The sequence below is a fragment of the Ornithinibacillus bavariensis genome (assembly GCF_050433565.1).
In the GTDB taxonomy this organism is placed as follows: Bacteria; Bacillota; Bacilli; order Bacillales; family Amphibacillaceae; genus Ornithinibacillus; species Ornithinibacillus bavariensis.
Map to the genome: position 1 here is coordinate 57672 of NZ_JBNPWZ010000011.1, position 40734 is coordinate 98405.

The following is a 40734-nucleotide window of genomic DNA, read 5'->3' on the forward strand; positions in this document are numbered from 1 at the left end:
ATGCTATCTTAGATTCAATTGGTATTGATGGAATAAGGCGCGGGGAATCCCTTGATATGAAAGAATTTAGTGTGCTGGCCAATGCCTTCTATAATCAACAAAATGAAGCGTAGCGGATGGAATACGAAACCATTCGCTTTTTATATTGCTTTAAAGCACGTATTAGGCATGTTTCTCATACGCTATAGGGTAGAATGCTTTCTAGCCTTTGAAAGCTGTGAGGTGGATATATGGAACGCAGAGTAGCAGGTGAATTAGTAACCAGAAAATCCTATAATCATGATTTATTATTTCGCATATCATCGATTACCCAAGAAAAAGCTATCTTACATGGTGAAGATATTCGTTTGGAAGCAGATGCACCATTAGATGACTTAGTGAAGGTGGAGGAAAGGGAATTACAGAATAGAAGGAAGGAGGGAAAGGAAAAGGAGGAATTTTCCTATCGTCTCTTCCGTCAGGATTATCAGCTAATGAAGGAGAAACGAGATTTCCAATCAACGGATGGCTATCAATATGCCGATTACTTCCAATTGCCTGCAAAGGTATTGCATTTAGATGGTGACCCAATATACTTAAGAAAATGTATCGCATTATACCAACGCTTAGGGTTACAGGTACACGGGGTTCATGTAAATGAAAAAGAAATGCCATTTCAAATCGTTACACTACTAGAAAAAATTCAGCCCGATATTATTGTCATAACTGGCCATGATTCATTTTCTAAAAGTAAAGGATCAAAGGATGACTTACGAGCCTACAGGCATTCAAAATATTTTGCTGAAACAGTGCGGGAGGCAAGGAAACGAATACCTCACTTAGATCAGCTTGTTATTTTTGCAGGCGCATGTCAATCTCACTTTGAATCCTTAATCCGAGCTGGGGCAAACTTCGCAAGCTCACCACTTCGAATTAATATCCACGCTTTAGATCCTGTATATATAGCAGCTAAAGTCGCCTATACACCATTTATGGAGAAGGTAAGTGTATGGGATGCACTCCGTAATACATTAACTGGTGAAAAGGGCATGGGGGGAGTTGAAACCCGAGGACTAATGCGTACTGGACTTCCGTATTTAACAGAGGAAGGTGAACCCGATTCCAGTGAGCCCCCTACCAAAGAATAGACAGTGGAATAGAGCTCGACACGCCATCGTGGCTAGTCGGGTTCTATTATCATATAACTAACTAATTGCATGCTCCTCTGAATATTTCTACAAGTATACCTTCCTCATTTTGTCCCCGTTCTTGTGGACCGCTAAAAATATACAAAAAGTGAAGTAATCGCTTGCCCCCCTTCTAAAGGAGTCTAGAAAAGCCACTTTTTCCTTATTTCCACATAAAGGTTATCGGAACTATTGTGGCAAATGGGGATGCAATGGTATCCACCCTGTAATAATCGCACCGCCCTCAGGGTGATTTTTTAAGACGATGTCCCCGCCGTGATGCCTAATAATCCGTTGTGCAATCGTTAATCCTAACCCACTTCCTCCAGTATGGCGGTTTCTCGATACTTCTCCCCGATATAAGGGTTCAAATGCTCGCTTCAGCTCCTCGGTGGAGAAGCCTTCCCCTGTATCACGTAAAGTAAATATGTGTTTGCCATCAGCTTGATAACTATGAACAAAAATATTACCACCAAAAGGTGTATGCCTTACCGCATTGTCCATTAAATTATTTATTGCTCTCCCTAGCAAGTGAGAATCACCGAAAATATCTCCATCATCCTCCGACTTGTTCAAGACAATAGCAATATTCTTTTCTTGAGCATTTGGAGTAAGATTTTCAATGGAAAGTTGTATTAACTGTGTGAGGAAAACAGTCGATTTATTCAGCTTCACCTCTAGGTAGTCTGTTTTTGTATAGGTGAACAGGTCTTCTACGAGTCGATCGAGCTGCTGCGACTTTTCTTTACATACAGCGATATACTTTGCTCTCTTTTCCGGTGAATCCGCAATGCCCTGATCAAGTCCAGCTAAATAACCACGTAAAGCGAATAATGGCGTTCGTAAGTCATGGGCAACAGCAGCAATAACGAAACGACGTTCTTCCTCTAACGCTGCTTGTTTCTGAAACGCCTCTTTTAACCCTTTTACCATAACGCTAAATCCCTCATTGACATCAGCGACTTCCTTAATGAATGATTTAGGTAAGTTCACATCCAGATCTCCCTCTGCTATTTGCCTTGCACAATAGCTCAGCCTTTCCAGTGGCTTCAGAATATAGAATCGTACGACACATGCAATGATGATAATGGAGAAAATCAGTCCACCGATAGCGGCAATCATTGGAATTATTCTAGAGTTTGTATACGATATTGTCACCCTACCTAACAGTTCCCCATCCTGTATGACGGAGAAATGTTCTGTTTTCATAAATGGTTTGTTAGGTTTGGATGTGGATTGAAAAATAACCTGATTTGACTGAGATTGAATGGATACATCCATGTTCATTTGTTGTAAATGGTGTTTAAATTGGCGTTGCCAATTAGGGTTCGTCCAGTTATGTGTATTTTCATCTACGAGATGAATCGTGTCTTCCAGCTGCTCCTTCTGTAGATCATCCATATCGATATGGAGCTGCTTTGTTGTAATAAAGTGAGCAGGTAAAAAAAACAACCATGGTACGAGCAACGTAAGAAATATACAATATATAGTAAGTGTTCGGATTCGTGTCGTTCTCATCTTACTCTCCTTTAAAGCGATAACCTATACCCCATTCGTTTACGATGATTACTGGATGATTAGGATCTGCTTCTATTTTCTCTCGAAGGCGACTAATATGTACCCGAACAGTATGCTTATCGCCTACTCCCTCCCAAAATTTATCAAGTAGTTGTTCATATGAGAAAACAAATTTCGGATGTTTCGCAAATAATTGTAATAAGTCATATTCTTTCGGTGTCAGGGAGATACTTTTACCTTCGATGAAAACTTCCCTCATGGAGATATCGATGGTAAGACGACCATAATTTAATATCCTTCTATTAAAGTCTTGTGAACTTGATCTGCGTAATACTGCCTTTACTCTTGCTACGATTTCAGCAGGTGAAGCTGTTTTGACGATATAATCATCTCCTCCAAGAGCAAAACCTCGAATTTTATCCACATCGTCACTTCGGGCACTCAAAAAAAGGATAGGGACATCGCTCTCCTCGCGAATTTGTCGGCATATATCAAACCCATTTTGTTCTGGCATCATAATGTCTAGAACAATACACTGTATCATTTCTCGCTTTAGAACATCCAATGCCTGAGTAGCTCTGGATGCCGTTTTTACATCAAATCCATCATTCTCAAGGAAATCCTTTAATAGCTCGACAATACTCTTGTCATCATCTACAACAAGAACTGTTTGGTTTCCCGTCATTCGTAACCCACCTTTTTTTCCACAAGCCTACTAGAATCAACTTTAGTTTATCACTTTTCTAATTAGGAACAAGGTTGGACGTACGTTTTGTGATGGATTGTGATTGTTTTGTGATATTTATGTAACTTCATTTGAGATACTTCATGCTTATTCTTTACCTTGGAACTAGGAATTCTCTTTTTAAGAAATCTACTAAAAAATCGATAACCATACGGAGGTCTTGAGCATGCATGTTCAAATTATATTGTTCGATGGATTTGATTTATTAGATGCAATAGCACCTTATGAAGTTTTTACTGCAGCAGCTATGTACGCAAAGGAAGAAGTTACCGTTAAACTTGTCTCAGCTGAAGGGGAACGAATGGTGACAAGTGGAGTAAAGCAGTTGAAGCTAAGAGCAAGTGAAAAATTAGTTATACAATCAGGTGGCATCATTCTTGTCCCAGGTGCATCTGGTTCAGTAGATGCAAATGATCCAGACGCTATACCAGTTAAACTACAACGAGCAACAGAAACGGAATTAAGCGATCTACTAACAGAGGCATTTCACAATCCTGACATCTTGCTTTCCACTGTTTGTGGAGGCTCTCTTATCCTAGCAATGATCGGATTACTAGAGGGACGTTATGCAGTTTCACATCATATGGGAATGGATCTTTTGAGCACAACTGGTGCTAACGCTATTCATGCACGGGTGGTAGATGATGGTGATCTCATTACTGGAGGTGGTGTCACTTCAGGACTAGATCTTGCCCTTTATTTAGTGGAACGAGAGCTGGGTCCTCGTATTGCACATGCTGTGGAGCAATTGTTTGAGTATGAGCGAAGAGGAACCATTTGGAGGGCAGAAGGAAATGCACCGAATGAGAGCCAAAAAGAGGATTCCCTCGAAGCACCTATTTTAGAATCATCAAACCAAATAAACGAATTAATCGATTTTCAAGGGGTATGGGATACCACCATTGCTACTCCCATTGGAAAATTATCCGTATTACTCTATTTATCAGCGGAAAATGGGCGGATAGTTGGAACAGCAAGGCAAGGCAAGGAACTAGTAACGTTCGATAACCCCGTATTAGAAGGAAATACCTTAAAGTGGACCATGAAAGTGACAAAGCCCATGCATCTCACGTTAAAGTTTACCGTCACTGTAGATGGAAATGAAATGCATGGAGTTGCAAAAGCTGGAATGCTTCCATCATCCAAATTAAGTGGACATCGTATTTCATAAAGGAGTGTGGTAGGGATGTATTCGATTTTACTATTTGTCCACGTACTAAGTTCTTTATTTTTAGGAACCTTTCTTGCTTTACCCTTCGTGATGAATACGTTGTTCTCTAGAACAGGGGATGAGTTAAAGGCTTTGATAAGAACGGTTTTGAATTTTACTCAAGGTGGGCATTATGCATTGATTTTTTTAACCATCTCAGGAGGGTCGATGATAATGGTTTATCGATCTTATCCTTCTAAATTATGGGTAGTACTAGCAATTGTACTACTCTTGATGATCAGTGGCATGGTGGGAATGATTCAAAAAAACATGAAAAGGATTATTGGATCAGAGAATCCAGAGGAGCTAGTAGCTAATCATAGGTTAACGTTAAAAAGATTTGCATGGTTAATTAGCTTATTCATTATTGCTGCTATTTTTATCATGACAAATCGTAGTTTATTTTATTAATAAGTCAATGGAGGAATAAATGGAATGAAAAAATTTACGCTCATCATGGTCCTCATTATTCCGATTATGTGGGTATTCCATACTTTTTCAAAGAATTTCATGGTTGATCCTACATTTGAAAAATTTATATTGAAGAAGGATGACATTTTATCAAATGAATCTTTATGGGTAATTATGATTCGTATTCATATTTTGCTAGCTATTCTATCCCTTCTTACCGGGCCATTAGGAATATTGAAGAAAATACGAGTTAACGCAATGAACTTTCATCGTTGGAATGGACGATTATACGTCTTGTTTATTATGTTGAATTTTATTCCAGGATTCTATGTCTCCTTCTTTGCAACAGGAGGGTGGCTTAGCACAATAGGGTTTCATATCTTAAATACATTATGGCTTGGAACGACAATGATGGGTTATTGGAATATTAAACGGAAAAGAGTAATTGTACATAGTAAGTGGATGACTCGAAGCTTCTTTCTCTCCTTTGCCAATATGACAATTTATATTATTGTGCTCATTACCCATACAATTATGAATGTACCCTATGGAATTTCCTACACGATTGCGGTGTGGTCATGCTGGCTTCTTAATCTATTAATTGCAGAAATTTTGATTAGAAAAAAGATATTCTTATGAGAAATCCCTGTGAATTGCAAAAGGACAAAAGACGCTTCCTCTAGCTTTTAGAGTGTGAAGAGTCTTTATTAACCCAGCGACTTTAGTTCTTCTTTTAAATAATCGATCACTGTAACACGTTTCTGACTATCTGGATTATCATACAAAAGCTGTTCAATAAATTCCCATATGTCCTCAAGTCTTCTTCTTTTTTGATAAAACTCCAAGGCATCCTGATCAAGCGAATAATGTGGATGTCTTTTTTGGTAATCACTTAAAAATGCTTCAAAATATGGTTTGTCGACAAGGAACATCATATCAGCTTCAACAGGAGCCAATTTTAATCCTTCCCAATCGATTAACATTAATTGCGCTGATTGCATTAAATTCCAGTAATGCAAATCAGTATGACATAAGCCCAGCCTTCCATTTTTAGTTTTTAATAGCTCTGATAGTATTTCAACCCTGTCAATCGTTTTCTTTAACACATCGCGATACATGATGATCAGTTTTCTAACGTCAATGGAAACATTTGCATTTCCATTGTCCACTATGCTTCGTAAAGGCTCTAAAAAAGGAACATGATAGTCTTCTTTTATTGCATTCGTATCAAAGGGTATATCTTCTCCATAAACATGTAGTTCTGATATCAAATATGTCAGCTCCTGAATTTGACTACCCGTTAATTCCTTGTCGCCAATGGTTTCTCCCTCAATATAATCGTATAGTAAATAAATATTATCCTCGTCTTCACATTGATATATCCCTGTCTTCGTTAGGTAAGGTGTAGGAATTTTTCCCTGCAAATTACTATTTTTATTTAGCCAAATCAATATAGGAACATATTGTTCGATTCGTTTTGTTAATTTTGGAGTAGAGGCTCTACTTTTTTCGTATGCTTTGAGAAAATATTTCTTTGTTCCATCGGACACCTCATAAGCTAAAGCAGCCCATCCACCTTGCTGCTTGCGATAATTAACCATGTCTATATCATAGTGGTTCGTTAGTATCGTTTTAAGGTTATCCATATCGTTCACTTCCTTCGTTAAATACTCAATAGAACGTCATTTTAATTATCCTCCTTTCATTATAGATTTCGTACTATGTAAGATAAAGTGATTTCATAATGAATATCTTTAACCAATCAGCATGACATTTCGTTGAATTAGAAAAAAGGGTTAAGAATATAGGTGATGGTAATGAACCTTATTAAGATTGTCGGATTGGCAGAAGACACGAAAAAGAAAAAGTTTAAAAATAAAATACATATTTTGTTAACAATTTGTCATAATAACATCAATAGGGTAATTTTAGTTGTTGACATCGAAAAACAAATATTGATATAATATAAATTTTATTTGACTTTTATACAAGCTTATGGTATAGTTAAAATACAGTGAGGTGGAGTGAATTGGCTAAAACTTTAATTGAAATAAAACAAGGTCTTGAAGGTCAGATTGGAAAAAGGCTGACGTTAAAAGCTAACGGAGGCAGAAGGAAGACGATAGAAAGATCGGGAGTATTAGCTGAAACGTATCCTTCTGTATTTATTGTAGAACTCGACCAAGAAGAAAATGCTTTTGAACGTGTGTCATATAGTTATGCAGACGTTCTTACAGAAACAGTAGAACTTAACTTCAATGATGAAAATACAAAATCAGTAGTAATGGACCAGTAGCCTAAAGGTGAACTGGTCCTTATTTTTTGTCTTTTCTTTCCTTACTCTCCAAATAGTTACTTGGTTATAGACTGAACAAATAGTAAAAACTAAGCATGTCGTAACAAGTTATAACAGAAAGGGGTTGTTCTTTCATGGGTAGACGTGGAATAATGTCAGACCAATTGAAAGAAGAAATTGCTAAAGAGTTAGGCTTTTACGACACCGTGCAAAAAGAAGGCTGGGGCGGAATAAAGGCAAGGGATGCCGGGAACATGGTTAAGCGTGCAATTGAAATAGCCGAGCAAAATATGCAGAGGAGACCATAATCGGTCTGCTCTGTATTTTTGTGAGGAGGGATGATCTCGAAATATGTGCACAATGGACAGTGAACCCAAGATTCGGGAGTGTGCTCTCAAAATAAACCTAAATAACCACACCCAAAAAATACAATACTCTCAGTCGCTTCCACCTTTTTTTAATATATGTTACAATTTCCATACATGAAAAAAGTAGGTGACGGAGATGACTCATTTTGAAAAAGCACCTGCTAAAATCAACCTTTCTCTTGATGTGTTAGGAAAGCGGAATGATGGTTATCATGATGTCGAAATGATCATGACAACCGTTGATTTAGCAGACCGAATTGAGTTGAATACCATACAGGAAGATCGTATTGAGGTTTCCTTATGGAGCCGGTATGTACCAAATGATGAGCGGAATTTGGCTTATAAGGCAGCAAAGGCCTTTAAGACAAAATATAATATAACAAAAGGTGTACATATAAAAATCGAAAAGGTCATTCCTGTATCAGCTGGTTTGGGGGGCGGAAGTACGGATGCTGCCGCAGTCTTAAGAGGACTAAATAAATTATGGGAAATGAATATTCCTACAGCAGAGCTAGCGGCGCTTGGGGCAACATTAGGCTCGGACATTCCATTTTGTGTTTACGGATCAACCGGAATAGCAAAGGGGTATGGTGAAATTATTGAACCATTACCCTCACCACCACCTTTTTGGGTAGTTTTAGCAAAACCTGATATTGGGGTATCTACTCGCACGATTTTTCAACGAGTGAAAATGGACGAGATAATTCATCCTAATACAGAGGGTGTTATTGAGGCGTTATATAATAAAAATTTTGCAATGCTTTGTGAAATGATTGGTAATTCATTAGAGCCAATAACAATTTCCATTCATCCAGAGGTTCAACGCATCAAAGAAAAAATGATGCTTGCTGGGGCAAGGGGAGTATTAATGAGTGGTAGTGGTCCAACGGTTTACGGATTGGTTGAACAGGAGTCAAAAGCACAGAGAATTTATAATAGCATGAAAGGGTTTTGTGAAGAGGTATATTTGGTTCGTTTGATTGGCTAGCCCTTGCTAAAGTCATATAATGGTGTTAAGTTAAGATAAGAAAATTCGGTTTTCGAGGTGAAGGCATGAAGAGAAGCGGGCGGTTAGTTGCTTTGACCAACTTTTTTCTAGAAAATCCAAGAGTACATAAAAATTTACCTTCGTTTTCGGAAAAATATAATGCGGCTAAAGCATCTATCAGTGAAGACTTGGATATTATTGACCAACTATTTCAAGATGAGGGTCTAGGTTATTTAAAACGAACGGCTGGATCTGCAGGTGGTGTGATGTATATCCCTGAGTCTTCGCGAAATAATGGTATAGCGTTTGTTAAAAAGCTATGTGAGCGATTAATGGATCCTAATCGTATCCTTCCAGGTGGATATTTGTATATGAGTGATATATTAGGAGAACCCAGTACGGTACGGGAAATAGGACGTATTTTTGCATCTAAGTTTTCCGACTTGGAAATTGATGTCGTTGTAACAGTTGCTACGAAGGGAATTCCGCTAGCCTATGCGGTTGCTTCCTTTTTAAACGTTCCGGTTGTCATTGTAAGAAGGGACCCTAAGGTTACAGAAGGATCATCGGTCAGTATCAATTATGTTTCGGGATCCTCAAGAAAAATTCAAACCATGGTTTTACCGAAGCGTAGTTTAGCAGAGGGCTCTAACGTTTGTATTATTGACGACTTCATGAAAGCAGGAGGAACAATCAATGGAATGGTAAGCCTGCTAAAGGAATTTGATGCAAATGTAAGAGCTATTGGGGTGCTGGCTGAAGCGGATGATGAAGAAGAGGAACGAATTGTTAATCATTATACATCTTTAGTGAAGATATCTAATGTTGATATTAAGCAAAATTTCATCTCGGTACAATTAGGAAATTTCATTGAATAGATTATACGCAATAAGATCTTTTTTTACAGAAAGGGTCTTATTTTTTTGTTTTTGTGAAAATAATTAAACTTTTTTCAATTCTAGGCAGGATTTTTACATTTTTTGTAGAATTACTTACATTAACTTATAGACGAAAAGGTGGTGAAACAGCATGGAAGTAACTGACGTAAGATTACGCCGTGTTAATACGGAAGGTAGAATGCGTGCAATCGCATCTATTACGTTAGATCAGGAATTCGTAGTTCATGATATCCGAGTTATCGACGGAAATAATGGATTATTCGTGGCAATGCCTTCTAAACGAACTCCTGATGGTGAATTCAGAGATATCGCACATCCGATAAACTCTAATACACGTTCTAAAATTCAAGATGCAGTATTAGAAGAATATCGCCGTGCGGGTGAAGAAGTGGAATATGAGGAGGCTGGCGCTTCCTAAAAATGAAACCCTTTTCAACACAACTTAGAGGTCTAATCTCCTTAAGATTAGCCTTCTTTTTTTGTTTCCCCGTTTTTTCCACAAATTGACTTATTTACATATATTAAATAAGCATTTCTCCTATTGCTTTCGGTTGAAATCATCAGTTTTTTGAGATATAGTCAAAATGGAAATGGAAAGCATATAATGCAATTACTCACTAATTAAGGTATTGGAGGATTTCCTCGTGACAAAGAGATATGCTATCATCCTTGCCGCTGGACAAGGAACAAGAATGAAATCAAAGCTCTATAAAGTACTGCATCCTGTTTTAGGAAAACCAATGGTTCAGCATGTATTGGAACATGTTAAAGCTGTAGGACTAGAGGAGATTGTAACTGTAGTAGGCTATGGCTCTGATAAAGTAAAAGAGCAGCTTGGTGAGACGTCCGAGTATGTGCTTCAAGAAGAACAGCTTGGAACTGGACATGCAGTGATGCAGGCTGAGGAATTATTACAAGATAAAAAAGGTACTACCATCGTAGTATGTGGGGATACACCACTCATTTCTGAAGAAACCTTTCAAAAGCTTGTAGAATTTCACGAAAAAGAAGGATCCAAGGCTACCATATTAACTGCTAAGGCTGAAAAACCGTATGGTTACGGAAGAGTTATTCGAAATGCTAATCAAGAGGTAGAGCGGATTGTCGAACAAAAAGATGCGAGTCCGGAAGAGCTCTTAGTAGATGAGATTAATACAGGCACTTATTGCTTTGATAATGAAGTATTATTTGAGGCATTAAGAAGTGTCACAAATGAAAATGCTCAAGGTGAATATTATTTAACAGATGTTATTGAAATACTGAAAAAGAAATCGGAAAAGGTTATGGCATTTTTATGCCCAGATTTCGATGAGACATTAGGTGTCAATGATCGATTAGCACTAGCGCAAGCAGAAAAGCTTATGAAGCGTCGTATCAATGAAATGCATATGCGTAATGGTGTTACCATTATCGATCCAGATAATACCTATATTGAGACTGATGTTGTAATTGAATCAGATGTTGTCATTTACCCTGGAACGATGATTTCTGGTCCCTCTATTATTCGTGAAAATGCAATAATTGGTCCTAACAGTGAAATCGTTAATTGTGAGGTTGGTAAGGATACCGTTATTAAACAAAGTGTGGCCACAGATAGTAAAATCGGTGAGCGCGTGAAAATTGGACCTTTCGCTCATATTCGCCCAGATGCAGTGATAGCTGATGAGGTGAAGATCGGTAACTTTGTAGAAATTAAAAAATCCGAACTTGGTGTTGGTAGTAAGGTTTCTCACCTAAGCTATATCGGAGATGCGCATGTTGGAAGCAATGTGAACATCGGATGTGGTACAATAACAGTGAACTATGATGGTAAAAACAAACACTTAACTACCATTGAAGATGATGCATTTATTGGCTGTAATTCAAATTTAATTGCTCCTGTAACAATTGGAAAAGGATCATATGTTGCTGCAGGTTCTACAATTACCAAGGATGTACCAGCAGATGCATTGTCTGTAGCACGTGCAAGACAGGCGAATAAGGAAGGCTATGCTACAAGAATAAAGAACAGACTTAAGGATAAAAATTAACGGAGGGTAAGTTCATGTCTCAATACCAGAATTCAAACATGAAGGTTTTTTCACTAAATTCGAACCTAAAATTAGCCGAGGAAATTGCCGACCATATAGGGATTTCACTTGGGAAGTGTACGGTAACGACATTTAGTGATGGGGAAGTACAGATTAACATTGAAGAAAGTGTACGTGGCTGTGATGTATATGTTGTACAATCAACAAGTTCACCCGTAAACCAGCATCTTATGGAGTTATTAATTATGCTAGATGCCCTAAAACGTGCATCAGCTAAAACCATTAATGTTGTCATGCCATATTATGGGTATGCGAGACAGGACCGAAAAGCACGTGCTAGGGAACCAATTACAGCGAAATTAGTAGCTGATTTAATTGAAACCGCTGGTGCTGACCGAGTAATAACATTAGATTTACATGCTCCGCAAATTCAAGGATTTTTCGATCGTCCTATTGATCACTTACAGGGAGTTCCTCTATTATCAGATTACTTTGAGGCAAAAAATTTCGATGATATTATCATTGTTTCTCCAGATCACGGTGGTGTAACACGAGCAAGAAAAATGGCTGATCGATTGAAGGCGCCTATTGGTATTATTGATAAGAGAAGACCACGTCCAAATGTGGCAGAGGTTATGAATATTATTGGGAATGTAGAAGGAAAAACAGCCATCCTAATTGATGATATTATTGATACTGCTGGAACGATTACCTTAGCAGCTAATGCGTTAGTTGAAAACGGTGCGAAAGAGGTATACGCTTGTTGTACACACCCTGTTCTATCAGGACCAGCAATTGAACGTATTGAAAACTCCAATATTAAGGAATTGGTCATTACAAATTCTATCCCATTGCCTAAGGATAAGATGATTGATAAAATCACACAGCTATCTGTTGCAGCACTAATTGGTGAAGCAATCATTCGAGTACATGAACAACAATCCGTTAGTATTTTATTTGATTAATGTTTAATGAAGTTCGATTAGGGTAAACATACTATAGATGCAAAGGTTGAATTAGATAAAAATTTCATACGAGAAAGTTTGTGACAGTGGATGACTCTAGTTTTACTAATTTGAAAGGGATGATTATGATGTCAGTAACCTTAAAAGCAATGAAACGAGAAGATCATGCAAAGTCGGCAACTAAAAAGCTCAGAAAAAGTGGACAAGTCCCAAGTGTCGTCTACGGAAAAGAAAAGGAATCTAAATCAATAGCAGTTGATGGTATGGAACTTATGAAAACTGTACGAGATGAAGGTAAAAATGCCATTATCTCATTGAACATTGAGGGAGAAGCTCCTGTCAATGTTATGCTACACGAATATCAGACTGATAAACTTAAGGGTCAGGTAATACATGCGGATTTCTTTGTTTTGAACATGGAACAAGAAATGGATACTGCTGTCCCGGTGCGACTAATTGGGGAGCCTGAGAATGGTGTTGTTCAACAGCCACTATTTGAGGTACAGGTTCGTGCTAAACCAACAGATATTCCAAGCGAAATTACCATTGATATCTCAACACATAGCATTGGAGATATTGTCTCTGTAGCAGAAATTCCAAAGTCAGCAGCATATCAAGTATTAGAGGATGAAGATACGGTTATTGCAAGTATCCTTGCACCTAATACAAATGCTGATATGGAAGGTACAGAGGAAACGAGTGCAGAGCCTGAATTTACTGGTGAAGCACAGACAGATGCAAATGCAGACTAACAGATGACATAATAATGTAAAGCATAAATAAGAGAACCCTCCATATATATCTCTTTATATGGAGGGATTATTGTATTTTCAAAGAATGTGAATGAAATCCAAGGTTGCTAGCCCTATGTTTCACGGATTAGCAAATTATTGGTTATATAATAGGGTGCTTTTGATACACATCATATTTTGAAAAAGGAAGATTTAGGATGAAATGTATTGTTGGATTAGGAAATCCAGGAGTAAAATACGAGTCTACTAGACATAATATAGGCTTTATGGTGATTGATGAACTAGTAACGCGGAATAATTCTCAGCTAAATAAAGATAAATTTAAAGGTAAGTATGCTATCGAAACTATTAACGGTGAGAAGATTTTATTGTTAAAACCACAAACCTATATGAATCTCTCCGGCGAATCACTTCGACCACTTATGGATTACTTTAATATCGATTTAGAAGATGTTCTTATAATCTATGACGATTTAGATTTACCTCCAGGAAAAATACGATTACGTCAAAAGGGTGGTCATGGGGGACATAATGGAATTCGTTCCATTATTGATCACCTTGGCACAAAGGACTTTAAGCGAATTCGTATCGGAATAGGTCGTCCAACTAATTCCCAACCAGTTGTTGATTATGTTCTTGGTACTTTTCCGGGCGATCAGCAATCAATGGTACAGGAAAGTGTTGAAAAGGCAGCTGATGCCTGTGTCAGATGGTTAGAGACGCCATTTGAGGAAGTAATGAATGAATTTAACAGTAAGGAATAGAATTTCAGTAATCATCGTATAAATTGTTCTTTTTCGGATAAACCTAATAACTAATCGTTTATGTTTATCCGAGGAGGTTTTTGAAATGTCAATTGTCTATACGTGTAGACATTGCGGGCATGTAATCGGTGAAATTAATGAGACAATGGTTGATACCAATGTTCTTGGTTGGAATAAGCTAACAAATGAGGAAAAAAAAGAAATGATTCACTATAATTCAAATGGGGATGTTCACATTCAAGCGATTTGCGAAAATTGCGAGGAGTCATTAGGACATCATCCGGAATATCATGAATTAGATTATTTTATACAGTAATGAGATAGAAGTAAAAAGCTTTGGTTGCTTAAACCAAGGCATTTTTGCGCTTATTATAATAGTTTTAAAGAGCATGCTAATCAGTTTAGTAGACATCTTTAGTTAGAGGAGTAGCAGCATATGAAAAGGTTTGTGTTAGCCTTCGATACATCAAACAATATGTTTTGTTGCTTAGGGAAGGTAACAATGGGGGTATTAAAGTGAAAGATTTGAATGAATATTTACAATCCATGAAAGATATACAATCCATTATTACAGGTGTTGATGGTGGATTAAAGGAGCAAATGGTGGCAGGCCTTTCAGGCTCCGCTAGAAGTATGCTTGTTTCTGCAATAGAGGCAAGCACAAAGCGGCCAATTTTGTTAGTCACCTATCAGTTAGTACAGGCACAGCAATTATATGACGATTTAAGCGTTTTTTTAGAGGAAGATCACGTTCATTTATATCCGGTAAATGAGTTAATAGCTTCTGAAATAGCAATATCAAGTCCAGAGCTAAGAAGCCAGCGAATAGAAGCATTAACAAAATGGTCTATGAGCAATTCAGGAATATTAATTGCGCCGGTTGCAGCATTGAAAAGAATCTTACCCCCAAAGCGTTATTGGAGTAAATACCAATTAACCTTCACGGAAGGTGAAGAAATAGACATTAACAGCTATTTAGGCTCTTTAATTGATATGGGTTATGAACATGCATCTATGGTTACTGCTCCTGGAGAGTTCAGTCGACGAGGTGGTATTATTGATATTTATCCAGTAACAGAGGCATACCCAATCCGAATTGAGCTATTCGATGATGAAGTAGACTCTATTCGTTATTTTGATGCCGATACACAGCGTTCTTTAGAACGGCTACAAGAGGTAAGTGTTGGTCCTGCGACAGAACTATTATTAACCAATGAGGATATTGGTAGAGGAGCAGATCGTTTAGAAGAGGCATTTTCTAAAACGTTAAAGAAATTAAAGACAAACGAAGCAAAGGAAACCTTAGTAGAATCCATTGAGGCTGATATAAGTCGATTAAGAAATTTAGAACATTACCCAGAAATGCAAAAATATGTAGGCTTTTTCTATGAAAACCCTGCTAGTTTATTAGATTATTTACCTTCTGGGGGCTTAATCATTTTTGATGAAATGAGTAGGATTCATGAGACTGCTACCAATTTAGACCATGAGGAGGCTGAATGGTACAGTAGTCTATTGGAAGCAAATAAGATGGTTATTGGTAGTGAGTTCTCTTATGACTGGCATTCCGTATGGGGTAAGATTACTACCCCACGAATCTATATGTCGGTATTTTTGCGACATATTCCAAATACGAGCCCACAAAATATCATTAATCTTTCTTCACGAGCGATGCAGGAATTTCATGGTCAAATGCATTTGTTCAAAAATGAACTTAAACGATGGGAAAAGGGCGACTACTCCGTTGTCATTGCTGCTCCAAATGAAAAAAGGGCGGAGAAGATTCACTCGATATTAGCAGACTACGACATTGATGCAGCGGTATCGAATACCTTAAAGCTTCCAGTCGATATTCCTACGATTGTCGTAGCAAACATGAGTAGCGGAATTGAATTACCGATGCATAAGCTTGCGATTATTACCGAAAATGAATTATTTAAGAAGAAATCCAAGCGACCACGAAAAAAACAAAATATCTCCAATGCTGAACGAATACAGAACTACCAGGAATTAAAGGTTGGCGATTATGTCGTTCATGTTAATCATGGTATTGGTAGGTATTTAGGTATTGAAACTTTAGAAGTGAATGATAAGCATAAGGATTATATGCTGATAAAATATTCTGGTGATGATAAGCTTTTCGTTCCGATCGATCAGTTAGACTTAGTTAAAAAATATGTTGGCTCTGAAGGAAAGGAACCAAAGCTATATAAACTAGGTGGCAGTGATTGGAAAAAGGTAAAACGAAAGGTGCAAAGCTCTGTCGAGGATATCGCGGATGATCTAATTAAGCTGTATGCAGAAAGAGAATCGAGGAAGGGCTTTGCTTTTTCTCGGGATGGTGAAATGCAACGGGAGTTTGATGCAGCATTTGCGTATCAAGAAACAGAGGATCAGCTCCGGTGTATTGAGGAAATTAAGCAGGATATGGAAAAGGAAAGGCCAATGGACCGCTTATTATGTGGTGATGTAGGATATGGAAAGACAGAAGTAGCTATTCGTGCGGCATTTAAAGCAGTAGCTGATGGAAAGCAGGTAGCTATATTGGTACCAACCACTATTCTTGCTCAACAGCATTATGAAACAGTACGAGAAAGATTTCAGGATTATCCTGTAAGTATTGGGTTATTAAGTAGATTTAGAACTCCAAAACAGCAGAAGGAAACCATTGATGGCTTAAAGCGTGGTTTAGTGGATATTGTCATTGGAACACACCGAATTTTATCCAAGGATGTAGAATATCATGACCTTGGACTTTTAATCGTCGATGAAGAACAACGATTTGGTGTAAAACATAAAGAAAAAATTAAACAGATGAAAACAAATATCGATGTATTAACATTAACCGCTACTCCTATTCCACGTACGCTTCATATGTCTATGCTAGGTGTTCGTGATCTCTCTGTGATTGAAACACCACCGGAGAATCGTTTCCCAATTCAAACCTATGTTCTGGAATATAATCCAGTATTAGTTCGAGAAGCGATTGAACGAGAAATGGCACGAGGTGGACAGGTGTTTTTCTTATATAATCGTGTGGAAAGTATTGATAAGATGGCAAGGGATATTGGCATGCTTGTGCCAGAGGCTCGTGTAACATTTGCGCATGGGCAAATGAATGAATCAGAGCTCGAGAATGTCATGTTCGGTTTTTTGGAAGGAGAATTTGATGTTCTTGTTAGTACAACTATCATTGAAACGGGTGTAGATATTCCAAATGTAAACACGCTAATTATCTATGATGCAGATCGTATGGGCCTTAGTCAGCTTTATCAGCTTCGTGGTCGTGTTGGTCGTTCTAACCGTGTTGCCTATGCATACTTTACGTATAAAAAAGATAAGGTGCTTTCTGAGGTAGCAGAAAAAAGGCTACAAGCAATTAAGGAATTTACCGAGCTTGGATCAGGGTTCAAAATTGCTATGCGTGATCTCTCTATTCGTGGCGCAGGAAACCTACTTGGTGCACAGCAGCATGGGTTTATCGATTCCGTTGGTTTCGATATGTATAACGAGATGCTTAGGGAAGCGATTGAGGCAAGAAAGCAAGGAAAAGATAGGGAAGAAATTAAGCCATTTGAGCCTGAGCTAACCCTTTCCATGGATGCTTATATTCCAGAAGCATATATTGCCGATGAAAAACAAAAGATTGATATGTATAAGCAATTTCATTCCATTACCTCTAAACAGGATATCCATGATCTGCAGGATGAATTACTGGATCGTTTCGGAGACTTCCCAATAGAGGTTGAAAATTTGTTTATCGTGTCAGAATTAAGATGGTTATCAAAAAAGGAACGAATCGAATCTATTTTAGAAAAGAATGGGAAAATAGAGTTATTGCTTTCAGAGGATAGGAGCCAGTTAATTGATGGAGCGAAGATTTTTGAATTAGCAAATGAATATGGTAGAGATATCGCTCTTGGAACCGAGCAAAATAAATTAAAGATAGTTTATCGCTTCTCAAGAGATACAAAGTACAAGCGCTATGCTGTGCTGAAGGACTTTATCGGCAAAATGGATAAAATTAACCGGTAAAAACAAGAAATGGTATTTCATGTATAGTTCTTCCAAGATGATTTATACTACTAAAACACAACTCATGTTGGTACAAAAACAGTACATTACGTTGTGTATCGTACTTAGGAATGGATGCATAGTATCCGGGGCTAATCAAAAAATAGAACATAAAGGGCTAAGCTTCTAAATTTGGCACCAACAATCATCATAAGAAAGCGAGGCTTCATACATGAAGGCAACAGGAATTGTACGACGGATCGATGATTTAGGTAGAGTAGTCATCCCGAAAGAGATCAGAAGAACTTTACGAATCCGTGAAGGTGACCCATTGGAAATTTTTATTGATCGAGAAGGGGAGGTCATCTTAAAAAAATACTCACCTATCAATGAATTAGGAAATTTTGCAACAGAATATGCACAGGCGCTATTTGACACCCTGCATCATCCGGTTTTTATATGTGATCGCGATGAAATCATCGCAGTAGCAGGTGAATCGAAAAAAGACTATTTAAACAAAAGCATTGGGTCTAACATTGAAAAGGCCATAGAATCTAGACAACAAAAGCTAGAGCCAGGGGCAACAACATTAGAGCTGCTACCAGGTAGAGAGGAAGAAGTAAAATCGTATTGTATTAGTACTATCATTGCAAATGGAGATCCGATTGGTTGTTTAGTGATGCTATCAAAGGATGAGAAGCTCAGTGAAGTAGAGCAAAAGGCATTAGAAACGGCTGCTAGCTTTTTAGCAAAACAAATGGAATAACAAGTGAGGGCAAAAATTAGTGTTTCTAACTGATTTTTGCCCTTTTTAGTGATAGTAGCTATGCTATAATAAGATGTAATTTTACCGTTATGACTAAAGGGCGTTTTGTATGGAAACGAATAAATTTGTAGCTGGAGCATTGTTGCTTTCTGTTGCGGGGTTAATTAGTAAAATTTTAAGTGCGGGGTATCGGATCCCTTTACAGAATTTAACCGGAGATATTGGCTTTTACATCTATCAGCAGGTATATCCTATTATTGGTATTGCGATGGCACTTGCTCTTTATGGGTTTCCGACAGCAATTTCGAAACTTGCTGCTGAAAAAGATCGTATTTCATTTAAATATTTTATGCTACCTATCCTATTCATTCTATTTTTGATTTGTGGAACATTTTCATTTCTTTTATTTGTAAACGCAGATGCAATCGCAACAAAAATCGGTGATAAACAACTTGTATTTGCCTATCAATTAGCTAGTATGGTCTTTTTAATCGTACCGTTTACTGCTTTATTAAGAGGGATTTTTCAAGGGAAGTCATTCATGAAACCAACTGCTTATTCGCAAATTGGTGAACAGGTTGTTCGGGTATTCGTTATTATTATGGTAGCGGTGATGGTTTCCTATGGTGGATGGGATCTATATCGATTAGGACCTGCAGCAGGAATCGCATCTATTGGAGGTTCCATTTTTGCTTTATGCATTTTGATATACTTCTACATAAAAGATAGACCAAGTTCCTTTGTTACATATACTATCCCATGGAAGGAATATGGGAGAACGATTATTGTATTCGGTTTAATTGCATCGTTAAATCATATGATATTGCTTATTTTACAGTTTGCTGATGCATTTACAATGGTTCCTAGCCTTATCGAGTATGGATTAAGCCCAACTGAAGCTATGGAGGCAAAAGGTGTTTTTGACCGTGGACAACCACTCATCCAAATTGGGGCAGTTTTAGGCTCCTCCTTTGGTTTAGCATTAGTTCCAGCAATCTCTAGAAAAGGAACTATCAACAAGCATAGGGAAACAAGTGCCCAAATCAGTGGCGCCCTTAAAATTAGCTTTATTTTAGCTGCAGGGGCATCTATTGGACTAATCATGCTATTTCCCAAGGTGAATAGTTTATTGTTTCAGGATAATCAAGGAACCTTAAGTCTATCAATATTAATGGTGGCAGTAGTATTAAGTGCTCTTGTGATTACTGCTAGTTCAGTACTACAAGGACTAGACAACGAGATATGGGTAGCACTCTTTATATTAAGTGCCTTTCTTATCAAGTGGCTATTTAATATTTTTTTGGTACCACATTATGGAATTATCGGGAGTGCAATCGCCACTGTACTAAGCTTATTGTTTTTAATCGTTGCTCTTGTATTCCGATTAAAGCGAATCATGGGTGGGGAAAAATTAATACAAATGAAATGGATTGGTTTTGTCCTTGCTATCTCTGGTATGGTAATCGTTGTATGGTTAGCAGAGTTATTAATAGGTACATATGACTTATCACGTTTCGGTCTGCTTATTTATATTTTGATCGTTTCAACCGTTGGCGCGATAACCTATTTATCGTTGTTGGTTCGTTTTAACGTATTTTTAGATAGTGAATTAAGTTTATTGCCATTTGGTTCAAGGCTGATACGACATCATAGGAGGATGTAATCATGAAGGAGAGAATTGAAGTAGTTGGTTTGGGTGCTGGTGATTTGGAGCAGTTACCCTTAGGCATTTATAAGCGGCTAACAACAAACAACACACCAGTATATGCTCGTACACTAGATCATCCAGTTATTCAATCACTGGAAGAAGAGGGTGTGGTATTTACACCTTTTGATGAAATTTATGAAAGAAATAAATCCTTTGATGCAGTTTACGAAGAAATTGTTCGACTACTATTAGAAAAGGCAAAGGAACAGCCGATTATATATGCAGTACCTGGTCACCCAATGCTTGCTGAGAAAACGGTACAGCTATTATTAGAGCAGGATGACGTAGAGGTACACATCCGTGGTGGACAGAGCTATTTAGATGCGCTGTTTACCGCTTTAAAAATTGATCCAATTGAGGGTCTTCAATTTGTAGATGGAACTGGGTTTAAGCGTAATGATTTAAACTATCATCAGCATATTGTCTTCTGTCAGGTATATGATCGATTTATTGCTTCAGAGGTAAAGCTGCAATTATTAGAGGATTTACCGCCTGATTATCCAGTTACAATCCTTGATGCTGCTGGTAGTAAGGAAGAAAAAGTGCTAACGATACCATTAGAGGAATTAGATCGTTCGCTAGAAGTAAGTAATCTAACAAGTGTCTATATTCCTCCGGTACCAGATCAGCTACTACATCATACCTTTAATCGGTTACGGGAAGTAATTGCTACGCTAAGGGGACCAGATGGCTGCCCATGGGACAAGGAACAAACGCATGAATCCTTAAAACAATATGCGATTGAAGAGGTTTATGAATTAATTGATGCAATAAATGCTGAGGATGATGAGGGAATAGTGGAGGAGCTTGGGGATGTACTTCTGCAAGTTATGCTCCATAGCCAAATCGGTGAGGATGAAGGTTACTTTTCTATTGATGATGTGATTAAGTCTATTACGGATAAAATGATTTTCCGCCACCCACATGTTTTTTCCAATGTAAAGGTTGACTCATCGCAGGAAGTTACCGTAAATTGGGAGGAACTAAAGCACAAGGAGAAGGCTGTAAAAAGAAAATCGATAGTAGAAGGAATACCAAGGAGTCTACCATCCCTATTAAAGGCTTATAAATTGCAGCATATTGCTGCAAAGGTAGGGTTTGAATGGGAGGATGCTCGTGGTATATGGGAGAAGCTTGAAGAAGAAATCGACGAGGTAAAAAGTGCTATAGCAGCTGACAATGAACAAGAGATAAAGAAGGAACTTGGTGACGTTTTATTTGTATTAGCGAATTTAACACGATATTATCAAATAAATCCGGAAGAGGCACTTTCTCTTACAAATGAGAAATTTACCCGCAGGTTCTCCTATATTGAAGAGAAGCTAAAGGAAAAAGGAAAGGATATTATGCATTCCAATCTGGAGGAAATGGATTACTATTGGAATGAAGCAAAGGAAAGAGAGTGAGAAAAATATGCGTTTAGATAAATTTTTAAAGGTTTCCCGTTTAATTAAAAGACGTACCCTGGCAAAAGAAGTTGCTGACCAAGGAAGGATATCCATTAATGGTTCTCAGGCGAAGGCATCCTCAACTGTAGCTGTAGGTGATAAATTGGAAATAAGGTTTGGACAAAAGCTAGTGACAGTAGAGGTGACTTCGTTAAAAGAAACGGTTCGAAAAGAAGAGGCAGAGATGCTTTACAAAATCATAAATGAGGAAAAAATCGAGCAGTAACTAGTTCTATACTTGTCCCTCCTTTCATAAATTATTAGTGATAAGGAGGAAGCGGATATGAACTATTATGATAAAGAAAATAGCACGCGAGTGGAGCAAAAGGACCATCATTTAAAACTGAATAATAGAAGACTATTAGAAATTACTGGTGTTAAGGAAGTGGATAGCTTTGATAACGAGGAATTTCTGCTTGAGACCGTTATGGGCTATCTAATTATTCGTGGGCAAAATCTCCAGCTTAAGAACTTAGATGTTGGTGAAGGTGTTGTTTCCATCAAAGGGAAGGTGTATGAGGTATCCTATGTAGATGAACATCATCAGGAGAAAGCTAAAGGATTCTTTAGCAAGCTATTCCGATGACACTCAGTGTCCAATTCATTACGATGATCTCCATGATAACTGGAGGCATTTATTTAGGGATGGCATTAGATACCTTCCGTCGGTTTCAAAGGCATTGGAAACATAATGTTTTTTTTCTTTATTTTATGGAAATCAGCTTTTGGCTCACCCAGACGTTTATACTATATTACACGTTATATAGTGTGAATGCTGGGGAGCTGAGAGTCTATGTTTTTGTTGCTTGTTTATTAGGGTTTGCAACCTACCAAGCACTACTTTCCAATCTGTATAAACGTATATTAGAGCGAATCATATCCATCATGTTACGAATCTATCAATTCTTTACTAAGCTCCTACAATGGACGGTTGTTGCCCCTATTAAGTATATATTCCGGCTTTTATTTGCTAGTGTTATCCTCCTCTTTAACACGATACTTATAGTCATAGGATTCACTTTAAAAATCCTCTTTTTACCGATAAAATGGATCGCAATGTTGGTATATCGCCTTCTACCAAAAAAAATCAAATTATTTTTGCACCATTTAGCAGGATTTTGTAGTAAAATACAGAATATATGTAAGAGGTGCTTAACGTATATAACATCGAAGTGGAGGTGACGCTATGCAAAAGAAGAAAACAGTTACTAGAATCAATTCAACTTATCATGATCAATATGATGCGTACATATTAAGGCAGAAGCGAAAAAAGCAACGGCTGATTCGTCGCCTCGTCTTATTTACCATCGTTATTGCAATGATCACGTTTGGCATGGCGATTTATCATTTTCAACAACGATCCCTTTACACTGAGAAAAAAGAAGAATATCAGAACCTTCAAGAAGAATTGGCGAGCATGAAAAAGGATGAAGAGAATTATAAAGAAGAAATACAATTGTTAAATGATGATGCATATATTCTGGAAATTGCCCGGACAAAATATTTCTTATCCAGAAAGGGCGAACTTATTTTTAAAACACCGGAGGATGACACGTCTTATTGACACACTTTTAATTGCTTCGCTATAATATATTAGTAAAGAGTTTTTACTTAAAGTATAAAACAGAACAATTCTTTAGGTAAAATTGTATAAAGGCATTCGTGAAAAGCGGATTCCTATTCTTCAAAAAATTTAAGGAGGAGCATTTTTTTTATGTCAATCGAAGTAGGCAGCAAGCTGCAAGGAAAGGTAACCGGTATCACTAATTTTGGCGCTTTTGTTGAGCTTGGTGAAGGTACAACAGGACTTGTTCATATTAGTGAGGTTGCTGACAATTATGTCAAAGACATTAATGAACACCTTTCCGTAGGAGATCAAGTAGAGGTTAAAGTAATTAATGTCGAAAAGGACGGCAAAATTGGTTTATCCATAAAGAAGGCAAAAGAAAAACCAGTACGTCAGAATTCTAGAGAAAGAACAGAGTCTTTCGAATCAAAGATGAATCGTTTCTTAAAGGATTCTGAGGACCGATTAGCCTCTTTGAAAAAGCACACTGAATCTAGACGTGGAGGTCGAGGTGCAAGAAGAGGATAGCAGTAGCTGTTTACCTTATAATGCTCTAAATTATTTATAATAGAAAAGTCTAGTAAAGCAGCTACTTAATATAATGGTAGCTGTTATATTTTAGTCGTAATGTTATAAATCAAAAAACCTGTTATCTACAATAGATAACAGGTTTTTTTAGATAGCGGCGGAGGGGATCGAACCCACGACCTCACGGGTATGAACCGTACGCTCTCGCCAGCTGAGCTACGCCGCCATATAATAAGTTTGTTAGTGAAGATAGACATGCTATCCGTTCAGCCAACAAGAAACATATTACATTATCAAATCATTTGTGTCAATATTTTTTCATGAAGAGGATATTTTCTGACTATGTCGAATTTATTGGGATAAGGGAGAGTGAAGCTATGAAAAAGCGACATGAGGTATTGTTTACACAACTAGGCACATATCGGGAAGAAACCTTGAGACTTGTTGAAGGTGTGAGCGAGGAGGAAGCGGAAATTATTCCTGAGGGGTTTCATAACAATATACGATGGAACCTAGGGCATATCTACTTGGATCAATATCTTTGGATTGAGTCATTCGTACAAGAGATATCCGATAACACGATAAAATTAAACGAGTGGTTTGGGTTTGGTACAAGCCCTACTAATTTTACAGAAGAAACGCCAAATTTATCTGAGTTAAAGGAACTATTACAAGGCCAACCAGAGCAGATAAAAGAGAAGTACGGACACCGCTTAGAAGAGGAATTTCCCCCAACGGAAATGGGGATGTATACCATTGAACAGGTATTGATGAGAACGGTATTCCATGAAGGATTACATATTGGTGCAATCCAATACTTAAAACGCTTTATATAGTTATTTCTTAGGCACCCATCGTCATTTGGGTGCCTTTATATTTAACCTGGAAGACCACCGTGACAAAAGTAAGCAGGTTTATTGAAGAATATGTAGAATTGCCCCCTTCATCCTAGATTTGAGTCGAACGATTTATGAGATTAGCTCTCTTGTTTTGACAAAAAAAAATAACTGTTTGTGTTTTACTGTAATGAAAGAGTATTCCGATACCTTCCAATCGGCTAGCAATTTATAGGAGACGAATATAAATAAATTCCTGAGGAGTGGTTTAATGGAATCAGTTTCAAGAGCACAAACAAAAGCAATCGGGGTAGAAGCTACATTTTTTGAAAATCTCCGGGTCAAACTATACCATCTTGGAAAAAAGGTATTACTCGATCATGGTTGGTTATATGTCTTAGTTGGCTTTTTACTCGGACGAGCTATTATATTATCGGTTGTATCTCCATTTGCTGTCGCATTTTTAGCTACGCTGTGGTTTATGCAAAAGGAAAGGGTAGCAAAAACAATGCTTGCAACGATGATTGGTGCTTTTACCATCTCATTATCGCATGGGTTGTTTGTTGGTATTGCAATGTTTCTCTTTCTGATTTTGGCTTCGATATGTAAAGGGATGAAAAATCAACAAGTAAAAATGCCGATTATTGTTTTCCTTTCTACCGCATGTCCAAGAATATGTCTTTACTCCTTTTATGGAGAGCTTACCTCCTACGAATGGATGCTGCTATTCGTAGAAGGAATACTAGGTACGGTTCTAGTATTAATTTTTATGCAAAGTGCTCCATTATTATCACAAAAACGTTATCGACCTGCATTAAAAAACGAAGAAATTGTTTGCATGATTATCTTAATCGCGTCTATTTTAACGGGAACTGTTGGCTGGGAGGTATATGGTGCACAGATAGAGCAAGTTTTATCCCGCTATTTTGTATTATTGTTTGCCTTTGTCGGTGGTGCTGCAATTGGTTCTACAGTTGGAGTAGTTGCTGGTTTAATCTTATCATTAGCGAATGTTGCTAATCTTTATCAAATGAGTTTACTAGCTTTCTCTGGTCTACTAGGTGGTTTATTAAAGGATGGGAAGAAGGTTGGTGTAGGTGCTGGTTTATTAGTTGGAACATTTTTAGTAGGGATATACGGTGATTCGAATTCCTTATTACCATCATTAATAGAATCGTCATTTTCCATACTACTATTTTTACTTACACCAGCTAGCTGGATTAAGCAATTATCGCGTTACATACCTGGTACAGAAGAGCACACGAATGAGCAAGAACAATATTTACAAAAGGTCCGTAATGTAACAGCCAAACGAGTGGAGCAATTTTCGCAAGTGTTTAAAGCATTATCAAATAGTTTTTCAACTGCAGAGCATTATTCGATAGAGGATGCAGAATCACAGCGCGAGACAGATTATTTTTTAAGCAATGTTACTGAGAAGACCTGTCAAAGCTGCTTTATGAAGGAGCGTTGCTGGCAACAGCAGTTTGATTATACATACAATCTAATGGGAGAGCTTAAGGGAGATATTGAAACAGGTCATGATCCTTCTAGAAAGTTAGTACGAGAGTTTGAAAATCATTGTATTAAATCTCGTAAAGTAATGGATACCATGAAGGAGGAGATTTCTTATTTTGAAGCAAATCGCAAACTTCGACGACAGGTATCCGAAAGTAAGAAGCTTGTGGCTGAACAGCTCCAAGGAGTATCTGATGTAATGGAGGATTTTGCAAAGGAGATATTAAAGGAAAGGGAGCAACATGAAAACCAAGAAATACAAATTATTCATGCCTTAAAGTCTATCGGGATTGAGCTAGAAAAACTAGATATATATAGGTTAGATAAAGGTAATGTTGATATCGAAATGACTGCTTCTTTTTATGACTATCATGGGGAAGGAGGTAAGCTGATAGCCCCCGTATTATCTGATATCTTAAATGAAACCATTGTCGTGAAGCAGGAGGATATTTCTCCATTTCCGAATGGCTACTCATTTCTAGCATTTGGTTCAGCTAAAGAGTTCACAGTGGAGACTGGGGTTTCTCACGCTGCAAAAGGTGGTGGAGTGATTTCCGGTGATAGCTATACTATGATGGAGCTTGGTGCAGGTAAATATGCGATGGCGATTAGTGACGGAATGGGTAATGGTATTCGAGCCAGTGAAGAAAGTACAGAAACCTTAAGGCTTTTACAACAAATACTTCAGACGGGTATACCAGAGAAGGTGGCAATTAAATCTATTAATTCGATTTTAGCACTACGAACCACGGATGAGATGTTTGCAACGCTAGATTTAGCCGTTATTAATTTGCATAATGCATTTGTTCGATTTTTGAAGATTGGGTCAACACCGAGCTTTGTAAAGCGTGGAGATCAGTTAATTAAGATAGAAGCAAGTAATTTACCAATGGGAATAATTCGCGAATTTGATGTAGATATAGTGAATGAACAATTACAATCAGAGGATATACTGATTATGATGAGTGACGGTATTAGTTGCAAAGGTTAAGAAGAATATTCCAGAATGGGCAACTTTCCCAATCTATCAAACAAAGGCACTATAACTAATAGATTCCTCATAAACTATGTATACTTCCGTGCGTTTTTGTCGATGATGGTAATGGAATAACATGGAGGTGTTCATATTGAAGAAGGGGACTTTAAAACAAATTCTATTAATCACTGATGGATGTTCCAACAAGGGTGAGGATCCACAAGCAACAGCTGCGTTAGCATATCAGCAAGGTATTACAGTTAATGTCATTGGCATTTTAGAGGATGATCAAACAGAGGAACCAGAAGGACTACAAGAGGTTGAAGAAATCGCCTTAGCTGGTGGCGGTGTAAGTCAATTAGTATATAAACAAGCCCTCTCTCAAACGGTTCAAATGGTTACAAAACAAGGGATGACACAAACACTTCAAGGATTTGTGAATACAGAGCTAAAGCAAATTCTAGGTGAAGAACACACAATGGAAGATTTAGATCCAGAAAAGCGTGGAGAAATTATGGAGGTTGTTGAAGACCTTGGCGAAACCTGTGATTTAGAAGTATTAGTGTTAATTGATACTAGTGCAAGTATGCATGATAAACTACCAACTGTGAAGGAAGCACTATTTGACTTATCGATAAGTTTAAACTCACGTGTCGGTAGAAATCGCTTCTCCATTTATAATTTTCCTGGTAAGCGAAAGGATATTGATAAGGTACTAGACTGGTCACCTAAGCTTGATTCGATTTCATCCGTTTTTCCAAAGCTTACAAGTGGTGGAATAACCCCGACCGGCCCAGCAATTCGAGAAGCAATGTATCAATTCGGAAAAAAGAATTTGCTAAGGAGCTTCCGACATAATGATGAACAAGACATCGAAAACGCATGAATCACTTTTAAGGCCAGGAGTTACGATATTAGGTAAATGGCATCAAAACCGCTATGTTATCATTCGCCAACTAGGAAAAGGTGCAATTGGATCCGTTTATTTATGTGATGCGAATGGAAAGAAGGCAGCATTAAAAATAAGTGATAAAGGTGCATCCATGACCATGGAAGTAAACGTATTAAAATCACTAGCTAAGGTCCAAGGAAAAAGTCTTGGACCTTCTTTATTGGATGTCGATGATTGGGTGACACCTCAGGGTACTACTTTTTCATTTTATGTAATGGAATATATACGTGGGACTTCCCTTCAGGCGTTTATAAAGCAGAATGGGAGGGAATGGATTGGTGTCTTTCTACTTCAGTTGTTGAGTGATTTAGAGGAACTTCATGAAGCTGGCTGGGTATTTGGTGATTTAAAGGAAGAAAACTTATTAGTATCATCTTCCCCTACGAAGGTGAGATGGATTGATGTAGGCGGAACTACACTGATTGGTCGAGCAATTAAGGAATATACGGAGTTTTATGATCGAGGATACTGGGGGCTTGGCACAAGAAAGGCAGAGCCAAGCTATGACCTCTTTGCTTTAACAATGGTATTCCTAAGTATCTTTTATCCAAATAAATTTACAAAAGGAAAAAACCCACAGGTAACCTTATTAAGGAGACTTCAGAATGTTCGTGCACTTGAACCATATCGTGATTGTTTAAAAAAAGCTATTTTGGGAAAGTATTTAACGAGTACAGAGATGAAGCAAGAGATATCTATGGCTATTCACCAGGAGCAACAAAAACATATAAAAGCAAATACCACAAGAACAAACAAGCAACAACATAAACCTTTAGCACTCGAAGTAGTCGGTTTTTTATTAGTTGCTTTAGGCTATTATCTATCCTCCTTGTTAATTCCTTAATAGATAAAACTATCTATGATAAAATGAAGGAATATCAAGGAATGAGAAGGTGTATTAGGTGAAAGAAGAAGTTTTGTCATTTATGGCTAAACATCAATTAATAATGCCTCATGCTACTATATTAATAGCTGTCTCAGGTGGGCCTGATTCGATGGCGCTTTTACATTTTTTAAAAACAATACAACAAGCATATGATTTACGCTTAGTTGCTCTTTCTGTTGACCATCAATTAAGGGGAGAGGAAAGTAAACAGGACTTGGCGTATGTAGAGGAAAAGTGCCGAGAATGGGAGATAGAATTTGTTGGTACATCGGTAAATGTCAAGGAATATAAGCATAAGGAACATATTGGAACACAACTTGCAGCACGAAAGCTACGGTACCAGTTTTTCGAAGAGCAAATGAGTCGTTTAAAAGCTGATTATCTGGCATTTGGTCACCATGGTGATGATCAGGTAGAAACGATGCTAATGCGGTTAGTGCGTACAGCCGAATCCAGTTCATTTTCTGGTATTCCTGTGAAGCGGAATTTTGCAGGGGGGTATATTATTCGCCCGTTTTTATGTGTAACAAAAATTCAATTAGAGAAATATTGTCAAGAGAACGGCATAATCCCTAGAATCGATCCTTCTAATGAAGGAACAGATTATACACGCAACTTCTTCCGTAAAAATGTAATACCATTATTAAAAAATAAAAATGAAAGTGTTCATCGTACGATCCAGAATTTAAGTGAGACACTACAAGCGGACGAAGATTTTTTGCAGATGGAAGCTCAAATGCTGGTGGAAGAGGTAGTGCAATTTGAAGAGAATCCTAAAAAGGTTATGCTTTCCATTGAGGACTTTTCAGCACGTGCATCTGCTTTACAAAGACGTGCCTTTCATCTAATATTAAACTATCTATATGATGACTTGCCAAAGGATTTATCCTATGTTCATGAGGATCATTTCTTTTCACTAATAAGAAATGATAAAAGTAACGCTCAGATTGATTTTCCCCGTCATTTAAAGGTAGAAAAAACATATAATAAACTTATCTTTTCCTTCAGGCAAGATGAGATTGCGTCCGAATTTGAGTCGGTTATTACTATCCCTGGGGAAACGCAGTTACCAAACGGAGCAAAAATAATAGCTTCTTTTAAAAGCGAAATCCCTTTTCAGGATGAAAATACATATGTTTGCTTAAAAGACAAGGTGGAGTTACCGCTTCAAGTCCGAACTCGTCGTGACGGAGATAGAATGAGCTGGAAGGGGCTAAATGGTAGTAAGAAGATTAAAGATATTTTTATTGACGAAAAGATACCTTTGTATGAGCGGAATAGGTGGCCCATTATAACGGATAATAAAGGCGAAATAGTTTGGCTTGTCGGATTGAAGAAAAAAGATGCAACGGCCATTCCTAATAAAGACCGTTCCTTATATATACATTTAAAATATGAACAAGGCAAATTCTAGGAGGATTATTGTGCATAACGACATTAAAGAGATTTTAATTACAGAAGAGGAAATAGCTGCGAAATGTAAAGAAATCGGTCAACAATTGACAAAGGAATATGAAGGTCGTTTTCCGCTGGCAATTGGTGTATTAAAAGGTGCACTACCATTTATGTCTGATGTGTTACGTGAGATAGAGACCTATTTGGAAATGGATTTTATGGACGTATCTAGCTATGGTGGTACGAATATGAAGTCTTCTGGTGAAGTGAAGATTTTAAAGGATCTAAACACAAAAGTTGAAGGCCGGGATTTACTAATTATTGAAGACATCATCGACAGTGGCTTAACATTAAGCTATTTAGTGGACTTATTTAAGTATCGTAAAGCAAATTCCGTCAAGATAGTAACACTACTTGATAAGCCAACTGGCAGAACAGCTAATATAAAGGCAGATATTGTTGGTTTTGAGGTGCCAGATGAGTTTGTAGTCGGATATGGATTAGATTATGATGAGAAGTATCGTAACTTGCCATATATCGGTGTCCTAAAACCGGAAGTTTATGGTGGAGAAGAATAAACGATAGAAGTCGTTTAAATTGCTAAAAATGTAACATAACAGATAGAGCAATTAGTTGTAAAATTTAAATTTTATATGATACTATTGTTAATAGTTTTTCCCGTCTGGGAGGAGGTAGGCAATGAATCGAGTATTTCGAAGTGCTTTTTTCTACTTAATGATATTTCTCGTTATTATATTTGTAATTAGTCTCATAAGTGGTCAGCATGAACAAGCAGAGGAAATTGACGTTAATCAGTTTATGCAATCACTTGAAAAAGGCGAAATTAAAGAAATGACCATGCAGCCGGTAAATGGCATCATGCGTATTACAGGTAAGCTTGAAAAGGATAAACAATTTATCGCACAAGTACCTGATAATGATGACATTATTGCTGATATAACGCTTAAGGCTAGAGAGCAAAAGGTCCTAAATAATACGAAGCAAATGGATCAACCGAGCATTTGGGTAACCTTACTTACGACAATGATTCCATTTTTAATTATTGGGCTATTATTCTTCTTTTTACTTAGTCAAGCACAAGGTGGCGGTGGCGGCCGTGTAATGAACTTCGGTAAAAGTAAGGCTAAAATGTATAGTGAAGAAAAGAAGAAGGTCCGTTTTACGGATGTAGCAGGTGCTGATGAAGAGAAGCAAGAGCTAGTGGAAGTGGTTGAGTTCTTAAAGGACCCAAGAAAATTCTCTGCTATTGGTGCAAGAATACCGAAAGGGGTCTTGCTAGTCGGACCTCCAGGAACCGGTAAAACCTTATTAGCACGAGCAGTTGCTGGAGAGGCAGGAGTTCCATTCTTCTCTATTAGTGGTTCTGACTTTGTGGAAATGTTTGTTGGTGTCGGTGCTTCACGTGTTCGTGACTTATTCGAGAACGCCAAGAAGAATGCGCCATGTATCATCTTTATTGATGAGATCGATGCAGTAGGTCGTCAGCGTGGTGCTGGTTTAGGTGGTGGCCATGATGAGCGTGAGCAAACACTAAACCAATTATTAGTTGAAATGGATGGATTCGGAGCAAATGAAGGGATTATCATTATCGCTGCGACAAACAGACCAGATATTTTAGATCCTGCGTTACTTCGTCCAGGCCGTTTTGATAGACAAATTACGGTTGACCGTCCTGATGTAAAGGGACGTCAGGAAGTATTAAAGGTACACGCAAAAAATAAACCGTTGAATGCTTCTATCGATTTAAAAACGATTGCTATGCGTACACCAGGTTTCTCTGGTGCCGATTTAGAAAACCTTCTAAACGAAGCTGCACTAGTTGCTGCCCGTCAAGATAAGAAGGAAATAGATATGACAGATGTGGATGAAGCAATTGATCGTGTAATTGCTGGTCCAGCTAAGAAGAATCGAGTGATTTCTGAGAAGGAACGTAATATTGTGGCATATCACGAGAGCGGTCATACCATTATTGGAATGGTCCTTGATGATGCTGATATTGTTCATAAGGTTACTATTGTCCCTCGTGGTCAAGCAGGCGGGTATGCGGTTATGCTTCCGAAAGAAGACCGTTACTTTATGACGAAGCCAGAGTTGTTTGATAAAATCACTGGTTTACTAGGTGGTCGTGTTGCAGAGGAAATTACCTTTGGTGAAGTAAGTACTGGAGCATCAAACGACTTCCAACGCGCTACAAACATTGCTCGTAAAATGATTACTGAATATGGTATGAGTGATAAACTAGGTCCATTACAATACAGTAGCGGTGGCGGAGAAGTCTTCTTAGGAAGAGACATTAATAATGAGCAAAACTATAGTGATGCAATCGCTCATGAAATCGATCAAGAAATGAAGAACTTTATTGATTATTGCTACAATCGAGCGAAGACAATTCTAACAGAAAACCGTGACAAGTTAGAGTTAATTGCACAGACCTTACTAAAGGTAGAAACACTAGATGCAAGACAAATTAGATCATTATTTGACCATGGTGTTCTTCCAGATCCAGAGGATGAATTAGACGAGGAAAATGAAGTTAAAGTAAATATTCATTCCAAAAGGGATGAAGATACAGTTGATTCTTACGGGGAAGCGAAGCAAAAGGCAGACGAAAAGCTTCGCATTGAAGTGGAAGAATCAAAGCGAGAAGACGATACAAAAAACGAATAACTTAAAAAGCAGCCGAACTAGGCTGCTTTTCTAATTTAATGAATAAACCAGTTTTGCAATTTCCATTACGGTTTTTATTTTGGTATAGTATTAAAGACTAAAAAAGATTACTATTTCTAATCAAAAGCGGTTGATAAACTGGATATTACGTGACAAAGGAGATATATGACATGTCAGATTATTTAATAAAGGCTACGACGTTTAATGGGATGGTTCGTGCATATGCAATTCGTTCAACAAATACTGTTGAAGAGGCAAGAAGACGCCAGGATACATGGGCAACTGCCTCAGCTGCTATGGGACGCACGATAACGATAGCTGCGATGATGGGTGCGATGTTAAAGGGTGATGATTCAATAACTGTGAAGGTGGAAGGCGGCGGACCCATTGGGGCAATCGTAGCTGATGCCAATGCAAGAGGAGAAGTAAGAGGGTATGTTACAAATCCCCATGTTGATTTTGATCTAAATGCAAAAGGAAAGCTAGATGTAAGTAGAGCCGTGGGAACTACTGGTAGCTTAAGTGTAGTGAAGGATTTAGGCTTAAGGGATTTCTTCACGGGACAGGTTCCGATTGTATCAGGTGAAATAAGTGAAGACTTCACCTACTACTTTGCCACTTCTGAACAGGTTCCTTCAGCGGTAGGTGCTGGGGTTTTGGTAAATCCAGACCAAACAATTCTAGCAAGTGGCGGGTTTATTGTTCAGGTAATGCCTGGAGCGGATGATGCTGTAATTGATAAACTTGAAAAAAGAATACAATCCTTCCCACCAATCTCATCCCTTGTTCAGGAAGGAAAAACACCAGAAGAGATATTAGAGCAGCTTTTTGCAGGGGAGTCCCTGAAGATTCATGAGAAAATGCCTGTCATGTTTAAATGTAAATGTTCAAAAGAGCGTCTAGAAAACGCCATTCTAGGCTTAGGTAAAGAAGAAATTGAGAAAATGATTGAAGAGGATCATGGTGCTGAAGCATCTTGTCATTTTTGTAATGAAACATATACATTCACGGAAGATGAACTACGTGCTTTATTATAAGCGTAAAAAGGAAAGCGAAGCTGTGGAGGAGTAAACTATGTCAAAAAAACTATTGCTGAGTATAATTGTTGTACTCCTTATAACAAATGTTGCAACAATGATATTTTGGAAAACTGATAACGCAGATGAGTCTATTGATGAAGAGTCAAACATAGATATAAAAAAGCCAGTAGCAACAATTGCTGGAAAGGAAATTTCATTTAAAGAATGGATGAAAGCCGTAAGAAGTAATTATGGAAAGAAACAATTGAAAAATATGATTGATCACGAGGTAGTTGAAAAGCTAGCAAAGGAACAGAAAATAACGGTTGATGAAAAAGTGATTGAAAGGGATATTGCTTTATTAACGAGTATGCATGGTCTTACCACGGAAACCGAGCAGAAGGAGCTAGAAGAAAAGTGGCGAGAGGATATCATATATCGTTATCAGCTTGAAGCACTTTTAGCTGAAGGGGTTTCAGTACCTGAAGCTGATATTAGAAGCTACTATGACAAATATAATGGGCAGTATCAGTTTGAAGAGTCTCTTCAATTATCTCATATCTTAGTTTCTGATATGGATACAGCGAATAAAGTATATAAGGAACTTGAAGGTGGCGCAAGGTTTGATTTGCTTGCTAAGGAATATTCTATTGATGAAGATACGAAAGAGCAAGGTGGTTATTTAGGGTTTAATTCTGTGAATACAGAGTTTCTCCCAACCAATTATATCGATGTTGCAAAGGATTTAAAAGATTATTCGTATAGTAAGCCATTTCAGGTAGATAATGGGGTAGCAATCCTATACCTTCATACTAGCCTCCCAAAGATAAGTTTTAGTTATGATGAATTAAAACCGTATATTGAGCATGAGCTTGCCTTACAGTCAAAAAATCAAAATTTAATAGCAGATCCTTTATGGGATAAATTAGATATCAAATGGGTATATGAGGAATAAAATAGATATATGTGATTTAATCGTCTAAAAGTGGATAAATTAGTTGACAGTAGCCCCTATTAGAATTACATTATAAATAAATCCTATCAGTTTAGTAGGAATTAAATGAGGAGGTAGTCTAATTGAGAGTTACAGAAAGTATAGTAGGACTAATTGGCCAAACACCGATCGTAAAACTAAACAATATAACAGATGAAAATAGCGCAGATATTTATGTAAAGTTAGAGTTTTTTAACCCAGGAAGCTCCGTAAAGGACCGTATTGCACTTGCTATGATTGAAGCAGCTGAAGAGGAAGGGATACTTAAAGAGGGCGGTACAATTGTAGAACCAACGAGTGGTAATACAGGTATTGGTTTGGCGATGGTTGCTGCTGCAAAAGGTTACAAGACTGTGATTGTCATGCCAGAGACCATGAGTAAAGAACGTCGTAATATTTTACGTGCTTATGGTGCTGAATTAATTTTGACACCAGGTCCAGATGGAATGAAAGGTGCAATCAAAAAGGCAGAGGAGTTAGTAAAAGAAAAAGGCTACTTCATGCCACAGCAATTTGAAAATATAGCCAATCCAGAGGTACATGCACGTACAACTGGTAAAGAAATAGTGGAACAAATGAAGGATGGACTAGATGCTTTTGTTTCTGGTGTTGGAACAGGTGGAACTGTAACAGGAGCAGGAAAAGTACTAAAAGATAGCTTTAAGGATATTAAAATCTATGCGGTTGAACCTACAGATTCCCCAGTATTATCTGGAGGAAATCCAGGACCACATAAAATTCAGGGACTTGGAGCAGGATTTGTTCCAACGGTATTGAATACACAGATTTATGATGACGTTATTCAAATTTCTAATGAGGTAGCATTTGAAACCTCCAGAGAAGTTGCTAAAACAAATGGAATTTTAGGTGGAATTTCTGCTGGTGCTGCAGTTGCTGCGGCGAAAAAGGTTGCCAAGGAATTAGGGAAAGGAAAGAAAGTACTTGCCGTTTTCCCTGATAATGGTGAACGATATCTTTCTACCCCACTTTATCAATTTGATGAGGAATAAACGTTAGGATTAAAGGGTTAGCATCTAAAAATGGATGCTAGCCCTTTTTTCTTATGGTAGGATGGTACTAGATATTTTTATTTAGAAAGGACAAGGCACATAATGACGTTACTTAAAACTGCGACCAAAACCTATGATTTATCAAGTCGAACACATGTTATGGGAATATTAAATGTTACTCCTGATTCTTTTTCTGATGGAGGAAGCTATACAACAGTGGAAAAGGCAGTTGAGCAGGCAGTAGAAATGGAACGGTATGGTGCAGATATTATTGATATTGGCGGAGAATCTACACGACCGGATCATGATCCAATATCTGTAGAAGAAGAGCTTCGGCGAGTACTTCCAATGATTAAGGCAGTAAAAGAAGCGGTGAAGATCCCTATCTCTATTGATACGTATAAGGCAGAAACGGCAAGGCAAGCAGTAGAAGCGGGTGCAGATATTATTAATGATGTATGGGGTGCAAAAAGGGAGCCAGAAATAGCAAAAGTTGCTGCAGAATATAATGTTCCAATTATCCTCATGCATAATCGTACGAATGAAAATTACATCTCTATTATGGAAGATATGAAGCGCGACTTAGAAGAGAGTATTCGTATTGCAATAAAAGCAGGAGTTCCAAAAGAAAATATTATTCTTGATCCTGGTATTGGTTTTGCGAAAAATGCTCATCACAATTTAGTAGTTATGAATAATCTGGAAAAGCTAACCGAAATGGGATATCCTCTATTATTGGCGACTTCTAGGAAGCGATTTATAGGAAGTGTTTTGGATTTGCCACCTGTGGAACGAGATAATGGTACAGGGGCAACCACATGTCTTGGGATTATGAAGGGAGCACAGATGGTCCGTGTTCATAATGTAAAATTACATGTAGAACTGGCTAAAATGATGGATGCCATGTTACGGGTGGAGGAATAATGATGGATAAAATTATATTAAAAAATATGCAGTTTTATGGTTATCATGGACTTTTACCAGAAGAAAATAAATTAGGTCAACGTTTTCATGTCGATGTTGAATTATTTTTATCGACAGAGCAAGCAGGAAAAACAGATGATATGAACAAATCGATTGATTACAGCGAGGTTTTTTTACATGTAAAAAAAATAGTAGAGGGTAAGGCAAAAAATTTGCTTGAAGCGGTTGCGGAAACAATTGCTTCCGATCTATTACATTCCTATTCTTTGTTAGAGGCGTGTACGGTGAAGCTTATAAAGCCTGACCCTCCCATTCCAGGTCATTACGAATCGGTAGCAGTTGAGATTTATCGGGAGAAAAGCCATGAATAAAGCTTACCTTGCATTAGGAACCAATATTGAACCAAGACTAACCTATTTAGATGACGCTATCCGTTTGCTTGAGGGGCAAGATACGATAGAAATTATCAAAAAATCTTCCATTTATGAAACGGCACCTGTTGGCTATACGGATCAGGATGATTTTTTAAATATGGTTTTGGAAATATATACGGACCTGTCAGCTGATGACTTATTGACAGTGTGCCAACATATTGAACAAGAATTAGGTAGAAAACGAGTGATTCGCTTTGGACCGCGAACAATTGATGTTGACATATTACTTTACAATAAAGAGAGCAGGCATTCGGAACGGCTAATTATTCCGCATCCTAGAATGCATGAACGGGGATTTGTCTTAATTCCTCTTCATGAAATAGCTTCAAATTTACAAATTCCATCCTTACATAAAACGGTTGCAGAGCTTTTATCCAATCTCCCAGCTAAAGACAAAAGTGAAATTAGGGTATGGAATGGTAGAATAGGACGGCGTATGAAGGCCTTTCGAAAACTAAAGGGATACACGCAAATTGAATTTGCTGATGCATTAGGGATAAGTGTTAACCGTGTCGGTGCATGGGAACGAGGTACAAGTCAAGTTCCAGAGGAGCTACTAGACGATATTGCGGCAACGTTACATATCGATAAAAACGAGCTCTACGGATAAAGGAAGGATTCATCCTATAGAAGGTTAAAGCAACAATCTGCTGGTTAATGACTGGCAGATTGTTTTGCTATAAACCTTCTATCATAATAAGTTAACGATGGCATTCTCTATATTAAGGTAAAGGGGATGCATGTAATTTTCAAAACGTAAAAAGCGAAACCGTGACGCTTTAACCTGGAAAAATGCCGGGTTTATTTACTTTTTCAATTAGCTGTTGTTTGATTAGTTGAAGAGGAAGCCTTACAAGGTGTAAAATGGGGTTTATATTGACATAATGATGATAATGTTGTTAACTTATCTGAACTTATACTTATATAAAATAATACAATGGAGTGATCGTTCATGTCGGAAGAATTAAATGAACATATGCGGGTTCGGCGAGAAAAATTAGATACATATCGTACAAAGGGGCTTGACCCATTTGGAGGTAAATTTGTAAGAACAAATCTAGCACAAGAGTTACATGATCAATATGGCGAGTTTTCAAAAGAAGAGTTAGAGGAAACAGAGCATCATGTAACGATTGCTGGAAGAATGATGACAAAGCGTGGAAAAGGAAAAGCGGGCTTTGCACATATGCAAGATTTAAGTGGACAAATTCAGTTGTATGTACGTAAGGATGCAATTGGAGAAGATGCATATGAAATTTTTAATTCAACAGATCTTGGTGATATTGTAGGTGTTTCTGGTGTCATGTTTAAAACAAATGTTGGTGAGCTTTCTGTTAAGGTAACAGATTTTCACCTGCTTACTAAATCACTAAGACCATTACCAGAAAAATATCATGGTTTAAAGGATGTTGAGCAGCGCTACCGCCAACGATATTTGGATTTAATCACCAACATGGATAGCAGGGAAACCTTTGTTACCCGCAGTAAAATAATACGTGCAATCCGGAATTATTTAGATTCACAGGGCTATTTAGAAGTAGAAACGCCAATGATGCATAGTATTCCTGGTGGTGCAGCAGCAAGACCATTTATTACACATCATAATGCACTAGATATTCCTTTATATATGCGTATTGCTATCGAGCTTCATTTAAAACGTTTGATTGTTGGTGGACTAGAGAAGGTATATGAGATTGGCAGAGTTTTCCGTAACGAAGGTGTATCTACTAGGCATAATCCGGAGTTTACGATGCTCGAGCTATATGAGGCATATGCAGACTACCATGATATTATGGAGCTTACGGAGAATATGATTGCACATATTGCCGAGGAAGTACTTGGTACAACTACGGTTACTTACGGAGAATATGAAGTAGACTTAAAGCCAAAATGGCAAAGACTTCATATGGTAGATGCTGTAAAGCAATATACTGGGGTGGATTTTTGGAAACATATGAGTGATGAGGAAGCTCGACAACTAGCTAAAGAAAATGGCATTGAAATTAAAGAGACCATGACATTTGGCCATGTTGTAAATGAATTTTTTGAGCAAAGAGTTGAAGAGAAATTGATTCAACCTACCTTTGTTTATGGACATCCAGTTGAAATTTCACCACTGGCAAAGAAAAATAAAGAAGATGAGCGTTTTACAGATCGATTTGAGTTATTTATTGTTGCTAGGGAGCATGCCAATGCCTTTAGTGAATTGAATGACCCAATCGATCAACGAGAAAGATTCGAATCACAGTTGAAGGAAAGAGAAGAAGGTAATGATGAAGCTCATATGATGGATGAGGATTTCGTAGAAGCTCTTGAATACGGAATGGCTCCAACTGGTGGCTTAGGTATTGGAATTGACCGCCTAGTGATGCTTTTAACTAACTCTCCGTCTATACGTGATGTCTTGTTGTTTCCACAAATGAGAAATAAGTAATGTTTAGGGTGTTCCCATAAGGGAGCGCCCTTTTTTAATAGATTGTATGTATGGAAGCTTTATTCGGCGATAACCATACATTTGTGAATGCAATTTGGTATTAAAGCTAGGGGACTAAAGTATTAATATATAGAAGCTATTTGATAACTATTAGTTCTATAAATAATACGCACACTCAATTTCCATAATGTGGTAACATTAAAAGCTTGATTAATGGTTAAAACCATGGTAAATTATATTTCGTTGCTAAAAACGAAAGAAGACAGCAAACGAAAAAAAGACTTGACTCTAATAGCTCAGCATGATATATTAGTAAAGTCGCTGATTTAACAACAGCAAGTTAACTTAAAAACTTTTATAAAAAAGTGTTGACAATGAATCGTCAATACGATATAATATAAGAGTTGACGCTAAATTAAAAGTTAACAAGATTTGCTCCTTGAAAACTGAACAAAACAACCAGTATGTAAGGAAAAAACATACCCTGTTTTTTCTATTAATAATCTAAAAGCTAGCGTGCTTTTA

The 40734-nt window shown here is 37.6% G+C and carries 41 protein-coding genes and 1 tRNA gene (1 of these 42 cut by a window edge); 38 read left to right on the forward strand and 4 right to left on the reverse strand.

Features of this window, described 5'->3' with window-relative positions; translation table 11 throughout:
- Together rsmA and yabG are read left to right on the forward strand one after the other, a co-directional pair.
- A protein-coding gene (gene rsmA / locus HNR27_RS15360; RefSeq protein WP_429340404.1) for a 16S rRNA (adenine(1518)-N(6)/adenine(1519)-N(6))-dimethyltransferase RsmA crosses the window boundary here: on the forward strand, positions 1-113 show its 3' end. It extends 772 nt beyond the left edge of the window; 113 of the gene's 885 nt are visible here — the last part of the coding sequence; its start codon lies beyond the left edge, outside the window; the stop codon is at positions 111-113.
- A 117-nt stretch (positions 114-230) separates the two neighbouring features.
- Positions 231-1127: a sporulation peptidase YabG gene (gene yabG / locus HNR27_RS15365; RefSeq protein WP_429340405.1), complete on the forward strand. Its 897-nt coding sequence runs from the start codon at positions 231-233 to the stop codon at positions 1125-1127.
- Positions 1128-1355: 228 nt separating this feature from the next.
- Here yabG and HNR27_RS15370 read toward each other — a convergent pair whose 3' ends face one another.
- Positions 1356-2684 (reverse strand): sensor histidine kinase, encoded by a 1329-nt coding sequence (locus tag HNR27_RS15370; RefSeq protein WP_429340406.1) that lies wholly within the window; start codon positions 2682-2684, stop codon positions 1356-1358.
- Between the two features lies 1 nt (position 2685).
- A complete protein-coding gene (locus HNR27_RS15375; protein ID WP_429340407.1) occupies positions 2686-3369 on the reverse strand; it encodes a response regulator transcription factor in 684 nt (227 codons plus the stop codon).
- A gap of 226 nt (positions 3370-3595) precedes the next feature.
- Here HNR27_RS15375 and HNR27_RS15380 point away from each other — a divergent pair, with 226 nt between their 5' ends.
- The 3 genes from HNR27_RS15380 to HNR27_RS15390 are packed head-to-tail and all read left to right on the forward strand — an operon-like array spanning position 3596 to position 5689.
- Complete coding sequence (locus tag HNR27_RS15380; RefSeq protein WP_429340408.1) at positions 3596-4600, forward strand: DJ-1/PfpI family protein; 1005 nt, start codon at positions 3596-3598, stop codon at positions 4598-4600.
- A 15-nt stretch (positions 4601-4615) separates the two neighbouring features.
- Complete coding sequence (locus HNR27_RS15385) at positions 4616-5050, forward strand: hypothetical protein (RefSeq protein WP_429340409.1); 435 nt, start codon at positions 4616-4618, stop codon at positions 5048-5050.
- 24 nt (positions 5051-5074) lie between these two features.
- On the forward strand, positions 5075-5689 hold the full coding sequence (locus HNR27_RS15390; RefSeq protein ID WP_429340410.1) for a DUF2306 domain-containing protein: 615 nt from the start codon (positions 5075-5077) through the stop codon (positions 5687-5689).
- Between the two features lie 68 nt (positions 5690-5757).
- On the opposite strand, the gene HNR27_RS15395 is transcribed toward HNR27_RS15390, so the two are convergent.
- Positions 5758-6696: an aminoglycoside phosphotransferase family protein gene (locus tag HNR27_RS15395; RefSeq protein WP_429340411.1), complete on the reverse strand. Its 939-nt coding sequence runs from the start codon at positions 6694-6696 to the stop codon at positions 5758-5760.
- A gap of 383 nt (positions 6697-7079) precedes the next feature.
- Here HNR27_RS15395 and veg point away from each other — a divergent pair, with 383 nt between their 5' ends.
- The 19 genes from veg (at position 7080) to HNR27_RS15490 (ending at position 24143) form a co-directional block, all read left to right on the forward strand.
- Positions 7080-7346: a biofilm formation stimulator Veg gene (gene veg / locus HNR27_RS15400; protein WP_212921629.1), complete on the forward strand. Its 267-nt coding sequence runs from the start codon at positions 7080-7082 to the stop codon at positions 7344-7346.
- Between the two features lie 134 nt (positions 7347-7480).
- The gene (locus HNR27_RS15405) at positions 7481-7654 is read left to right on the forward strand and encodes a small, acid-soluble spore protein, alpha/beta type (protein WP_212921628.1); all 174 of its coding nucleotides are present in this window, start codon (positions 7481-7483) and stop codon (positions 7652-7654) included.
- A 196-nt stretch (positions 7655-7850) separates the two neighbouring features.
- On the forward strand, positions 7851-8702 hold the full coding sequence (ispE, locus tag HNR27_RS15410) for a 4-(cytidine 5'-diphospho)-2-C-methyl-D-erythritol kinase (protein ID WP_429340412.1): 852 nt from the start codon (positions 7851-7853) through the stop codon (positions 8700-8702).
- A 65-nt stretch (positions 8703-8767) separates the two neighbouring features.
- Complete coding sequence (gene purR, locus HNR27_RS15415) at positions 8768-9580, forward strand: pur operon repressor (protein WP_212921626.1); 813 nt, start codon at positions 8768-8770, stop codon at positions 9578-9580.
- Between the two features lie 151 nt (positions 9581-9731).
- A complete protein-coding gene (gene spoVG / locus HNR27_RS15420; RefSeq protein ID WP_047980716.1) occupies positions 9732-10019 on the forward strand; it encodes a septation regulator SpoVG in 288 nt (95 codons plus the stop codon).
- Positions 10020-10245: 226 nt separating this feature from the next.
- Entirely contained in the window at positions 10246-11631 is a 1386-nt protein-coding gene (gene glmU, locus HNR27_RS15425; protein ID WP_429340413.1) for a bifunctional UDP-N-acetylglucosamine diphosphorylase/glucosamine-1-phosphate N-acetyltransferase GlmU, read from the forward strand.
- 14 nt (positions 11632-11645) lie between these two features.
- Positions 11646-12596 (forward strand): ribose-phosphate diphosphokinase, encoded by a 951-nt coding sequence (locus HNR27_RS15430; RefSeq protein ID WP_280530758.1) that lies wholly within the window; start codon positions 11646-11648, stop codon positions 12594-12596.
- An 80-nt stretch (positions 12597-12676) separates the two neighbouring features.
- Positions 12677-13348, forward strand: a complete 672-nt coding sequence (locus HNR27_RS15435) for a 50S ribosomal protein L25/general stress protein Ctc (protein ID WP_429340414.1) — start codon at positions 12677-12679, stop codon at positions 13346-13348.
- A gap of 197 nt (positions 13349-13545) precedes the next feature.
- Positions 13546-14112, forward strand: coding sequence for an aminoacyl-tRNA hydrolase (gene pth, locus HNR27_RS15440; RefSeq protein ID WP_429340415.1), 567 nt, complete (start codon positions 13546-13548; stop codon positions 14110-14112).
- A gap of 85 nt (positions 14113-14197) precedes the next feature.
- On the forward strand, positions 14198-14428 hold the full coding sequence (gene fin, locus HNR27_RS15445) for an anti-sigma-F factor Fin (protein ID WP_429340416.1): 231 nt from the start codon (positions 14198-14200) through the stop codon (positions 14426-14428).
- Between the two features lie 200 nt (positions 14429-14628).
- Entirely contained in the window at positions 14629-18147 is a 3519-nt protein-coding gene (gene mfd / locus HNR27_RS15450; RefSeq protein ID WP_429340417.1) for a transcription-repair coupling factor, read from the forward strand.
- 211 nt (positions 18148-18358) lie between these two features.
- On the forward strand, positions 18359-18892 hold the full coding sequence (gene spoVT / locus HNR27_RS15455) for a stage V sporulation protein T (RefSeq protein ID WP_212921621.1): 534 nt from the start codon (positions 18359-18361) through the stop codon (positions 18890-18892).
- A gap of 109 nt (positions 18893-19001) precedes the next feature.
- Positions 19002-20555, forward strand: a complete 1554-nt coding sequence (locus HNR27_RS15460; protein WP_429340418.1) for a putative polysaccharide biosynthesis protein — start codon at positions 19002-19004, stop codon at positions 20553-20555.
- Positions 20556-20557: 2 nt separating this feature from the next.
- On the forward strand, positions 20558-22006 hold the full coding sequence (gene yabN / locus HNR27_RS15465) for a bifunctional methyltransferase/pyrophosphohydrolase YabN (protein WP_429340419.1): 1449 nt from the start codon (positions 20558-20560) through the stop codon (positions 22004-22006).
- A 7-nt stretch (positions 22007-22013) separates the two neighbouring features.
- Positions 22014-22274, forward strand: coding sequence for an RNA-binding S4 domain-containing protein (locus HNR27_RS15470; protein ID WP_212921837.1), 261 nt, complete (start codon positions 22014-22016; stop codon positions 22272-22274).
- A gap of 57 nt (positions 22275-22331) precedes the next feature.
- Positions 22332-22634, forward strand: coding sequence for a sporulation protein YabP (gene yabP / locus HNR27_RS15475; protein ID WP_212921618.1), 303 nt, complete (start codon positions 22332-22334; stop codon positions 22632-22634).
- Complete coding sequence (yabQ, locus tag HNR27_RS15480; protein ID WP_429340420.1) at positions 22631-23230, forward strand: spore cortex biosynthesis protein YabQ; 600 nt, start codon at positions 22631-22633, stop codon at positions 23228-23230. The genes yabP and yabQ overlap by 4 nt, the downstream gene beginning before the upstream one ends.
- Positions 23231-23234: 4 nt before the next feature.
- A complete protein-coding gene (locus tag HNR27_RS15485; protein WP_212921616.1) occupies positions 23235-23612 on the forward strand; it encodes an FtsB family cell division protein in 378 nt (125 codons plus the stop codon).
- Between the two features lie 150 nt (positions 23613-23762).
- Positions 23763-24143 carry a S1 domain-containing RNA-binding protein gene (locus HNR27_RS15490; RefSeq protein ID WP_212921615.1) on the forward strand — a complete coding sequence of 127 codons (381 nt, stop codon included), beginning with the start codon at positions 23763-23765 and terminating at the stop codon, positions 24141-24143.
- Positions 24144-24295: 152 nt separating this feature from the next.
- Here the strand turns inward: HNR27_RS15490 and HNR27_RS15495 are convergent.
- Positions 24296-24369, reverse strand: a tRNA-Met gene (locus tag HNR27_RS15495).
- Between the two features lie 151 nt (positions 24370-24520).
- Between HNR27_RS15495 and HNR27_RS15500 the strand changes: the two genes are divergently transcribed.
- From HNR27_RS15500 to lysS, 14 genes are all read left to right on the forward strand, one after another.
- Positions 24521-24979, forward strand: coding sequence for a DinB family protein (locus tag HNR27_RS15500; protein ID WP_429340421.1), 459 nt, complete (start codon positions 24521-24523; stop codon positions 24977-24979).
- Positions 24980-25250: 271 nt separating this feature from the next.
- On the forward strand, positions 25251-27488 hold the full coding sequence (gene spoIIE / locus HNR27_RS15505) for a stage II sporulation protein E (RefSeq protein ID WP_429340422.1): 2238 nt from the start codon (positions 25251-25253) through the stop codon (positions 27486-27488).
- A 136-nt stretch (positions 27489-27624) separates the two neighbouring features.
- A complete protein-coding gene (locus HNR27_RS15510) occupies positions 27625-28359 on the forward strand; it encodes a VWA domain-containing protein (protein WP_212921612.1) in 735 nt (244 codons plus the stop codon).
- Positions 28331-29269, forward strand: a complete 939-nt coding sequence (locus tag HNR27_RS15515) for a protein kinase domain-containing protein (RefSeq protein WP_429340423.1) — start codon at positions 28331-28333, stop codon at positions 29267-29269. The genes HNR27_RS15510 and HNR27_RS15515 overlap by 29 nt, the downstream gene beginning before the upstream one ends.
- A 58-nt stretch (positions 29270-29327) precedes the next feature.
- On the forward strand, positions 29328-30725 hold the full coding sequence (gene tilS, locus HNR27_RS15520; protein WP_429340424.1) for a tRNA lysidine(34) synthetase TilS: 1398 nt from the start codon (positions 29328-29330) through the stop codon (positions 30723-30725).
- A gap of 10 nt (positions 30726-30735) precedes the next feature.
- Positions 30736-31284 carry a hypoxanthine phosphoribosyltransferase gene (hpt, locus tag HNR27_RS15525; RefSeq protein WP_212921610.1) on the forward strand — a complete coding sequence of 183 codons (549 nt, stop codon included), beginning with the start codon at positions 30736-30738 and terminating at the stop codon, positions 31282-31284.
- A 121-nt stretch (positions 31285-31405) separates the two neighbouring features.
- Complete coding sequence (gene ftsH / locus HNR27_RS15530) at positions 31406-33394, forward strand: ATP-dependent zinc metalloprotease FtsH (protein ID WP_212921609.1); 1989 nt, start codon at positions 31406-31408, stop codon at positions 33392-33394.
- A 170-nt stretch (positions 33395-33564) separates the two neighbouring features.
- Complete coding sequence (hslO, locus tag HNR27_RS15535) at positions 33565-34431, forward strand: Hsp33 family molecular chaperone HslO (protein ID WP_429340425.1); 867 nt, start codon at positions 33565-33567, stop codon at positions 34429-34431.
- A gap of 37 nt (positions 34432-34468) precedes the next feature.
- Positions 34469-35368: a peptidylprolyl isomerase gene (locus HNR27_RS15540; RefSeq protein ID WP_429340426.1), complete on the forward strand. Its 900-nt coding sequence runs from the start codon at positions 34469-34471 to the stop codon at positions 35366-35368.
- A 122-nt stretch (positions 35369-35490) separates the two neighbouring features.
- Positions 35491-36417, forward strand: a complete 927-nt coding sequence (gene cysK, locus HNR27_RS15545; protein ID WP_212921606.1) for a cysteine synthase A — start codon at positions 35491-35493, stop codon at positions 36415-36417.
- A 102-nt stretch (positions 36418-36519) separates the two neighbouring features.
- Positions 36520-37341, forward strand: a complete 822-nt coding sequence (folP, locus tag HNR27_RS15550) for a dihydropteroate synthase (protein WP_429340427.1) — start codon at positions 36520-36522, stop codon at positions 37339-37341.
- Between the two features lie 2 nt (positions 37342-37343).
- Entirely contained in the window at positions 37344-37712 is a 369-nt protein-coding gene (gene folB, locus HNR27_RS15555; protein ID WP_429340429.1) for a dihydroneopterin aldolase, read from the forward strand.
- On the forward strand, positions 37705-38385 hold the full coding sequence (folK, locus tag HNR27_RS15560) for a 2-amino-4-hydroxy-6-hydroxymethyldihydropteridine diphosphokinase (protein WP_212921604.1): 681 nt from the start codon (positions 37705-37707) through the stop codon (positions 38383-38385). Before folB ends, folK begins: the two co-directional genes overlap by 8 nt.
- Positions 38386-38727: 342 nt before the next feature.
- Entirely contained in the window at positions 38728-40209 is a 1482-nt protein-coding gene (gene lysS / locus HNR27_RS15565; RefSeq protein ID WP_212921603.1) for a lysine--tRNA ligase, read from the forward strand.
- Positions 40210-40734: the final 525 nt, after the last annotated feature.

What these genes read in the sequence shown, in the direction of transcription:
- yabG (WP_429340405.1), top strand. Translation starts at nt 231, where the DNA reads ATGGAACGCAGAGTAGCAGGTGAATTAGTAACCAGAAAATCCTATAAT.
- HNR27_RS15370 (WP_429340406.1), bottom strand. Translation starts at nt 2,684, where the DNA reads ATGAGAACGACACGAATCCGAACACTTACTATATATTGTATATTTCTT.
- HNR27_RS15375 (WP_429340407.1), bottom strand. Translation starts at nt 3,369, where the DNA reads ATGACGGGAAACCAAACAGTTCTTGTTGTAGATGATGACAAGAGTATT.
- HNR27_RS15380 (WP_429340408.1), top strand. Translation starts at nt 3,596, where the DNA reads ATGCATGTTCAAATTATATTGTTCGATGGATTTGATTTATTAGATGCA.
- HNR27_RS15385 (WP_429340409.1), top strand. Translation starts at nt 4,616, where the DNA reads ATGTATTCGATTTTACTATTTGTCCACGTACTAAGTTCTTTATTTTTA.
- HNR27_RS15390 (WP_429340410.1), top strand. Translation starts at nt 5,075, where the DNA reads ATGAAAAAATTTACGCTCATCATGGTCCTCATTATTCCGATTATGTGG.
- HNR27_RS15395 (WP_429340411.1), bottom strand. Translation starts at nt 6,696, where the DNA reads ATGGATAACCTTAAAACGATACTAACGAACCACTATGATATAGACATG.
- HNR27_RS15405 (WP_212921628.1), top strand. Translation starts at nt 7,481, where the DNA reads ATGGGTAGACGTGGAATAATGTCAGACCAATTGAAAGAAGAAATTGCT.
- ispE (WP_429340412.1), top strand. Translation starts at nt 7,851, where the DNA reads ATGACTCATTTTGAAAAAGCACCTGCTAAAATCAACCTTTCTCTTGAT.
- purR (WP_212921626.1), top strand. Translation starts at nt 8,768, where the DNA reads ATGAAGAGAAGCGGGCGGTTAGTTGCTTTGACCAACTTTTTTCTAGAA.
- spoVG (WP_047980716.1), top strand. Translation starts at nt 9,732, where the DNA reads ATGGAAGTAACTGACGTAAGATTACGCCGTGTTAATACGGAAGGTAGA.
- HNR27_RS15430 (WP_280530758.1), top strand. Translation starts at nt 11,646, where the DNA reads ATGTCTCAATACCAGAATTCAAACATGAAGGTTTTTTCACTAAATTCG.
- pth (WP_429340415.1), top strand. Translation starts at nt 13,546, where the DNA reads ATGAAATGTATTGTTGGATTAGGAAATCCAGGAGTAAAATACGAGTCT.
- fin (WP_429340416.1), top strand. Translation starts at nt 14,198, where the DNA reads ATGTCAATTGTCTATACGTGTAGACATTGCGGGCATGTAATCGGTGAA.
- spoVT (WP_212921621.1), top strand. Translation starts at nt 18,359, where the DNA reads ATGAAGGCAACAGGAATTGTACGACGGATCGATGATTTAGGTAGAGTA.
- HNR27_RS15460 (WP_429340418.1), top strand. Translation starts at nt 19,002, where the DNA reads ATGGAAACGAATAAATTTGTAGCTGGAGCATTGTTGCTTTCTGTTGCG.
- yabN (WP_429340419.1), top strand. Translation starts at nt 20,558, where the DNA reads ATGAAGGAGAGAATTGAAGTAGTTGGTTTGGGTGCTGGTGATTTGGAG.
- HNR27_RS15470 (WP_212921837.1), top strand. Translation starts at nt 22,014, where the DNA reads ATGCGTTTAGATAAATTTTTAAAGGTTTCCCGTTTAATTAAAAGACGT.
- yabP (WP_212921618.1), top strand. Translation starts at nt 22,332, where the DNA reads ATGAACTATTATGATAAAGAAAATAGCACGCGAGTGGAGCAAAAGGAC.
- yabQ (WP_429340420.1), top strand. Translation starts at nt 22,631, where the DNA reads ATGACACTCAGTGTCCAATTCATTACGATGATCTCCATGATAACTGGA.
- HNR27_RS15485 (WP_212921616.1), top strand. Translation starts at nt 23,235, where the DNA reads ATGCAAAAGAAGAAAACAGTTACTAGAATCAATTCAACTTATCATGAT.
- HNR27_RS15490 (WP_212921615.1), top strand. Translation starts at nt 23,763, where the DNA reads ATGTCAATCGAAGTAGGCAGCAAGCTGCAAGGAAAGGTAACCGGTATC.
- HNR27_RS15500 (WP_429340421.1), top strand. Translation starts at nt 24,521, where the DNA reads ATGAAAAAGCGACATGAGGTATTGTTTACACAACTAGGCACATATCGG.
- spoIIE (WP_429340422.1), top strand. Translation starts at nt 25,251, where the DNA reads ATGGAATCAGTTTCAAGAGCACAAACAAAAGCAATCGGGGTAGAAGCT.
- HNR27_RS15515 (WP_429340423.1), top strand. Translation starts at nt 28,331, where the DNA reads ATGATGAACAAGACATCGAAAACGCATGAATCACTTTTAAGGCCAGGA.
- ftsH (WP_212921609.1), top strand. Translation starts at nt 31,406, where the DNA reads ATGAATCGAGTATTTCGAAGTGCTTTTTTCTACTTAATGATATTTCTC.
- hslO (WP_429340425.1), top strand. Translation starts at nt 33,565, where the DNA reads ATGTCAGATTATTTAATAAAGGCTACGACGTTTAATGGGATGGTTCGT.
- HNR27_RS15540 (WP_429340426.1), top strand. Translation starts at nt 34,469, where the DNA reads ATGTCAAAAAAACTATTGCTGAGTATAATTGTTGTACTCCTTATAACA.
- folP (WP_429340427.1), top strand. Translation starts at nt 36,520, where the DNA reads ATGACGTTACTTAAAACTGCGACCAAAACCTATGATTTATCAAGTCGA.
- folB (WP_429340429.1), top strand. Translation starts at nt 37,344, where the DNA reads ATGGATAAAATTATATTAAAAAATATGCAGTTTTATGGTTATCATGGA.
- folK (WP_212921604.1), top strand. Translation starts at nt 37,705, where the DNA reads ATGAATAAAGCTTACCTTGCATTAGGAACCAATATTGAACCAAGACTA.
- lysS (WP_212921603.1), top strand. Translation starts at nt 38,728, where the DNA reads ATGTCGGAAGAATTAAATGAACATATGCGGGTTCGGCGAGAAAAATTA.